The 57,398-nt window shown below is 57.9% G+C and carries 55 protein-coding genes (2 of these 55 cut by a window edge); 36 read left to right on the top strand and 19 right to left on the bottom strand.

The features are described from left to right. From Q0903_RS12955 to Q0903_RS12935, 5 genes are all read left to right on the top strand, one after another. Positions 1–75, top strand: the 3' end of a protein-coding gene (locus tag Q0903_RS12955) for a D-glycerate dehydrogenase (RefSeq protein WP_299027861.1). 912 nt of this gene lie to the left of the window's left edge; 75 of the gene's 987 nt are visible here — the last part of the coding sequence; the start codon falls outside the window, past its left edge; its stop codon occupies positions 73–75. A gap of 72 nt (positions 76–147) precedes the next feature. Further along, positions 148–1,926, top strand: coding sequence for a gamma-glutamyltransferase (ggt, locus tag Q0903_RS12950; protein WP_299415957.1), 1,779 nt, complete (start codon positions 148–150; stop codon positions 1,924–1,926). Between the two features lie 3 nt (positions 1,927–1,929). Then, positions 1,930–3,330: an FAD-linked oxidase C-terminal domain-containing protein gene (locus Q0903_RS12945; protein ID WP_299415954.1), complete on the top strand. Its 1,401-nt coding sequence runs from the start codon at positions 1,930–1,932 to the stop codon at positions 3,328–3,330. A gap of 227 nt (positions 3,331–3,557) precedes the next feature. Beyond that, entirely contained in the window at positions 3,558–6,050 is a 2,493-nt protein-coding gene (locus Q0903_RS12940) for an FAD-dependent oxidoreductase (protein ID WP_299027870.1), read from the top strand. Beyond that, entirely contained in the window at positions 6,013–6,507 is a 495-nt protein-coding gene (locus Q0903_RS12935) for a hypothetical protein (RefSeq protein WP_299415951.1), read from the top strand. The genes Q0903_RS12940 and Q0903_RS12935 overlap by 38 nt, the downstream gene beginning before the upstream one ends. 3 nt (positions 6,508–6,510) lie before the next feature. On the opposite strand, the gene Q0903_RS12930 is transcribed toward Q0903_RS12935, so the two are convergent. From Q0903_RS12930 to Q0903_RS12910, 5 genes are all read right to left on the bottom strand, one after another. After that, entirely contained in the window at positions 6,511–7,305 is a 795-nt protein-coding gene (locus Q0903_RS12930) for a GH25 family lysozyme (RefSeq protein ID WP_299415949.1), read from the bottom strand. Then, positions 7,302–7,955: a DUF938 domain-containing protein gene (locus tag Q0903_RS12925; protein WP_299415946.1), complete on the bottom strand. Its 654-nt coding sequence runs from the start codon at positions 7,953–7,955 to the stop codon at positions 7,302–7,304. Before Q0903_RS12925 ends, Q0903_RS12930 begins: the two co-directional genes overlap by 4 nt. Continuing rightward, complete coding sequence (locus Q0903_RS12920) at positions 7,952–9,022, bottom strand: FAD-dependent oxidoreductase (protein WP_299415943.1); 1,071 nt, start codon at positions 9,020–9,022, stop codon at positions 7,952–7,954. The genes Q0903_RS12925 and Q0903_RS12920 overlap by 4 nt, the downstream gene beginning before the upstream one ends. Further along, positions 9,019–9,954, bottom strand: coding sequence for an aldo/keto reductase (locus tag Q0903_RS12915; RefSeq protein WP_299415940.1), 936 nt, complete (start codon positions 9,952–9,954; stop codon positions 9,019–9,021). Before Q0903_RS12915 ends, Q0903_RS12920 begins: the two co-directional genes overlap by 4 nt. Before the next feature lie 214 nt (positions 9,955–10,168). Beyond that, positions 10,169–10,777: a glutathione S-transferase gene (locus tag Q0903_RS12910; protein WP_299415937.1), complete on the bottom strand. Its 609-nt coding sequence runs from the start codon at positions 10,775–10,777 to the stop codon at positions 10,169–10,171. Positions 10,778–10,851: 74 nt separating this feature from the next. On the opposite strand from Q0903_RS12910, the gene Q0903_RS12905 reads away from it, so the two are divergent. Next, a complete protein-coding gene (locus Q0903_RS12905; RefSeq protein WP_299415935.1) occupies positions 10,852–11,241 on the top strand; it encodes an ectoine synthase in 390 nt (129 codons plus the stop codon). A gap of 89 nt (positions 11,242–11,330) precedes the next feature. Next, on the top strand, positions 11,331–12,224 hold the full coding sequence (locus Q0903_RS12900) for a DMT family transporter (RefSeq protein ID WP_299415932.1): 894 nt from the start codon (positions 11,331–11,333) through the stop codon (positions 12,222–12,224). A 66-nt stretch (positions 12,225–12,290) separates the two neighbouring features. Here the strand turns inward: Q0903_RS12900 and Q0903_RS12895 are convergent, their stop codons facing one another. The 8 genes from Q0903_RS12895 to xdhA form a co-directional block, all read right to left on the bottom strand. After that, complete coding sequence (locus Q0903_RS12895) at positions 12,291–13,325, bottom strand: BMP family ABC transporter substrate-binding protein (RefSeq protein WP_299029793.1); 1,035 nt, start codon at positions 13,323–13,325, stop codon at positions 12,291–12,293. Positions 13,326–13,426: 101 nt separating this feature from the next. Further along, positions 13,427–14,347, bottom strand: coding sequence for an ABC transporter permease (locus tag Q0903_RS12890; RefSeq protein ID WP_299027895.1), 921 nt, complete (start codon positions 14,345–14,347; stop codon positions 13,427–13,429). Then, positions 14,347–14,670, bottom strand: a complete 324-nt coding sequence (locus tag Q0903_RS12885; protein ID WP_299027898.1) for a hypothetical protein — start codon at positions 14,668–14,670, stop codon at positions 14,347–14,349. Before Q0903_RS12885 ends, Q0903_RS12890 begins: the two co-directional genes overlap by 1 nt. Then, on the bottom strand, positions 14,667–15,752 hold the full coding sequence (locus Q0903_RS12880) for an ABC transporter permease (protein ID WP_299415929.1): 1,086 nt from the start codon (positions 15,750–15,752) through the stop codon (positions 14,667–14,669). Before Q0903_RS12880 ends, Q0903_RS12885 begins: the two co-directional genes overlap by 4 nt. Positions 15,753–15,815: 63 nt before the next feature. Next, positions 15,816–17,333 carry an ABC transporter ATP-binding protein gene (locus tag Q0903_RS12875; RefSeq protein WP_299415927.1) on the bottom strand — a complete coding sequence of 506 codons (1,518 nt, stop codon included), beginning with the start codon at positions 17,331–17,333 and terminating at the stop codon, positions 15,816–15,818. Continuing rightward, on the bottom strand, positions 17,330–18,112 hold the full coding sequence (xdhC, locus tag Q0903_RS12870; protein ID WP_299415925.1) for a xanthine dehydrogenase accessory protein XdhC: 783 nt from the start codon (positions 18,110–18,112) through the stop codon (positions 17,330–17,332). Before xdhC ends, Q0903_RS12875 begins: the two co-directional genes overlap by 4 nt. Then, a complete protein-coding gene (gene xdhB / locus Q0903_RS12865) occupies positions 18,105–20,519 on the bottom strand; it encodes a xanthine dehydrogenase molybdopterin binding subunit (protein WP_299415923.1) in 2,415 nt (804 codons plus the stop codon). Before xdhB ends, xdhC begins: the two co-directional genes overlap by 8 nt. Next, positions 20,516–21,907, bottom strand: coding sequence for a xanthine dehydrogenase small subunit (gene xdhA / locus Q0903_RS12860; RefSeq protein ID WP_299416088.1), 1,392 nt, complete (start codon positions 21,905–21,907; stop codon positions 20,516–20,518). Before xdhA ends, xdhB begins: the two co-directional genes overlap by 4 nt. A 152-nt stretch (positions 21,908–22,059) precedes the next feature. Here xdhA and Q0903_RS12855 point away from each other — a divergent pair, with 152 nt between their 5' ends. The 3 genes from Q0903_RS12855 to Q0903_RS12845 all read left to right on the top strand — a co-directional run bounded on the left by Q0903_RS12855 (position 22,060) and on the right by Q0903_RS12845 (position 27,392). Next, positions 22,060–22,704 (top strand): hypothetical protein, encoded by a 645-nt coding sequence (locus Q0903_RS12855; RefSeq protein ID WP_299415920.1) that lies wholly within the window; start codon positions 22,060–22,062, stop codon positions 22,702–22,704. Positions 22,705–22,713: 9 nt separating this feature from the next. Further along, complete coding sequence (gene dnaE / locus Q0903_RS12850) at positions 22,714–26,250, top strand: DNA polymerase III subunit alpha (RefSeq protein ID WP_299415917.1); 3,537 nt, start codon at positions 22,714–22,716, stop codon at positions 26,248–26,250. A 104-nt stretch (positions 26,251–26,354) separates the two neighbouring features. Then, positions 26,355–27,392, top strand: a complete 1,038-nt coding sequence (locus tag Q0903_RS12845) for a hypothetical protein (RefSeq protein ID WP_299027917.1) — start codon at positions 26,355–26,357, stop codon at positions 27,390–27,392. Between the two features lie 10 nt (positions 27,393–27,402). Here the strand turns inward: Q0903_RS12845 and Q0903_RS12840 are convergent, their stop codons facing one another. Beyond that, entirely contained in the window at positions 27,403–27,597 is a 195-nt protein-coding gene (locus Q0903_RS12840; protein ID WP_299027920.1) for a SlyX family protein, read from the bottom strand. Between the two features lie 208 nt (positions 27,598–27,805). Between Q0903_RS12840 and hisS the strand changes: the two genes are divergently transcribed. From hisS to hisG, 3 genes are read left to right on the top strand one after another with little or no spacing between them, the layout of a single operon-like run. Beyond that, positions 27,806–29,302, top strand: a complete 1,497-nt coding sequence (gene hisS / locus Q0903_RS12835) for a histidine--tRNA ligase (protein WP_299415913.1) — start codon at positions 27,806–27,808, stop codon at positions 29,300–29,302. Then, the gene (locus Q0903_RS12830; protein ID WP_299027926.1) at positions 29,299–30,393 is read left to right on the top strand and encodes an ATP phosphoribosyltransferase regulatory subunit; all 1,095 of its coding nucleotides are present in this window, start codon (positions 29,299–29,301) and stop codon (positions 30,391–30,393) included. Before hisS ends, Q0903_RS12830 begins: the two co-directional genes overlap by 4 nt. Further along, positions 30,390–31,079, top strand: a complete 690-nt coding sequence (gene hisG, locus Q0903_RS12825; RefSeq protein WP_299415910.1) for an ATP phosphoribosyltransferase — start codon at positions 30,390–30,392, stop codon at positions 31,077–31,079. The genes Q0903_RS12830 and hisG overlap by 4 nt, the downstream gene beginning before the upstream one ends. Positions 31,080–31,082: 3 nt before the next feature. Here the strand turns inward: hisG and Q0903_RS12820 are convergent, their stop codons facing one another. Then, positions 31,083–31,565 (bottom strand): DUF1489 domain-containing protein, encoded by a 483-nt coding sequence (locus Q0903_RS12820; protein WP_299415907.1) that lies wholly within the window; start codon positions 31,563–31,565, stop codon positions 31,083–31,085. A gap of 141 nt (positions 31,566–31,706) precedes the next feature. Between Q0903_RS12820 and Q0903_RS12815 the strand changes: the two genes are divergently transcribed. Together Q0903_RS12815 and Q0903_RS12810 are read left to right on the top strand one after the other, a co-directional pair. Then, positions 31,707–33,995 (top strand): adenosylcobalamin-dependent ribonucleoside-diphosphate reductase, encoded by a 2,289-nt coding sequence (locus Q0903_RS12815; protein WP_299415904.1) that lies wholly within the window; start codon positions 31,707–31,709, stop codon positions 33,993–33,995. A gap of 333 nt (positions 33,996–34,328) precedes the next feature. Further along, on the top strand, positions 34,329–35,423 hold the full coding sequence (locus Q0903_RS12810) for an AAA family ATPase (RefSeq protein WP_299415901.1): 1,095 nt from the start codon (positions 34,329–34,331) through the stop codon (positions 35,421–35,423). Positions 35,424–35,864: 441 nt separating this feature from the next. Here the strand turns inward: Q0903_RS12810 and Q0903_RS12805 are convergent, their stop codons facing one another. Beyond that, positions 35,865–36,398 (bottom strand): Crp/Fnr family transcriptional regulator, encoded by a 534-nt coding sequence (locus Q0903_RS12805; protein ID WP_299415898.1) that lies wholly within the window; start codon positions 36,396–36,398, stop codon positions 35,865–35,867. A gap of 68 nt (positions 36,399–36,466) precedes the next feature. On the opposite strand from Q0903_RS12805, the gene Q0903_RS12800 reads away from it, so the two are divergent. The 16 genes from Q0903_RS12800 (at position 36,467) to Q0903_RS12725 (ending at position 53,327) form a co-directional block, all read left to right on the top strand. Beyond that, positions 36,467–37,675, top strand: a complete 1,209-nt coding sequence (locus Q0903_RS12800; RefSeq protein ID WP_299415895.1) for an acetolactate decarboxylase — start codon at positions 36,467–36,469, stop codon at positions 37,673–37,675. Between the two features lie 9 nt (positions 37,676–37,684). Continuing rightward, on the top strand, positions 37,685–38,596 hold the full coding sequence (locus Q0903_RS12795) for an MBL fold metallo-hydrolase (protein WP_299415893.1): 912 nt from the start codon (positions 37,685–37,687) through the stop codon (positions 38,594–38,596). 569 nt (positions 38,597–39,165) lie between these two features. Beyond that, positions 39,166–39,600 (top strand): cytochrome c, encoded by a 435-nt coding sequence (locus Q0903_RS12790; RefSeq protein ID WP_299415891.1) that lies wholly within the window; start codon positions 39,166–39,168, stop codon positions 39,598–39,600. Between the two features lie 20 nt (positions 39,601–39,620). After that, positions 39,621–39,962 carry a copper resistance CopC family protein gene (locus tag Q0903_RS12785; RefSeq protein ID WP_299415888.1) on the top strand — a complete coding sequence of 114 codons (342 nt, stop codon included), beginning with the start codon at positions 39,621–39,623 and terminating at the stop codon, positions 39,960–39,962. 2 nt (positions 39,963–39,964) lie between these two features. Next, positions 39,965–40,813, top strand: a complete 849-nt coding sequence (locus tag Q0903_RS12780; protein WP_299415885.1) for a CopD family protein — start codon at positions 39,965–39,967, stop codon at positions 40,811–40,813. Between the two features lie 7 nt (positions 40,814–40,820). Further along, positions 40,821–42,119: a multicopper oxidase family protein gene (locus Q0903_RS12775; RefSeq protein WP_299415882.1), complete on the top strand. Its 1,299-nt coding sequence runs from the start codon at positions 40,821–40,823 to the stop codon at positions 42,117–42,119. Continuing rightward, complete coding sequence (locus Q0903_RS12770; RefSeq protein WP_299415879.1) at positions 42,116–42,541, top strand: c-type cytochrome; 426 nt, start codon at positions 42,116–42,118, stop codon at positions 42,539–42,541. Before Q0903_RS12775 ends, Q0903_RS12770 begins: the two co-directional genes overlap by 4 nt. An 89-nt stretch (positions 42,542–42,630) precedes the next feature. Continuing rightward, on the top strand, positions 42,631–45,138 hold the full coding sequence (locus Q0903_RS12765; RefSeq protein WP_299415877.1) for a heavy metal translocating P-type ATPase: 2,508 nt from the start codon (positions 42,631–42,633) through the stop codon (positions 45,136–45,138). A gap of 10 nt (positions 45,139–45,148) precedes the next feature. Beyond that, entirely contained in the window at positions 45,149–45,541 is a 393-nt protein-coding gene (cueR, locus tag Q0903_RS12760) for a Cu(I)-responsive transcriptional regulator (RefSeq protein WP_299415874.1), read from the top strand. 70 nt (positions 45,542–45,611) lie between these two features. Further along, complete coding sequence (locus Q0903_RS12755) at positions 45,612–46,088, top strand: DUF305 domain-containing protein (protein ID WP_299030603.1); 477 nt, start codon at positions 45,612–45,614, stop codon at positions 46,086–46,088. A gap of 11 nt (positions 46,089–46,099) precedes the next feature. Further along, a complete protein-coding gene (locus tag Q0903_RS12750; protein ID WP_299416086.1) occupies positions 46,100–46,858 on the top strand; it encodes a MauE/DoxX family redox-associated membrane protein in 759 nt (252 codons plus the stop codon). Positions 46,859–47,697: 839 nt separating this feature from the next. After that, positions 47,698–49,164, top strand: coding sequence for a TolC family protein (locus Q0903_RS12745; protein ID WP_299415871.1), 1,467 nt, complete (start codon positions 47,698–47,700; stop codon positions 49,162–49,164). A gap of 14 nt (positions 49,165–49,178) precedes the next feature. Further along, a complete protein-coding gene (locus tag Q0903_RS12740) occupies positions 49,179–50,537 on the top strand; it encodes a copper oxidase (RefSeq protein WP_299030600.1) in 1,359 nt (452 codons plus the stop codon). 45 nt (positions 50,538–50,582) lie between these two features. Further along, the gene (locus Q0903_RS12735; RefSeq protein ID WP_299415868.1) at positions 50,583–51,395 is read left to right on the top strand and encodes a copper-binding protein; all 813 of its coding nucleotides are present in this window, start codon (positions 50,583–50,585) and stop codon (positions 51,393–51,395) included. Positions 51,396–51,501: 106 nt separating this feature from the next. Further along, positions 51,502–52,029: a plastocyanin/azurin family copper-binding protein gene (locus Q0903_RS12730; protein ID WP_299415865.1), complete on the top strand. Its 528-nt coding sequence runs from the start codon at positions 51,502–51,504 to the stop codon at positions 52,027–52,029. Further along, positions 52,026–53,327, top strand: a complete 1,302-nt coding sequence (locus Q0903_RS12725; protein ID WP_299415863.1) for an ABC transporter ATP-binding protein — start codon at positions 52,026–52,028, stop codon at positions 53,325–53,327. The genes Q0903_RS12730 and Q0903_RS12725 overlap by 4 nt, the downstream gene beginning before the upstream one ends. Before the next feature lie 243 nt (positions 53,328–53,570). On the opposite strand, the gene Q0903_RS12720 is transcribed toward Q0903_RS12725, so the two are convergent. The 3 genes from Q0903_RS12720 to Q0903_RS19775 all read right to left on the bottom strand — a co-directional run bounded on the left by Q0903_RS12720 (position 53,571) and on the right by Q0903_RS19775 (position 54,607). Then, positions 53,571–53,903 carry a hypothetical protein gene (locus tag Q0903_RS12720; protein WP_299415861.1) on the bottom strand — a complete coding sequence of 111 codons (333 nt, stop codon included), beginning with the start codon at positions 53,901–53,903 and terminating at the stop codon, positions 53,571–53,573. Between the two features lie 385 nt (positions 53,904–54,288). Then, the gene (locus Q0903_RS12715) at positions 54,289–54,399 is read right to left on the bottom strand and encodes a hypothetical protein (RefSeq protein WP_299415858.1); all 111 of its coding nucleotides are present in this window, start codon (positions 54,397–54,399) and stop codon (positions 54,289–54,291) included. Further along, positions 54,383–54,607, bottom strand: coding sequence for a MerR family transcriptional regulator (locus Q0903_RS19775; protein ID WP_366141496.1), 225 nt, complete (start codon positions 54,605–54,607; stop codon positions 54,383–54,385). The genes Q0903_RS12715 and Q0903_RS19775 overlap by 17 nt, the downstream gene beginning before the upstream one ends. A 73-nt stretch (positions 54,608–54,680) precedes the next feature. Here Q0903_RS19775 and Q0903_RS12710 point away from each other — a divergent pair, with 73 nt between their 5' ends. The 5 genes from Q0903_RS12710 to Q0903_RS12690 all read left to right on the top strand — a co-directional run. Then, positions 54,681–55,136, top strand: coding sequence for an isoprenylcysteine carboxylmethyltransferase family protein (locus Q0903_RS12710; protein ID WP_299415856.1), 456 nt, complete (start codon positions 54,681–54,683; stop codon positions 55,134–55,136). 10 nt (positions 55,137–55,146) lie between these two features. Continuing rightward, complete coding sequence (locus Q0903_RS12705) at positions 55,147–55,830, top strand: cation transporter (protein WP_299415853.1); 684 nt, start codon at positions 55,147–55,149, stop codon at positions 55,828–55,830. Continuing rightward, entirely contained in the window at positions 55,820–56,380 is a 561-nt protein-coding gene (locus Q0903_RS12700; protein WP_299415850.1) for a PEMT/PEM2 methyltransferase family protein, read from the top strand. Before Q0903_RS12705 ends, Q0903_RS12700 begins: the two co-directional genes overlap by 11 nt. A 193-nt stretch (positions 56,381–56,573) precedes the next feature. Then, positions 56,574–57,140, top strand: a complete 567-nt coding sequence (locus Q0903_RS12695; protein ID WP_299415848.1) for a DedA family protein — start codon at positions 56,574–56,576, stop codon at positions 57,138–57,140. 133 nt (positions 57,141–57,273) lie between these two features. After that, positions 57,274–57,398, top strand: partial view of a L,D-transpeptidase family protein gene (locus Q0903_RS12690; protein ID WP_299415845.1) — the 5' end (the start) only. The gene runs 370 nt beyond the window's last position; the window shows 125 of its 495 coding nt (coding positions 1–125); it begins with the start codon at positions 57,274–57,276; the stop codon falls past the right edge of the window.

Genomic DNA, 57,398 nt, shown 5'->3' with positions numbered 1-57,398 from the left:
AAGGTGATCATCAACATCAAGACGTTTGATGACGGCCACCGCCCGCCGGACCAGGTTGTGCCGTCCATGCTATGATAGGCGGCCCTTCGGCGCGGGTTGAGGGGACGGGAGAGTTTAAGGGAAAAATAAAGAAAAGGGGTCTGTCTGATGTTGCGTTCAGTTTTAACCGGAGTGTTTGTGGTGATTGCTGCAAGTGCGCAGGCCCAACAGGCTGCGGATGCGGTGGAGCCCGAGGCGGCAAGCGCTGGCAGCTTCCAGAGTATTTCACCTGATGTGACAGCCGCACTTGCAGCCAAGGCGGCGGGGCAATCTGTTGTTGCAGACACATGGATGATCTCCGCAGCAAACCCTTATGCCGTAAAGGCAGGTGCAGATGTATTGGCGGCGGGTGGCACGGCGGCGGATGCGCTGGTGGCCGTGCAGGTGATGCTGGGTCTGGTTGAGCCGCAAAGCTCGGGGCTTGGGGGCGGTGCATTTCTGGTTTGGTATGACGGGGCAACGGGTGCGTTGACTACATTTGACGGGCGCGAGACCGCGCCATTGGCCGCAACACCGAAGCTGTTTCAGGATGAAAGTGGCGAACCTCTCAAGTTCTTTGACGCGGTTGTAGGCGGGCGTTCTGTCGGCACACCGGGCACGCCTGCACTGCTGGCAGAGATACATGCGCGGCACGGTACGCAGGATTGGGCCGCCTTGCTGGCCCCTGCTATTGAATTGGCGGAGAAGGGGTTTCCCGTCAGCCCGCGTCTGGCCCAGCTTGTCGCGGCGGATGCCGAGCGGCTGGCAAGCTCTGACACGACGGCGGCGTATTTTCTGCCAGAAGGTACGCCGGTAGGGGTAGGGCAAACCCTTGTAAATGAACCTTATGCGCAGACCTTGCGGATGCTGGGTGCACAGGGCGTTGACGGTTTCTATACGGGCGCTTTGGCGCGTGAGATTGTGGCGACCGTTCAGGGCGCAAACAATGCCGGCGTTTTGTCAGAGGTTGATCTGGCGATCTACACCGTGAAGGAGCGGCCAGCTGTTTGTGCAAGCTACCGCGCGCACGAGGTTTGCGGCATGGGGCCGCCGTCCTCGGGCGCGATTGCGGTGGGGCAGACGCTGGGGATGTTGGAGGGGTATGACCTGAGCGCGGGACCGGATGACGTAACCGTGCGCCGCCTGATTGGCGATGCCTCGCGCCTCGCGTTTGCGGATCGTGGACGATATGTGGCGGATAGTGATTATGTGCCTGTGCCTGTGAAGGGCATGTTGGAGCCTGCCTATCTGGCGCAGCGGGCGGAATTGTTGGCAGGCGACGATGCCTTGCCCGAGGTGAGTGCGGGAGCCCCTGCATTTGATCACGCGCTGAACTGGGCGGATGATGAAGCGATCGAGCTGCCCTCGACCTCGCATATCTCGATTGTGGACGCGACGGGGAATGTCGCATCGATGACCACGACGATCGAAAACGGATTTGGCAGCAGATTGATGGTTGGGGGATTTCTGCTCAACAACGAGCTGACGGATTTCTCGTTTCGCAGCCATCGCGAGGGGGTGCCGGTTGCCAACCGCGTTGAGCCGGGCAAGCGGCCACGCTCCTCTATGTCGCCAACTGTTGTGATGAAGGATGGCGCGCCGGTTATTGTTGCGGGATCACCTGGTGGTAGCAGGATCATTGGCTATACCGCGCAGGCAATTATCGGGATGATCGACTGGGGGCTGGACCCGCAACAGGCCGCCGCGCTGCCTCATGCAGTCAATCGGTTTGGTACTTATGATCTGGAAGCGGGAACTGATGCGGAGGCCCTGCAAGAGGGGCTGGCGGACGTAGGGTACGAGACAAATCTGCGCCCGCTCACATCAGGTCTGCATCTGATCCGGATTGGTGATCAGCTCAGCGGCGGGGCCGATCCGCGCCGCGAAGGTATTGTATTAGGAGACTAGATAATGGTTCAGGCTATCGCGCTTGCGCGTAATGAAGATGGAATAGGCGCGGTACTGGGCGTGCTTAAACAGCAGTTTGGCGAGCGGTTTCATACCGGCGCTTCGATCCGTGAGCAGCACGCGCATACGACCACATGGATCGTAAACCAGCCGCCCGACGGTGTCGTCTTTGCCCAGTCCACGGCGGAGGTCGTCGATGTGGTGCGGATTTGTGCGGCACATAAAGTTCCGATCATTCCTTTTGGCACAGGCACTTCGCTGGAAGGTCATGTCAATGCGCCTGCGGGCGGGATCAGCATCGATGTGAGCCAGATGGATAAGGTGCTGGAGGTTAACGCAGGCGATCTGGATTGTCGTGTACAGCCCGGCGTCACCCGCACGGCGCTCAATACCTATCTGCGTGATCAGGGGTTGTTCTTTCCTATCGATCCGGGCGCGGATGCCAGCATCGGTGGCATGACTGCTACCCGCGCTTCTGGCACCAATGCAGTGCGCTATGGTACGATGAAAGACAATGTGCTGAGCGTCGAGGCTGTGATGGCCAATGGCGAAGTGATCCGTACGGCCAGCCGTGCGCGAAAATCCTCTGCTGGGTATGACTTGACGCGGCTGATGGTCGGCTCTGAGGGGACATTGGGGATCATCACCGAAGTGACATTGCGCCTTCAGGGGATCCCCGAGGCGATCTCGGCGGCAAGCTGTTCGTTTCCGACCGTTGAAGCGGCCTGCGAGGCGGTGATGGCAGTGATCCAGTACGGTCTGCCCGTGGCACGGATTGAATTGCTGGATGCGATGGTGGTCAAGGCGGTCAACAGCTATTCCAAACTGTCACTGGCTGAAACCCCGCTCCTGCTGTTGGAGTTCCACGGCTCGGACGCAGGGGTAGTCGAGCAGGCCGAGACATTCGGCGCGCTGGCGGAAGAGTTTGGCGGCACGGGATACGCTGCAACATCTACCGCTGAGGAACGGAGTAAACTGTGGCAGGCACGTCATGATGCCTATTGGGCGATGCTGGCGTTGCGTCCCGGGGCCAAGGCGGTGGCGACGGATGTTTGTGTGCCGATCTCAAAGCTGGCCGAAGCGGTGGTGGGTGCGAATGAGAAAGCTGCCGAGCTGAACCTGATCGCTCCTGTTGTAGGTCATGCGGGCGACGGGAATTTCCACGCCTCATTGTTGATTGATATGGATGATGCAGATGAGGTGGCGCGGGCTGAAGTCTTTGTCAGCTGGTTGAACGACCGTGCGATTGCTCTTGGTGGGACCTGTACAGGCGAACACGGGATCGGGCAGGGCAAGCGGCCTTATCTGGTGAAAGAACTGGGCGGTGCAGTAGATGTTATGGGTGCAATCAAACGTGCGCTGGATCCGGACGATATTATGAACCCTGGCAAAATCCTACCGTAGCGCATTGGGTTTGTGGCGTTGGTGGCTCTGCCCTGACCGTCCGCCTTGGGCGCGGCTTCTCCCGAAGGGTTGGGGCCAGGAAAGATAGAAGCGGCGTCTTGCAGCCCCGAGTTCATTTCATCTGGGGGCGCAGGTCGGTTTTTCTCTTTTTCCAGTCGCGCTTTGGCGTTGGTTTTCGGGCTTGGCCGCTAAAACAGCAGTGAATGCGCGCAGAAGGGAATCGGCACATGAAAACTCAAGTCAAAGCATTGGTTGTGGGTGGCGGTGCCGTAGGCACGTCTATTGCATATCACTTGGCGGCTGCCGGATGGGATGACGTTGTGCTGCTGGAGCGTGATGAACTTACGTCAGGCTCAACATGGCATGCGGCGGGTCTGCTGCCCTATTTCAACATGTCTTACGCGACGACCCACATCCACGACTACTCCATCAAATTCTACAAAACGCTGGAGGAAGAAACGGGTCTGAATGCGGGGTTCGCCGTGGTGGGCAACCTGCGTATGGCCCAAACGCAAGAGCGGATGGAGGAGTACATGCTCTATGCCTCCACTGCAGAGACCTGTGGTGTGCCTTATGAGTGGATGACACCGGATGAGATCAAGGCGAAGTGGCCGCTGATCCGTACGGATGATCTGAAAGGTGCGATTTACCACCAGACCGATGGCTATATTAACCCTGCTGACGTGACCATGGCCATGGCAAAAGGGGCGCGCCAGCGCGGTGTTGTGATTGAACGGAAATGGCAGGCAGATGCCTTCCATTGGAATGGTGAAGCGTGGGATGTCACCGTGACCAAGATGGTCGAAAAAGGAGGCAATCTGGTCCCGTCTGACGAGCAGGTTGTGATCACGGCCGAACATGTCGTGACCGCCTCTGGCAACCACGCGCAGCGCACGGCGCAGATGCTGGGCATCAAGATGCCAGCAATCCCTGTCGAGCATACGTTTATCGTGATGGATCAAGACCCCGAGCTGGTGAAATGGCGCGCGCAAGGCAATGCGGAGCATCCTGTCATTCGCGATGCGGACAATGAGTCCTATGCGCGCGAAGAGCGGGGCGGCTGGATTTTGGGTATCTACGAACAAGGTGCGCCCGCGCGGTTCGAGCATGGCGTGCCAGACAGCTTCCGCGCTGACCTGTTCCCGCTGGATCTGGACCGCATTGCTGAACAGTATATGGCGATGACCGAGCGTGTGCCGTCTTGTGCCGACTCAGGGCTCAAGGATGATTTCAACGGACCGATTTGCTACACACCTGATGGCAACCCGCTGGTTGGCCCTGCACCCGGTCTGCGCAACATGTGGCTTGCTGAAGGTTTCTCTTTCGGGATCACAGCGGCGGGCGGCACCGGTTATTACCTTGCGCAAATGATGGTCAACGGTGAAGCCGAGATCGACATGGCAAGCCTTGATCCCAAACGCTATGGCGACTGGATGACAACCGAATTTGCCGCGCGCAAGAACGAGGAAGCCTATAGCCACGTCTATATCCTTCACCACCCTGATGAGGAGCGCCCTGCGGCACGGCCCTTGCGCACATCCCCCGCCTATGACCGTCAGGCGGCACGCGGCGCACAGTTTGGTTGGGTAAACGGATGGGAGCGTCCGAACTATTACGCGCCGATGGGGTTTGACGATGCGGGCAGCCGCTCTTTCCGTCGCGGTGGCTGGTGGCAGTACGCGGTAGAGGAGGCGAAAGCCGTGCGCGAAGGTGTCGGCCTGATCGACGCAACAGCCTTTACCAAGCATGTCGTCAAAGGACCGGGTGCCACGGCTTTTCTTGATTGGTTTACCTGCAACAAGCTGCCATCGGTTGGCCGCATCAACCTGACCTATGCGCTGACGGGGGCAGGCACCACGCGGACCGAATATACCATCGTGCGCATCGCGCAGGATGAATATTACCTAGTGAGTGCAGGTGCCTGGACAGCTTACGATAGTGATTATCTGCGCAAGGCAATCGAGGATAAAGCACCCGAATTCGGTTATATCGAGTGTCATGATGTCACGACCCAATGGGGTGTTTTTGCCATTGCTGGTCCCAAATCCCGCGATGTGCTGAACGAGATCGTCAAGGATGCCAATCCCGACACAGTGCTGAGCAACAAGCGGTTCCCGTGGCTGACCATGCGCAACATCGAGCTGGGTATGGTGCCTGTACGCGCGATCCGCGTCGCCTATACAGGTGAGCTGGGGTGGGAATTGCACCATCCGATCGAGATGCAGAACCACCTGTTTGATCTGCTGGAAAAAGCAGGCGAAAAGCATGGCATGAAGCTGGTCGGCGCCCGCGCGCAAAACTGGCTACGTCAGGAGAAGTCATACCGCGCCTTCGGCACGGAGTTGGGCCGCGATGCGACCCCTCTGGAGGCCGATTTGCCACGCTTTGTCGATATGAACAAGGACTTCCACGGCAAGCAGGCAATGGCGGATCATGGGATCAAAGCGAAATGTGTGACGGTCCTTATTGACGGGCCTGATGATGCTGATCCGTGGGGCCGTGAGGTTCTCTATCATGGCGATACCCGCGTGGGGCGTCTGACCTCGGGGGGGTATTCTGTCGCATTTGGGAAGTCTATCGGCATGGGCTATGTCTCTCCCGAGACTGCGGTGGTCGGGACCAAGCTGAAGGTCAAGATGTTCGACCAGCTGTGGGACGCCGAGATTGTCGAGGACAGCCCCTATGACCCGAAAAACACAACCATCCGCGTGGACGGCTAAGCGATGGGTTGCCATCGCAGCGGTTTGCGCTGCGGTGGTGTTCGCGATTGGCGTGGCACTGTCGCCGTCGCGCGCAACAAGCGTGGCGATCATTGGCGACCAAGCTGAAGAATTGCGAGTGGCTTTGGGAACGGTGCAATCGAATGACCCAACGGTCACGATTGTATTGTTGCGCCGTTGGGAAAACCTGCGCCACCTTCCTGATATTGCAGAGCTTTGTTGGGACGCATGCCACTATCAGGCAGCGGCACAGATTACGTTGACGCAGATGCGTTTTGGGGCGACGCGCAAGGTGGTGGTGTTCCACCTGCCTGATTTTGAAGATGATCTGACCTGCGTTGCCCGTCGTGCGCGGCACGAAATGCTATCGCTGCGCGCACAGGTTCCGTCGTGTCAGATCAAAGCGGCGCGTCTGCCAGTCTGGATACTGCCGATGGGGTTAGGCCGCATTTCCTGAAGACTAGGGATGCGTGCGGGCAGCCAACCAAGCGTTCCATTCCGCACGGCTGCCGTTGAACGCGTTGAGATCGACCTCACCCGCGATACCGTCGATCAGACCCGTTGCAGAATACTGCCAAAAGCGCCAGCTTTGACGCGGATAAGCCTCACGCGGGGTTTTCGCCGTGGTGCGTAGCCAGTATTCGTAGCCATTGAAATTGCTTAGCTTATTTTCTTTGTAAAACCTTGGTGTGGTATAGATGATCGGGCGCTGACCGTAATGCGCCTCAACGATCCGCAACCAGCGGCGCATCTCGTCTTGTACAACGGACGCCTCGGGCCTGCGATGGGCGCAGGTGGGTGAAAACGGGTTCCACTCCATGTCCAGCACAGGGGGCAGCATGCCCTTTGATTTGGGGACGTTGCGGATGAACCAACGCGCCTGAACTTCGGGTGTGGTGCAGAAATAATAGAAATGATACGCGCCCCGTGCTACGCCGGCACGACCTGCGCTGCGCCAGTGATCCTTGAAAGCAGGGTCCAGCAAATCGCCGCCTTCTGTGGCTTTGAGAAAGGTAAAGTTCACACCGTTGCGGCGCGCTTGGGACCAGTTGATACTTTTCTGGAACCGTGCCGCATCAATGCCGTGGACGGGAAAGCGCGCTGGCTTTTGCCCTTTGAAATCAACGGGGTCCGCATCGCGAAAGTTGGGTGCGATCGGGGTGCCCAGCGGGGCAGCGACATCGCTTGTTCCACCGCCGCCACAGGCAGTAAGGACGGCAATCAGCATCAGGGCGAATGTGGTGCGCAGGGTCATGAAAGCTCCCGTTGGGCAATGAAGGCGAGGTTGTTGGCAGGCATGTCTTGTATGACGATAGCCGCAAGTCCGGCGTGCGTCAGCATCTGTTTGACCCATTGATCGTCCTTGTAGCCGATTGTTGGGTCCGCGGCATGAAGCTCTGCATGGAATTTTGCATCCCCTTCAGAGGTCAGCTGACCTGATCGCATAAAGGGGCCGTAGACGACGAATGTGCCTGTTGGTGTCAGCGCCTTTGCGGCCTCTGACAGGAGGGTGGATGCGGCAACTTGCGAGATCAGATGCAGCAGATTTCCCATATAAATCATGTCGTAAGGTCGATGTTCGGTTGACCAGCCCGACTGGCTTGCGTCCAGCACTTGCGCGGGATGCAGATTGTCGAGCGCGGCCTCGGCTGCGTATGCGTCTATGCTGGCGATACGGTCGGCTGCGATTTCGCTGGGGTGCCAAGAAATTTGTGGAATGGCCGCGGCAAGTGCGGTGATGTGCTGGCCTGTGCCCGAGGCAATCTCGAGCGCGCGGCCAGCGGGGGGAGCGACGTCGCGCAGGAGGGCAGTGATGACAGGTGCATTGCGCAGCGCAGAAGGCGCGCAAAGCTTGCCACCTGTCGTCTGTGTCGCCACGCTGGCGCTGGGCGGAAGCGACGTCACAGGCGCAGCCTGTCGGGGCGTAATGCTGCGACCGTAGTAGCATCGAGCGCAGGCGCACGGCCCATGACCAGATCAGCCAAAAAGGTGGAGGCGGCGGGCGAAGTCTGGAAGCCATAGCCGCCCTGACCCGCGCACCAGACGAACTCGGGTACGTCGGGGTCACGGCCCAGCACAAGCGTGCGGTCGGGGGCAAAGCTGCGCAGTCCTGCCCATGTGGCGACGGGTTTGGTAACGGGATGCATCACCATTTGTTCATAGCGATCAAGACCTTCGGCCAGTGTCATGTCGTCGGCATATGCGTCGTGCGGGTGGGTCGCAACCTCCTCCGCGGGAGAGACAAGCAGCGCGCCTGCGTCAGGTTTGGCATACCAGCTTTCGCCTGTGCCAAAGAACATCGGCCAGCGCGTTGTGTCATGCCCGCCCGGTGCGGCGAGCCGCGCCATGGAGCGGCGATGGGGAATGATCCCCAGCGGTGTGACACCCGCGATACCCGCCACCAGATCAGCCCATGCGCCTGCCGCGTTGACGAGGGTGGGTGCGCTGTATTCGCCGCCTGCGCGGATGTGCCAGCCGTGGCTGTCTTGGCGTATCTCGGTCACGGTGGCATCGGTGATGACCTGCCCGCCGCCTGCACGGATGGTGCGGATAAAGTCCTGCATCAGACGGTCGGTGTCGATGTCAAACGCTTCGGCGTGATAGCCTGCGTGGGCGACCTTGGCGGGGTCGAGGATAGGGACCATGTCCAATGCTTCGGACGGCGATATTGCATGAACACCCATATGATCCAGATCGTGATTAAATGCTTCTGTATCATCGGCTTGGGCTACTATCAGCAGGCCGCGCTGGGTCAGGTATTTACCGTCCTCGAAATGTCCCATGCTCGCTTTGTTGAGGGCCTGTACCGAGGGCGCACCGTAGTTTTCCTCGATCAGCGCGGCTGAGCGGCCGGAGGCGTGATAGCCCGTGGCGCTCTCCATCTCCAGCACGGTCACGCGGGCGTCTGCAGAAAGGCGTGCCGCGGCGGACAGACCCGCGATGCCGCCGCCGATGACGATGATGTCGCTCATTGTTCTTCTGCCCTGTCTGTGGCGGGTGGAGGGGGCGGGACAAGTGCGGCCATCTCGGTGTACAGGTCTGATTTCATTTCATATTCCATTGCGGCCAGTGATGGCTCTAGCTGGCTGGCCGAGCGGCCAGAGATAATGGGGGTAGGCGCCGTGGGGTGTGCGGCGGCCCATGCCACAGCGAGTGTGGCGGGATGTACCCCTTCACGCGCAGCGATGTCTGACAGGGTCGCGGCCGCGCTGTGCATATAGTCGAAATTATAGCGCGCTGCATAGCGGCTGTCCTCGGTCAGACGGCCTGTGCCGCCGCTGGCGTACTTCCCTGTGAGCAACCCGCCACCAAGGGGCGAATAGGGCGCGCAGAGCATACCGAGGTCAGCGGCCATGGGCAGGATCTCAACCTCGGCCTGACGTTTGACCACGCTGTACATTGGCTGGATCAGATCAAGGGTCAAATCGAACTTTGCAGCAATCCCAGCGGCCTTGACAGCCTGCCATGCGGCGAAGTTCGAGATGCCGACAGCGCGGATAATTCCCTTTGTTTTCAGGGCTGCAAGGGCCTCGAAACTCTCATGCATATCGGTGTCGGGGTCAAAGCGGTGCAGGTAGAGTACGTCAAGCACATCGGTCCCGATGCGTTGGCGCGATGTCTCGGCAGAGGTGGTGATATTGTGGGCTGACGCACCGCCTTCGTAGGCCGCTTTGGTGGCGATGACGAGCCGCTCGCGGTAGGGTTTGATCATCTGGCCCAGCAGTGTCTCGGACGCGCCACCCGTATAGACATGGGCGGTATCGAAATGGGTGATGCCTGCTGCCAACGCGGCGTCGAACATGGCGCGCGAGGCGTCCGGATCAGCGCCGCCGCCGAATTGCATGGTACCAAAGACAAGGCGGCTGGCGGGGGTGCCATCAAGGCTGGAAAGGGGATGTGTCATGCCGAATTTCTGGCACGGAGGCACCGCGCGCGCAACGGGAAAGGGGGCGCACGGAGACATCTGTGCGACTCAGGCGTTAAAGCCCTAGTTTGTTGGGAAATTAGGGGGGTGCGGGGCGTGCAGACTGCGTACACTCCCTGTACACCCCCCGTGTGCCGTTTGGGCAAAATGCGCGGGATGAACAGGGCGCGCGGGCGCAACAGTTTACAGCGCGTTAAACGCCGCCTTTTTCAACCGCCCGCTTGTAGGCGGGGCGGGCCTCGACCATATCTACGAAAGCGGCGAGTTTTGGGTATTGCGCACGGCGTTCCAGACGCATGGCGATCTGCGCTGGAAAGCTGAGCATGATGTCAGCAGCACTTAGATCATCCATGACGAAGTGGCCCGAGGGGCGCAGGATGCTTTCCATATAGGCGAAATGGTTGTCCAGCTCGGAGGTGATGCGCGGGTGCAGCGGCGCGCCTGCCTCGCCCAGTTTGCTGACATAGAGGTTGAGCAGGACCGGCGTCATGGCGGAGCCTTCGGCAAAATGCATCGCTTCCAGGTGGCGGATATGCGCGGGGGTGCCTGCGGGCGGGATCATCTGCGGGGCGTATTTGGCGCACAGGATCTCGGTGATGGCAGCACTTTCAATGATAATCTCGCTGTCCATCTCAAGCATGGGGGATTTGCCCAGCGGGTGCAGTGCCAGCAGGGCAGGCGGCGCGAGATTGGTTTTCACATCACGTTCGTGCAGGACGAATTCATACGGCTCCCCGATTTCTTCCAAGAGCCAGAGAATGCGGAGCGAGCGGGACCTGTTGAGGTGATGGAGTTTTATCATAGCAGACAGTTTAGGGGGTTTGTCTGGCTGTGCAAAGCGGGGCAATGTGGGCGTGACGTAACGGGAGGATCAGGATGATTATTGCGGATAGGGCCGAATTGCAGGGCACTGCGCGGGATGCCAGTGGCGAGGGCTGGACGAGTTTGCGGCTGCTTGTGCGTAGTGACGGGATGGGGTTTTCCATGACGGAAACGCAGGTATTGCCCGGGGCGGTGCTGCGCCTGCAATACAAACACCACATCGAGGCGTGTTACTGTATCGGTGGCGCGGGGGAGGTAGTGGAGCTTGCCTCTGGCAAGGTGCACCCAATTTCCGCAGGGGTGCTTTATGCGCCTGACGCCCATGATCGACACGAAGTGCGTGTGCCGTCTGGTGGTGATGCGCTGCATCTGATTTGTGTGTTTTTGCCTGCGCTGGAGGGGAACGAAGTGCATGGCCCTGACGGAAGTTATCCCATGGGCTGACGCGTGGCGGCGTGCTTGTTTCTCGGAACGTCAGACCATACTGAGAAGATGTGGGACATTCCCCATAGATAATGTCTGGCGCAGTCTGCATGCTCAATCGGCTTTCCCCACAGTTTACAGGCTATGCTGCCGCATGGACTATTGTTTTTGTCTGGTCATTCTGGCTGATTGTCAGCCGTGTGGCAGAGGGCAGCGGGCTGACGGTCTATGATCTGGCTGCGATGCGGTACGGGTTGGCCTCGATCATCGCGCTGCCATTGTGTTTGTATTACAAGCCGTGGCGCGGGCTGCGGTGGGTACAGATCGCTGTGCTGTCGTTCATTCTGGGACCTGTTTACATCATCGCCGTTTTCTCGGCGTTTCTATACGCACCTGCTGCCCACGGCGGGATTTTTATGAACGGGGTCTTGCCCCTAATCAGCATCGTGTTTGCGCTTGTGCTGTTTCGCCGAACGCCAAGCCTGCGGCAAGGCATCGGCGCGCTATTGATTCTGGTTTCGGCGGTTGTTTTGGCATGGGATGGGAGCATTGCCAGTGACGCGGATACGTGGATCGGAGATATGCTGTTTATCGTCGGGGCGTTGTTTTTCGCCACCTATGTGATCTTGTCCGAGCGGTGGCAGCTGGGCGCGATGCAGATCATTTTCTGTGGGACGATTGTAAATGCGGTGATTTACCTGCCGATCTGGGCGCTGTTCTTGCCATCTGGGCTGGCGCAGGCGCCGATGGGGCCGCTTTTGTTACAGGCGGTCTATCAGGGGTTTGTGCCTAACCTGATCGGGTTGTTGTTTATCGCCCATGCGTCGCGTTCTATCGGGACGGCGAACACCTCGGCGATTTTGGCAGCCGTGCCGGGGGGTGGCGCGGTGCTGGGGTTCTTGATCCTGGGGGAAGCGTTTAGCCTGACCAGCATTATGGCGATTGTCTTGCTGACAGTCGGGTTGCTGATTTCGGTGCGGCGCAGGGCGGTGCCGCCTGTGTAAAGCGCGCACGTAAAAAGGCCCCGCCGATTTGGCAGGGCCTTCTTTCATTCGATCGTGAGGTGCAGCTTACTGCGGGATTTCGCCCTCAATACCTTCGACATAGAAGTTCATGCCAGCCAGCGTGCCGTCATCTGCTGTCTCGCCTTCGGCAAGGAACGGTGTGCCGTCTTGCTTGTTCAATGGACCTGTGAAGGCGTGGTAGGAGCCGTCGGCCAATGATGCCTTCATGGCCAGTGCTTCGGCTTTGACCTCCGCAGGTACCGCATCGGAGATTTCACCAATGCCGACCATGCCTGGACCGATACCGTCCCATGTGTCTGTCGAGGTCCATGTGCCATCCATCACGGCCTGCGTGCGGGCGATATAGTAAGGTGCCCAATCATCAATGATAGACGAGACGCGCGGGAAGGGCGCATATTGGCCCATGTCGGAGGCTTGGCCGAAGGTGACTACATTGCCTGCTTCCTGAGCTGCTGCTTGCGGGGCTGTGGAATCGGTGTGCTGCAAGATCACGTCGGCGCCCTGGTCGATCAGAACCTTGGCTGCGTCCGCTTCTTTTGCAGGATCAAACCATGTGTAGGCCCAGACAATCTTGAACTCGACTTCGGGGTTCACTTTGCGCGCGTGAATGAAGGCAGAGTTGATGCCACGGATAACTTCCGGAATTGGATAAGAGGCGATGTAGCCCACGATGTTGGACTTGGTCATGTTGCCCGCGATGTGGCCCTGAATGGCACGGCCCTCATAAAAGCGCGCCGAATAGGTGCTGACGTTGTCGGCACGTTTGTAGCCTGTGGCATGCTCGAACTTAACGTTCGGGAACTTGGCCGCCACATTGATGGTCGGATCCATATAGCCGAACGATGTCGTAAAGATCAGGTCGGCACCGTCGAGCGCCATTTGCGTCATCACACGCTCGGAATCGGGGCCTTCGGCTACTGATTCGACGAACACTGTCTCAACCTTGTCGCCAAAATGTGCCTCAACTGCCAGACGGCCTTTGTCATGCTCGTACGTCCAGCCGCCATCGCCCACGGGGCCGACATAGACAAAGCCTACTTTGGTTTTTGCGTGGCCATCGGCAAAAGCTGCCGTGCCCATTGTCGCGGCAAGGGCTGTGCCGAGCAGTAGTTTGGCTGCGGCGCGTTTTGTGAATGTCATGTGAGAAGTCTCCCCAGATAGGTTTTCAAGCAGCGTGTGCCTCAGGACGAGGCGTGGAATATGCGTCCCAATGATCCGGGTGCGGCGCTGCGGGAGCGCGACAGAAACACCAGAACCACGATAGTGATCACGTAGGGGGACATTGCCAGATATTCCACAGGAATGGCAACGCCTGCGCCTTGCAGATTCAGCTGCAATTGAACCAATCCGCCAAAAAGATAGGCACCCAGCAGGACGCGGAAGGCGCGCCAGGAGGCAAATACAACCAGTGCGAGCGCGATCCAGCCAACGCCAGCGGTCATGCCTTCGGTCCATTGCGGAACGCGGATCAGGCTGATGTAGGCACCGCCCACACCCGCACAGGCCCCGCCGAACATAATGGCCAGCGTACGCACACGCTTGACCTTGAACCCCAGCGCATGGGCAGCATCGTGGTTTTCGCCCACCGCGCGCAGCACCAGCCCTGCACGGGTGAATTTCAGCACTGCCCAGACAGCCACGACCAGCGCAAGACCGACATAGACGATGATATCATGGCTGAAGAAGATTGGTCCAATGACAGGAATATCGGCCAGCGGGCCAAAGTTCACATCCGCCAGACGCGGCGGCTTAACCCCGACATAGCTTTGCCCCAGCAAGGCAGAAAAGCCGAGCCCGAACAGGGTAAGCGCAAGGCCGGAGGCCACCTGATTGGCCAGCATGATTTGCGTTAGAAAAGCGAATAACAGGCTGAGGGCTGCGCCGCCCAAAGCCGCAGCTACAAAGCCCAGCAGCGGCGAGCCTGTTTCGACCGCCGTGGCAAAGCCGCAGATTGCGCCCATAATCATCATGCCCTCGACCCCGAGGTTGAGCACGCCTGTTTTCTCGACCACAAGCTCACCGATTGCAGCAAAGATCAGCGGCGTTGCAGCGACGAAAAAGCCCGCAACAAAGAGGATCGGGTTGATTGCCGAGAGGTCCATTACACACCCCCGTGGTGGATCAAATGTATGACAGATGCGCAGACAAGGGCCGCGGCGAACATGATGCCCATGTGGCGTGCTGTTGGCCTGTGGAGGCCTGCCAGCCTGTCCCTCAGCGCAGGTGAAAAGCGTGCCGCCCACCAGCCAAGTAACCCCAAGGCCGCCAAAACAGCCACATGGCCGCCAAGAAAGACAGCCAGAGCAGCACCGCCGCCGGTGACGGCAGATTCGCCTTCAGACGCGAGCATCAGGTGAAGCATCGCCATCATCATCAGCCCCATGAAGGCGCCCATGAGCAAAGGCTTGCGATATGTGTCGATCATTGCGCCACCTCGGTCCGGCCGAATTTGAGCCGGTAGTTTGTAAACAGATCAAAGGCCAGCAGGAAAAACAGCAACATTCCCTGAAACACCTGAATGGCAGCAGCAGGCAAGCCGAGCTTGGATTGGGCGATATCGCCACCAATATAGGTCAGCGCCATCAGGCCGCCCGCCAGCAAAATGCCGACAGGGTGCAAACGCCCCAGAAACGCCACGATGATTGCGGTGAAACCGTAGCCCACGTTGAAATCAATTGTTACTTGTCCCGCGGGGCCGGACACTTCGAACATGCCGGCAAGGCCCGCCAGCAGGCCCGACATGCCCAGACAAAACAGCACCAGCCGTGCAGGGTTCACGCCCGAGAAAGCAGCAGCGCGTGGTGCGTCCCCTGTCACGCGGATGGCAAAGCCCAGGCGGTGCCGTGCCAGCAGTACATAGGCAAAGATTACGGCAATAAAGGCAGCGACCACACCCCAATGCATGCCTGATCCCGCAACCAGATCGGCGTTGTGCGCACTGGCATATTGCGTCAGGTTGCGCGACCCCGGAAAGCCCATGCCATCGGGGTTTCGCATCAACCCCAGTGACATAGACGCGAGAAACTGCTCGGCCACATAGACCAGCATCAAGGACACAAGTATCTCGTTGGTTCCGAATTTCACCTTAAGCACCGCAGGGATCATCGCCCAGAGCCAGCCGCCAAAGGCGCCGGCCAGCACCATCAGCGGAAAAACCAGCGCGCTCTCCAGAGGGTAAAACGCCAGACCTGCGCCCGCACCAAAAAGCGCGCCCATGATGTATTGGCCTTCCGCGCCGATGTTCCAGATACCTGCCTTGAAGCCCAGACTAAGACCGATGGCGATCAGCACCAGTGGTGCGCCTTTGATCAAAAGCTGGGGGCGGTAAAAGAATGCAAATTCGCCAAACAGCGGCTCCCAGAAAATCGTCTTGATCGCGATAAACGGGTCCTTGCCCAGCAGCGCAAACAGCAATCCCCCAAACACAAATGTCGCCAGCACCGCCAGCACAGGGGCCGCAAGCGAGAAAGCGCGGCTTGGCTCGGGGCGCTTGACCAATGCAATCATGCGCCGTCCTCCGCCACAAAGTCCTGCTTCTTTATTTTTCCTATAAACTCATATCCTGCGGGTCTACACATGGGCCACCTCCATCCCGTGGGCACCCCCCATCATCAGGCCAATCTCTTCCACCGTGATGCCTTTGGCGGTGCGGGGCGGGGACAGACGGCCTTCATTCAGGGCTGCAAATCTGTCCGAGATCTCCATCAACTCGTCCAGATCCTGCGAAATAACGATCAGGGCCGCACCGTTTTGCGCCAGATCCAGCAGCGCCTGCCGGATCGCGGCAGCAGCCGAGGCATCGACGCCCCAAGTGGGCTGGTTGACGACAAAGACTTCTGGTTTCTGCATCACCTCGCGGCCGATGACGTATTTTTGCAGGTTCCCGCCCGACAGGGCGCGTGCGGCGGCGTGGGGGCCGGGGGTGCGGACATCAAACCGCTCGATCACGCTTTCGGCAAAGCGTTTCGCGGCGGGCCAGTCCAGAAATCCGCCACGGTCCAGTCCTTCACGCGTTGCTGCGGTGAGCATAGCGTTTTCGGTCAGTGACATATCGGGGGCAGCCGCGTGGCCCATGCGTTCTTCGGGCGCAGCGAGAAGGCCCAACTTGCGCCGTGCAGTAGGGCCGAGAGGGCCGATGTCACTGCCTTTGTACATCACCATGCCACGCGGCACGCGCCGCTCGCCCGAGAGGGCTGCCAGCAATTCGTCCTGCCCGTTACCCGCAACACCGCCGATGCCCAGCACCTCGCCTGCGCGCAGATCCAGAGTGATGTCTTTGAGCGCCATGCCAAACGTGTTGGGTGCAGGGGCGTTCAGATTTTGGAGGCGCAGCACAACTTCGCCAGCTTCGTGGCCTGCGCGGGTGGGGGTTTGCAGCAGCTTGCCCACCATCATTTCCGCCATATCACGTGCCGTTGTCTCGCGCGGGGTGCAGTGGCCGACGACTTTGCCCAAACGCAGGATGGTGGCGCTGTCACATAAGGTGCGGATTTCTTCCAGCTTGTGCGAGATGTACAGAATAGCGGTGCCTTCGGCGCTGAGTTTGCGCAGGGTTTTGAACAGAATTTCAACCTCTTGCGGGGTTAAAACGCTGGTCGGTTCGTCCATGATCAGCAGCTTGGGATCTTGCAGCAGGCAGCGGATGATCTCGACACGCTGACGCTCTCCCGCGCTTAGATCACCGACGATACGGTCGGGCGACAGTGGTAGGCCGTAGGTCTCGGACACAGCTGTGATCTTGGCCGAAAGCGCGTTTAGCTTCGGGGCGTTTTCCATGCCGAGGGCAATATTTTCGGCCACGCTCATCGCGTCGAAAAGCGAAAAGTGCTGGAACACCATGCCAACACCCGCGGCACGGGCCGCGCGCGGCTCGGACGGGGCAAAGGGCGCGCCGTGCATTTGCATCTGGCCGCTGTCGGGTTTCACCAGCCCGTAGATCATTTTCACCAAGGTCGATTTGCCCGCACCGTTTTCGCCCAGCAGCGCGTGGACTTCGCCCGCCGCAATTTCCAGCGAGACATCATCATTTGCGACCACGCCGGGGTAGGCTTTGGTCAGCGCGGTGAGGGACAGCAGCGGTTGGGTCATGAAAGGGCCTTGGATTGCGTGCCGGACATTAGTGCCTGTAGGGTGCCATGTGCAATCTGATCGGGGTGTTTTCCAAGGGATTTATCCCCGATGGGGCAGATTATGGGGGTCGGATCGAGGTTCATGTCGCGCAGGCGCTTGAAAAACCGCGCCCGTTTCGTCTCGGACCCGATAAGGCCGATGCTGGCGGCGCCCCGTTTCAGTAGGGCGGCACAGAGTGCCAGATCAATTTCATGGGAGTAGGTGAAGATGAGATGATGGGCATATTCCGGCGCGCGGGAGGCCAGCAAGGGCATATCGGCGGCGGATGTTTTGGTCGCATGTTTGAAGATGCGGCTGGGGAAGCGGTCATCGCTGCTGTCGACCCAAGTGATTTTGAACGCTTGGGGATGGGCGGCAGCTACGACGGCGCGGCCAACGTGGCCAGCGCCCCAGAGCCAGAGGTGTTTGGGGTGGGGGCGGTTTTGCGTGAGGGTGTGAACGGTGAATCTGTCCAACTCAAGCGACAGAGGCTTTGGCGTGTAGGTGTAGCGCAGGGTGACAGCGCCGCCGCAGCATTGGCCGAGATTGGGGCCGAGAGGGATCGTTTCGGATGTTTCGGTGCCGCCTGTGGCAAGGATTTTGCGGGCTTTTGTGATGGCGCGGTATTCTAGCGCCCCACCGCCGATCGTTTGTTTTGTGGTGGTAGGCGTGACGATCATCGTCGTGCCTGCGTCACGCGGTGTGGAGCCGCGGGTGGCGGTGATCTCGACGTAGATTTTTGATGCGGGGTCAGTCATCGGCTTTGGCCCTTGTGACGGCGCGTAGAACGGCCTCGGCGGTAGCAGGGGTTTGCAGATCGGCGTAGGTCGGGCCGCAGGCGGCAACTGCGTCGGCCAGTGCCGACCACGCGGAGACGCCCAGCATGAAAGGCGGCTCGCCCACCGCTTTTGAGCGATAGATGGTGTGGGCGGGGTTGGGTTGGTCCCAAAGGGCCACATTGAAAATATCGGGACGGTCCGAGCAGGCGGGGATTTTATAAGTGGCAGGCGCGTGGGTCTTGAGCGCGCCGTGCGCGTCCCAGACCAGCTCCTCGGTGGTGAGCCAGCCTGCGCCCTGAACATAGCCGCCTTCGATCTGGCCGATATCCAGTGCGGGGTTCAGGGACTTGCCTGCATCGTGCAGTATATCTGTGCGCAGGATGCGGTTTTCGCCTGTGAGCGTGTCTATCACCACCTCGGTAATCGCAGCACCGTAAGCAAAGTAGAAAAACGGGCGGCCCTTGCCCGCGATACGGTCCCATTGGATGTCGGGGGTTTTGTAGAACCCTGTAGCCGAGAGGCTGACGCGGTTTTCATAGGTCAGTTGCGCGGCTTGCGCAAAGCTGAGCGTGTGATCGGTCCCGACGTGGACATTGCCATCTTTGAAGATGATGTCGGCTGGCTGGCAGCCCATCACCGCGGCAATACAATCGGACATACGGGTGCGTATGGTTTCACAGGCAGCAAGCACTGCCATCCCGTTTAGATCGGTGCCGGAACTGGCCGCTGTGGCGGAGGTATTCGGCACTTTGGCTGTATCTGTTGCGGTGATCTTGATCTGCTCCAGCGGTACGCCAAAAGAGGCGGCGGCGACTTGGGCGACTTTCTGGAACAGACCCTGACCCATTTCAGTACCGCCGTGGTTCAGGTGGACCGAGCCGTCTTGGTACACGTGCACCAATGCGCCTGCCTGATTCAGATGCGTAAGGGTAAAGGAAATGCCAAATTTGACAGGGGTGAGCGCGATGCCACGCTTGAGGATCGGGTTGTTTGCGTTCCAATCCGTAACAGCGGTGCGGCGGGCGGCGTAGTCGGCGCTGGTGGCAAGCCTGTCTGTCAGCTCGTTTATAATACAGTCGTTGACGGGTTGATCGTAGGGGGTGGTCTGGATCTCTTCGGGTGCTGCCGGGGCCGGTGTGCGCTTGGCTGCGTCCTGCGCGCCCCTGCTGGTGGCATCACCGTCAACCTCTACGTCGGCGGGTGCGGTATGCCGTGCCGTGTCGGGGGATGGCGCGCAAAGATCGCTATCGCGGTAGAAGTTGGCGCGGCGCACGGCGAGGGGGTCAAGCCGCAGTCGGGTGGCGATGTGATCCATCACCCGTTCGATGCCCACGATCCCTTGGGGGCCGCCAAAGCCGCGAAAGGCGGTGGCGCTTTGGGTGTTGGTCCTGAGGCGGTGGGAGGTAATGCGGATGTGGTCAAGATGATAGGCATTGTCCGCGTGCAGCATGGCGCGGTCGGCCACGGGCAAGCTGAGGTCCATCGCCCAGCCGCAGCGGGCGTAATGGGTGAAGTCGAGCGCTGTGATGTGGCCTGACGCATCAAAGCCGACTTCGTAGGTAATGCGGAAGTCGTGGCGTTTGCCCGTGATGGTCATATCGTCATCGCGGTCATAGCGCATCTTGCAGGGCTGTTGCGTGTGCCGTGCGGCCAGTGCACAGGCCACGGCGAGCGCGTTGCCCTGACTTTCCTTACCGCCGAAGCCGCCGCCCATGCGGCGGGTTTCGACCCGCACGGCGTGCATGGGCAGGCCGATGGCTTCGGCCACTTTGTGCTGAATTTCGGTGGGGTGCTGGGTAGAGCTGTGGACGAGCATATCGCCGTCCTCCCCCGGAAGTGCGAGCGCGGCCTGCCCTTCGAGATAGAAGTGTTCCTGACCGCCGATCTGTAGCGTGCCAGTCAGTCGGTGCTGTGATTTGAGCAGGGCAGAGGCGGGATCGCCTTTTGTGTAGATACGGGGGCCGTCCTCGAACCTGCTGTTGGCGGTGAGGGCATCATCAATGGTGAGTATCGGCGTTTCGGGCGCGATGGTCACGTCACCCAAGCGCGCGGCGGTGCGGGCGGCCAGATGGCTGGTGGCGATAACCAGAAACAGTGGCTGTCCTATGTAATGAACGGTGCCGTCTGCCAGCAAAGGCTCGTCATGGTTGGAGGGGGAGACATCATTGGCAAAGGGGAGATCATCGGCTGTCAGCACGGCGATCACACCTGCATGCGCGCGCACAGTGTCGAGGTGCAGTGCGGTTATGGTGCCATGTGCGACTGTAGACAGGCCAAAGGCGAGGTGCAGGGTGTCTGCGGGCGTGGGGATATCATCCACATAACGTGCGGCCCCTGTTACATGCAGATGGGCTGCATCATGGGGGAGCGGCTTTGCGGTGCTCATGGGCGCACCTCGTGAAGGTCGGTGTGGGTGCCGATGAGGGTATAATAGGCGCGCAGCAGCATGTTCTGTGCGGCCTGCATCCGGTAGTCGGCAGAAGCGCGCATATCCGACAGCGGTGTGAAATCGGTGGCGAGCGCCTGCATGGCATGGCCGATTGTTTCTTTTGTCATCGGGTGGCCCGAGAGGGCAGCCTCGGCGCGGGTGGCGCGGGCGGGGGTGCCTGCCATGCCGCCAAAAGCAAGGCGGACAGGGCCGAAACGGGCATCTGCGACAGGCAAGGCAAAGCAGCCGCAGACGGCCGATATGTCCTGATCAAATCGTTTGGAGAGTTTGTAGCACTGCAATGTGTCGGGTTGTTTCGGAAGGCTGACAGCCTCGATGAACTCGCCTTTGGTGCGGTTCTGTTTGCCATAAGCGATAAAGAAATCCTCAAGCGGGAGTGTGCGGCGGATGTCGCCGCAGCGCAGATGCAGGGTGGCCCCGAGTGCGATCATTGCAGGGCTGCCATCGCCTATGGGCGAGCCGTTGGCGATGTTGCCCCCCAATGTAGCCGCTGCGCGGACCTGAGCCGATCCGTAGCGGCGCAACATCACGCCAAGGCTTGGATGGTGGGGGGCGAGGGTGCTCTCAAGCTCGGCTATGGTTGTCATGGCGCCGATGCGCCAGTGGGACTTTGTCTGGGTGATGCCGTGCAGCGCATCGCAACGGTTCAGGAATACGGGTGTGGGCAGGCTGCGCAATTGTTTCGTGACCCAGAGCCCTACGTCCGTGGCGCCCGCGATCAGGGTGGCATCGGGATTGGCGCTGTAGAGGGTGGCAAGCTCGTCTATAGTCTCTGGCTGGTAGAAAGTGGGGGGCTCTGCCCCCGCAGCCTCGGGCTGCTCCCCCGGAGGATTTGGGGCCAAGAGAGATAGATGCTCGGGGACAGGGTGTGCTTCGGCTGCGATGGCCGCGCGGACGATGGGGGCGTAGCCGGTGCAGCGGCACAGGTTGCCCGCCAATACGGTGTCGTGATCGGTCTGGTTGTTGAGGTGGGCGGTGGCCATGCTCATGACAAAGCCTGGCGTGCAAAAGCCGCATTGGCTGCCGTGGTGGGTAATCATCTCGGACTGGACGGGGTGGAGGGCGCCGTCGGGTGCGCGCAGACCTTCTACAGTGGTGACGTGCTTGCCGTGCAGTTGCGGCAGGAAAAGGATGCAGGCATTGAGTGGCGCGTTGCCTGTCTGGTCAGTGACCATGACGGTGCAAGCGCCGCAGTCGCCTTCGTTGCAGCCTTCTTTTGTGCCTGCCAGATGACGTTCCTCGCGCAGCCAGTCGAGAAGCGTGGTTGTGGGGATAGGATCCGTCAACGTGACGGGTGAGCCGTTGAGGTGGAATGTGACGTGCATGGGGAAAACCCCGCCGCGGTACCAATGTCTGGTGCGGCCCTGTTCGATGCGGCGTAGAACGGTGGGCGCTTCGGAGGCTACGGCGCGGGGCTGGGATTTGGCAAGGGGTTTGCTATGATTAACTCGCATGTAGGTGACTTTGGAGGGTTGGGATGCGCAAGATTTTGGCGGGGTTGGCCCTGATCGGCGTGTCCGCAGGCTATGCACAGGCCTGCAACACTGTTGTTTTTGATTACGAAAGTTTTTCGCGGCCACCGATGAAGATTGATCTGGACCGTTATCTGGCGGGAAATGAAGAGACCGATTATCTTTCGGTTGGATTGAACGGGATCACATTGCAGATCAGTCCTGCAAATTGGGAAATTGCGACAGGGTTCAGGGCGATCTGGGAAGCCTGGGCTGCGCGGGGGGAAACCCATGCCATGGCCGCACAGTTCCAGACGTATTTCGATCGGCCTTTGCGGGTCGATACCCCTTTTGCCACCCTCTCGGGAGCATCTTTGACGGGGTATCTATCACCGATCATGGATGCTTACCGCCCCAAGGACGACCCGACCCAACGCAATACAATCCTGTTTGCCTTTGTAGAGGATGAAAACGGCAGTGGTGCGGCGTCGCTTTATCTGAACGACCCGACAGGGGAGGGAGATATGGAGGCGGTGATGGACGAATATGCAAAACTGACTACGATTGATGCCAGCTGCATCTCTGATACGGGGGCCTATGAGGGGCGGTATCTGCCCGATCAGGCGCAATATGTTGTTTTCCCTGTAGAGGCTTTTTCGGATAACGATTAGGCTGGGGCTATGACAAATTCCCCCCGATTCATTCACCTGCGCACGCATTCCGAATACTCTTTGCTGGAGGGGGCGCTGCGGCTGAAAAAGCTGCCTGATATCTGCGTCAAAGCGGGTATGCCTGCGATGGCGTTGACTGATACGAACAACATGTTTGCGGCTCTGGAATTCTCCATCGGGATGTCGGGGGCGGGGGTGCAGCCGATCATCGGCTGTCAGGTTGATCTGGAGTATGTGGCTGCCGCACCCGGAGAGAAGCTGCGCCCGCCAGCGCCTGTTGTGCTGCTGGCGCAGAGCGAGCGGGGGTATGAGCATTTGATGAAGCTCAACTCCTGTCTGTATCTGGATAAAGGCGGGGCGATCCCGCAGGTGACGCTGGCGGAATTGGCGGCACATTCGGAAGATGTGATTTGTCTGACGGGTGGGCCGATGGGGCCTGTCGGCCTGTTGTTGCAAAACGGGCAGCGGCCTGCTGCGGAGGCGTTGATGGTGCAGATGCATGCAGCATTCGGGGACCGTTTGTATGTAGAGTTACAGCGCCATCCAGGTGAGGACGGTGCGCTGGAAGCGGAGCGGTTGAGCGAACGCGGTTTTGTCGAGATGGCTTATGCGATGGGCATTCCGCTGGTGGCGACGAACGATGTCTATTTCCCTGCGTCCAAGATGTATGAGGCGCATGACGCGCTGATCTGTATCTCCGAAGGGGCATATGTGGATCAGCAGGAGGGCCGCCGCCGCTTGACGCCGCAGCATTATTTCAAATCTCAGGCCGAGATGGTGACGCTGTTTGCGGACCTGCCCGAAGCCATCGAAAATACGGTCGAGATTGCCAAGCGGTGTGCGTTTCAAGCCTATCGCCGTGATCCGATTTTGCCAAAGTTTGCCGATGACGAGGTCGCGGAATTGCGCCGTCAGGCACAAGAGGGACTGCGCGCGCGGCTGGCGATTATTCCGCATGCGGCGGAAGTGTCGGTTTACGAAGAGCGGCTGGAATTCGAGCTGGGGATCATTGAGGGGATGGGGTTTCCCGGCTACTTCCTGATTGTTGCGGATTTCATCAAATGGGCCAAGGATCAGGGGATTCCCGTTGGGCCGGGTCGTGGTTCTGGTGCGGGCTCACTGGTTGCTTATGCGTTGTTGATTACCGACCTCGACCCGCTGCGCTACTCTCTGCTGTTCGAGCGGTTCTTGAACCCCGAGCGTGTATCCATGCCCGATTTCGACATCGATTTTTGCATGGACCGTCGCGAGGAAGTCATCCGCTATGTTCAGGAGAAATACGGGCGCGACAAGGTGGGGCAGATCATCACCTTTGGCGGGTTGCTGTCCAAGGCGGCCGTGCGCGATATTGGCCGCGTTTTGCAGATGCCGTATGGACAGGTGGATCGTTTGTCCAAGATGATCCCTGTTGAGGGGGTGAAGCCCGTCAGTATCGAAAAGGCCTTGGCGGATGAGCCTCGGCTCCGTGAGGAAGCGCGGAGCGAAGAGATCGTGGCGCGGTTGCTGGATTATGGCCAGCAGGTTGAGGGATTGCTGCGCAACGCATCCACTCACGCGGCGGGTGTTGTGATTGGCGACCGTCCGCTGGACGAGTTGGTGCCGCTCTATCAGGATCCGCGATCCGACATGCCCGCGACCCAGTTCAACATGAAGTGGGTGGAGCAGGCGGGGCTGGTCAAATTCGACTTTCTGGGTCTGAAAACGCTGACGGTGATCCAGAATGCAGTGGACCAGATCAAGGCGAGCGGGCGGCATTTGCACATCGCGGCGGACGGGACGGAGTTGTTCGAGCCGCCAGAGGGGTTGATGGACGATATCTCGACAATCCCGCTGGATGATGAGGCGTCCTATAAGCTGTATGCAGCGGCCAAGACGGTTGCGGTGTTTCAGGTGGAAAGTAGCGGCATGATGGATGCCCTCAAGCGGATGAAGCCGAACTGTATCGAGGATATTGTGGCGCTTGTGGCGCTGTACCGCCCCGGTCCGATGGAGAATATCCCGACCTATTGCGAGGTAAAGAACGGGCTGAAAGAGCGCGAGTCTGTGCATCCGTCAATTGACCATATCCTTGAGGAAACCCAAGGCATTATTGTTTATCAGGAACAGGTTATGCAGATTGCGCAGGTCATGGGGGGCTACTCCCTTGGCGGCGCTGACCTGTTGCGCCGTGCGATGGGTAAGAAGATCGCCGAGGAGATGGCGAAGGAGCGGCCCAAGTTCGAGAAGGGCGCCATGGCCAATGGCGTGGACAAAAAGAAGGCAAAGGAGGTTTTTGACCTTCTGGAGAAATTCGCCAATTACGGCTTCAACAAATCCCACGCGGCGGCGTACGCGGTGGTCAGCTATCAGACTGCGTGGCTGAAGGCGAACCACCCTGTCGAGTTTATGGCGGGTGTGATGAATTGCGATATTCATTTGACCGACAAGCTGGCCGTGTATTTCGAGGAAGTGCGCAAGCGGCTTGAACTGCCTTGGGTGCCGCCCTGTGTGAACCGTTCGGGTGCGACGTATAAGGTTGTGGACGGGGCATTGGTCTATGCGCTGGGTGCGCTCAAGAATGTGGGCGTGGAGGCGATGAAGCTGATCACCGAGGGCCGCAAGGTTGACGGTGTGGAAAAGCCCTTTGCAACGCTGTTTGATCTGGCGCGACGCGTGGATCTCAAGCGGGTGGGTAAGCGGCCGTTGGAGATGCTGGCGCGATCGGGTGCGTTTGATGTGCTGGACCCCAACCGCCGCCGCGTGTTTGGCGCGCTGGATGCCTTGGTAGGCTATTCCGCTGCCATTCACGAGCAGAAGGCGTCGAATCAGGTGTCGCTGTTTGGCGAGGCGGGCGATGATCTGCCCGAGCCGCGCATGATGCCTTGTGATGACTGGTTGCCCGCCGAGCGGCTGACCGAGGAGTTCAAGGCCGTCGGGTTTTACCTCTCGGGGCATCCGCTGGACGATTATATGGGGCCGCTGAACCGCAAGTGGGGCAATGACCGTGGTGTGCCTTTCCTGACGCTGGATGGCTTGACCGAAAAAGTGGCTGACCGTGGGGCGATGAATGCGCGGCTGGCGGGCATTGTCGCAGGGCGGCAGGAGCGTAAATCGGCGCGGGGCAACCGCTTTGCCTTTGCCCAGCTGTCCGATCCTACGGGCGCTTACGAGGTGACGCTGTTTTCGGACACGCTGGAGCTGGCGCGCGATCACCTTGAGGCTGGATCGAAGGTAATCGTGACCGTTGAGGCCACGATGGAGAGTGACCAGCTCAAGCTGTTGGGGCGTTCTGTTGTACCTGTGGAAATGGCGGTGGCGGATGTGGGCGGCATGGGCCTGCGCATCTTTATCGAAGCGCCAGAGGCGATTGCAGCCGTGTCCGAAGTGTTGGAAGGCGCGCGCAAAGCCGCACGGACAGCAGGCAAAGGGCCGGTGCATCTATGTTTGATGGACCCTGCCTTGCCCGGTGAGGTCGAAGTCGATCTGGGGGCGGAATTCCCCGTGACCCCGCAGATCAAGGGTGCGATCAGGTCGTTGGGCGGTGTACTGGAAGTCGAAGAAATCTGACGCGCCCGCGCCATCTGCGCACGTGTCAGCGACGGATCGCTGGTGTTGCTGGACGCTGGCGGTGGCCTTCGTTAAGAGTCTGTCAACTTTGTGGGAGTGGCCTAGTGCGCGTTTTACCAGTATTCACATTTGTGTTGATATTAGCCGCCTGTGGCGACCCGCTTGCGGGGATTGGCCGTCTTTCGGATGTGGATGTGCCGCCTGAAGATGCTGCCAGTGCTGCGGCCCTGCCTGACGCGGAAGAAGTAGCGCGCGAAGGGTTTATCGGCACAAGTGCGGCAGAAGGCGAAGTGCCGGCAGCTGTAGATACAGGGGTGCCGACAGAAACTGACAGCACACAGGCCGAAGCAGCCGCTGCACCCGCAGGTGGCGGATTTCTACGCGGTTTGATCCGCCGCGCAGCCAATGCGGACCCTGCGGCTGCTGTCGCGGCGGATGTGGCCGCCGCGCAGTCAGATCAGGTTGTGATTGAGACAACTCCCACGACATCTGCCAATGCGGCCGAAACGGCGACGGAAACAGAAGAGGTGCAACTGGCTGCATTGCCCGCGCCCGAAGTCTCGCCGCGAGAAGAATTGCAGCCGCGCAGACGCGGGATTGGCCTGTTTGGCGGAAGTGCCGCTGCGCGCGGCAATGCCCCGCGGACAGGACCTGACCAGCGTGATGTACCCTACGGCACGGTGCTGGCCTTTGGCGAGATTGCGCGCGTCTGTGAAGCCCGCGGCAAGGCGCTGGGCAAGAAACTGGGCAGCACGGGACGGCGCGGATTTACCCTGCACGATTCAAAACCCGGCGTGCGTGACAAGCGCACTTTTTACGTGACAGGCTTTGGCGATAACTGCCCGCGCCAGTTTACCGCTGCCAATGCGCTGTTTGGCGCGCCTTCGTTTTATGAGCAGATACGCTTTAGTCCGGCGGGCAAGCATTTGCCCTATGCGGCCACGGACAAAGCCTATGACAAAGTGAAAACCAAAGTCTGCCGCACAGGCAAGAACAAGCCCTGTGGCGGCCAGATTGGCAAGCTGGACGCCGCTGCAGCCTTTGTGAGCGCCTATGAGTTCCACGAGCACAACAACAAGTGGAAAGAGTTTTTTGTGAGTGATGGCGCAGTGCTGGCGGGCGCGGTGAAATCAGCCAACTAGGCGGCGGTATCTAGTAGTGTGGGGGACGCTCGTCGCCCACCACCACACCGCCACCGCCCGCCGCTTCACGCTCGCCCTCGCGGCGCATGAGCATGTCAACACGTGCGCTGAGGCGGTCGATTTCGTTGCGTTGGGCAACGATGATGTCTGACAGATCATCAACGGTGCGTTGCAAATGGGCGAGCTGTTCTTCGAGATGTTCCATAGCGCCCAGTTAGGCGTGATCGGACGGGCGCGCAATGGCATTGCTGCAGATTGACCGCGCGGACGCCGCCCCCTGCGGGGCCTGCGACACGATTTTGGCGGCGGTTGTGCCGTGCTCGCAAACCTGTGGTGATGCGGCTGTTGCTTGCCCCGCGTCCCTGCATCCGTTACAGCCTGCGCGAGATTTGAACCCCGTTTAGAGGACGATCATGGCCAAGCCCAAAAAGACTCCGCGCCCCAAGGCGGAAACGCCCCGCGGGTTCCGCGACTATTTCGGTGCCGAAGTAACCCAGCGCGCTGAAATGCTGTCCAAGATTGCTGCGGTCTATCATCGCTACGGCTTTGACGCGCTGGAGAGTGCGGCGGTGGAGAAGGTCGAGGCGCTGGGCAAGTTCCTGCCCGATGTGGACCGCCCGAACGAGGGGGTGTTTGCATGGCAAGAGGATGCCGAGGCGGAAAAGGCGGGCGACTGGCTGGCCCTGCGGTATGATCTGACAGCACCGCTGGCGCGGGTCTATGCGCAGCACCGCAACGAACTGCCCACGCCGTACCGCCGCTATGCCATGGGGCCAGTCTGGCGCAACGAAAAGCCCGGGCCGGGGCGGTATCGACAGTTTTATCAATGTGATGCGGATACGGTTGGCACGGGCAGCGTGGCGGCGGATGCCGAGATTTGCGCAATGTTGGCTGATTGTCTGGAAGAAGTGGGCATCGAGCGCGGTGACTACATTGTTCGGGTGAACAACCGCAAGGTTTTGAACGGCGTGCTGGAGGTTGCAGGCCTGTCAGGGGACGACAAAGAGGCTGAGCGCGGCATCGTTTTGCGCGCGATAGACAAGCTGGACCGTCTGGGCGCGGATGGCGTGCGGGCGCTGTTGGGGGAAGGCCGCAAGGACGAGAGCGGCGATTTCACCGAGGGTGCGGGGCTGAATGATGTCAGTGCTGATGTGGTGATGGGCTTTATGCAGGCCAAGCGCGACAGCGGTGCCGCGACATGCAAGCGTCTGCGTGAGTTGGTCGGCGAAAGTGCTGTTGGCCGCGACGGTGTGGACGAGTTGGAAGCCATTGCGGAATTACTGGCAGCAGGTGGCTATGGCCCTGACCGGATCGAGATCGACCCGTCAGTCGTACGCGGCCTTGGTTACTATACTGGCCCTGTCTACGAGGCCGAGCTGACCTTTGAGATCAAGGACGAGAAGGGGCGCGCGCGCAACTTTGGCTCGGTTGCGGGTGGCGGTCGGTATGACGATCTGGTCAAGCGGTTTACGGGGCAGGAGGTGCCTGCGACAGGTGTATCCATCGGGGTGGACCGATTGCTGGCCGCGCTGCACGCCAAAGGGCGGATTGATACTGCGGCACCGGGGCCTGTGGTTGTCACGGTCATGGATAAGGCGCGGATGGCGGATTATCAGGCCATGGTGGCAGAATTGCGTCAGGCCGGGATCAGGGCAGAGGTCTATCTGGGCAATCCAAAGAACTTTGGCAACCAGTTGAAATATGCCGACAAGCGCGGCAGCCCGATTGCGGTGATCGAGGGCGATACCGAGAAGGAAAACGGTGTGATCCAGATCAAGGATTTGATCCTTGGGGCCAAGATGGCTGAAAATGCAACGCTGGAAGAATGGCGCGATCGTCCGAGCCAGTATGAAGTGCCGCGTGGCGATCTGGTGGAACGCGTACGCGAAATACTGGAGCTGTACCGGTGAGCCCCACACGCGCGCAGACCAACGCCAAGGCAGCCGCGTTGCGCGCAGAGTTCGAAGCTCAGGGCGCGCAGGCGGTAGAGCCGCCGATCCTGCAACCGGCGGGCACTCTGCTGGACCTCTATGGCGAGGATATTCGCGCGCGGGCCTATGTAACGTCGGACGCGTTGCGCGGTGAGCAGATGCTGCGGCCCGATTTCACCGTTCCTGTGGTGCAAATGCACATGGCCGAGGGGGCAGAGCCTGCGCGCTATACCTATGCGGGCGAGGTGTTTCGCCGTCAGGAAACCCACCCCGAGCGGGCCAATGAATATGTGCAGGTCGGTTACGAGGTTTTCGAGCGTAAAGACCCCGCCGCGAGCGATGCGGAAGTGTTTGCGCTGATTGCGCAGGCTTTGGGTGATCTGGATGTGCGGGCCGTGACCGGGGATATCGGTATTTTGATGGCGGTCGTGCAGGGATTGGACACGACCGAACTGCGCAAGAACGCATTAATGCGCCATATCTGGCGGCCACGGCGTTTTCGCGCTTTGCTGTCGCAGTTTGCGGGCTGGATTCCTGTGCCGCCTGCGCGGGCGGCATTGCTGGCGGGGGATGTGCCTGCTGCCGCGCCCTTGGTCGGCGTGCGCCGCCAGCACGACGTGGACACGCGGATCGCGGCCCTGCGCGAGGACGCCAAAGCGCCTCCTCTGGCGGAGAAATCTGTGCAGCTGATCGAGACGTTGTTGTCGCTGTCCGCGCCTATGCCGCTTGCGTTGGAGCGGTTGCACGATCTGTCGGTTGATCTGCCCGCGATCATTCCTGCCGTGGCAGGTGTCGCCGCGCGTAAAGATGCGCTGGCAGCGCGGGGCGTGGATGTTGACACGCTGATGTTCGAGGCGAACTACGGGCGTACTTCGATGGAGTATTATGACGGGTTTGTTTTTGGCTTCCGCTCTGTGCTGCGGCCCGATCTGCCGCCGTTGGCCACAGGCGGACGCTATGACGCGCTGACGCGGCGGCTGGGGGCCAGCCTTGAGGGCAATCGTGAAATTCCTGCGGTAGGCGGCGTGATGCGCCCCGGTGTGATGCTGGAACTGGAGGCAGGTCTATGACGCTCAAGCTGGGGGTGCCGTCCAAGGGGCGGCTGATGGAGAAGACATTCGAGTGGTTCGGCGCACGCGGCATTCATCTGGCGCGCAGCGGGTCGGACCGCGAATATGCAGGCGTTGTTGAGGGCATCGATGGCGTCGCGCTGGTGCTGTTGTCAGCGGGAGAAATCCCGCGCGAGTTGGCAGCGGGGCGTATCCATCTGGGGGTGACGGGCACTGATCTGGTCTATGAAAAGCTGGCGTTGTGGGATCAATCCGTGATCTCGCTGGCGGAACTGGGGTTTGGCCATGCCGATCTGATCCTCGCCGTGCCTGCGGGGTGGAGCGATGTTGACACTCTGCATGATCTGGACGCCGCTGCCGCCGCGTTCCGCGAAGTGCATGGCCACCGTCTGCGCATCGCCACGAAGTACCACCGCCTTGTGCGCGAGTTCCTGCGTGAAGCAGGGGTGGCGGACTATGCGCTGGTGGACAGCCAAGGGGCGACAGAAGGGACCGTGGCGAACGAGACAGCCGAAGCGATTGCCGATATCACCTCAACCGGTGAGACGCTGCGCGCCAATCACCTGAAAATCCTCGAAGACGGTTTGATGCTACGCTCGCAAGCGACCCTGTGGCAGTCGCGGGTGGCACAGGTGGATGCAGCAGAGCGTGTGAGTTTGGATGCCTTGCTGGCGCGGTTGCGCTAGCGCCTAGAGCACCCCGATTTCGGCCAAGGCGCGGTTCAATTCCACCGGCAGTGGTTCTTCCTTGCTGTGCCCTGCGGAGAGGTCTGCGGGGGCATCTTGTGGCGTGAGATAGCGCCAGCCTTGGAAGGGCCGTTTGAGCGCGTTGACGGTCGGGATGACCTCGTGGTCCAGCACGATGCCGCAACGGCGGATGCCGTCCACACCGATTTTCTCGTCCAGTCGGATGATGCGCTGACGTGCCGAAATCTCGCCTTTGATGACCCAGTAGATTGAACCACCGTTGATGATTTCAGCCTCGCGCTTGGGCCACATGCGTGTCTGGTGATAGTATTGTCCGTCTGGCGACAGAGAGGCGCGATGCGCCTGCCAAGCCACCATCTGTTCAATGTTGTCTGTGCCGACTGACAGCTTGATGAGATTGACGAATTTGTTGCTCACAGATTTACCCACTGACTTATCCACAGACTCACCCCTGAGCCACAACATAGGGTATATCGTTTGGGATCATATGCAAACTGTGCTAGTTTGACGCTATACTAATTCCGAAATAGCGACAAAGAGCGGGTTCCAATCTGCGCTTTGTTCGCTATGTTCCAGCTCCTGTTTAACCCCACCGAGGAATCGCCCATGACCCGCTTTGCCGCCCCGATCGCTGAACAAATCTGGGACATGAAATACCGGTTCAAGGCGGCCGATGGCACGCCGCATGACGTTACGGTCGAGGATACGTGGCGCCGTATTGCGCGCGATCTGGCACAGGTCGAAGATGACAAGGACGGCTGGGAAGAGACCTTCTATGACGCGCTGGAGGATTTCAAATATCTGCCCGCTGGTCGCATCACTGCTGGCGCAGGCACGGCGCGACGTGTGACGCTGTTTAACTGTTTCGTCATGGGTACGGTCCCCGACAGCATGAGCGGTATTTTCGACATGCTCAAAGAGGCCGCGCTGACCATGCAGCAGGGCGGCGGGATCGGTTACGATTTCAGCACGATCCGTCCCAAGGGTGCGGATGTGCTGGGCGTGTCGGCGGATGCCTCTGGCCCCTTGTCCTTCATGGATGTCTGGGACGCGATGTGCCGCACGATCATGTCCGCAGGCAGCCGCCGTGGTGCGATGATGGCGACCATGCGGTGCGACCACCCCGATGTTGAGGATTTCATCACTGCCAAGTCGGACGCTGCGCGGTTGCGGATGTTCAATATGTCCGTGCTGATTACCGACCCCTTCATGGAAGCGGTCAAGGCGAATGGTCCGTGGGACCTGAAATTTGATGGCAAGACCTACAAGACGGTACAGGCGCTGGACCTGTGGAATGCGATCATGCAGGCGACCTACGATTTCGCCGAACCCGGTGTGATCTTTATCGACCGCATCAACGATGCCAACAACCTGAGCTATTGCGAAACAATCGCCGCCACCAACCCCTGCGGTGAGCAGCCGCTGCCGCCCTATGGCGCTTGCCTCCTCGGCTCGATCAACATGGCGCGTCTGGTAACGACCCCGTTCGAGGAGACCGCAGCACTGGATATCGAGGCGCTGAACGCGCTGGTGGCGACATCTGTGCGCATGATGGACAATGTGGTGGATGTGTCGAAGTTCCCGCTGGAAGCGCAGCAGCTTGAAGCCAAGAACAAGCGCCGTATCGGTCTGGGCGTGACGGGTCTGGCCGACGCCCTGCTGATGCTGGGCCTGCGCTATGGCTCGGACGAGGCGGCGCGTCAGACAGAGGATTGGCTGCACGCCATCGCCCGCGCCGCATATCTGGCGTCAGTAGATTTGGCCAAGGAGAAGGGCGCGTTTCCGCTGTTTGACGCGGATGAGTATCTGGCCTCTGGCACGATGCGTGCGATGGACGAGGATGTGCGCGATGCGATCCGCACCCACGGCATCCGCAACGCGCTGCTGACCTCTATTGCGCCCACAGGCACCATCAGCCTGTATGCGGGTAATGTATCATCGGGCATCGAGCCGGTGTTTGCCTATGCCTATACGCGCAAGGTGCTTCAAAAGGACGGCAGCCGCACAGAAGAAGAGGTGGTGGACTATGCCGTACAGATGTGGCGCGACCTGAAAGGTGACGCCCCGCTGCCCGATTATTTCGTCAATGCCCAGACGCTGGCCCCCATCGAGCATGTAAAAATGCAGGCGGCAGCACAGAAATGGATCGATTCCAGCATCTCCAAGACGATCAACTGCCCCGAAGATATCTCGTTCGAGAGCTTTAAGGACGTCTATATGGAGGCGTGGGACACAGGCTGCAAAGGCTGCACAACATACCGCCCCAATGACGTGACAGGATCGGTCCTGTCGGTGTCAGAGGACAAACAAGCCGCCCCGGAAGTGGTGAGCCACGACGGTGAAGAGCCACAAGCCCCGCATGGTGACGTCATCTATATGTCCGAGCCGCTGGACCGTCCACAAGAGCTGGAAGGCTCAACCTACAAGATCAAATGGCCCGATAGCGAACATGCGTTGTATATCACGGTGAACGATCTGGTGGTTGGCGGGCATCGCCGTCCGTTCGAAGTGTTCATCAACTCCAAAAACATGGAGAACTTTGCATGGACTGTGGCGCTGACGCGCATGATCTCGGCGGTGTTCCGTCGCGGCGGTGATGTATCGTTTGTGGTAGAGGAGCTGAAAGCCGTGTTCGATCCGCGCGGGGGCGCATGGATGGGCGGCAAATATATCCCGTCCATTCTGGCAGCCATCGGCGGCGTGATCGAGCAGCACTTGATCACGACCGGGTTCATCGCTGGTGAAGGGTTGGGCCTGAAGGCCGACCCGCAAGCCAAAGTCGTCGGGTTGGAAAAACCACGCGGCAAAGCCTGCGCAAGCTGCGGCCAGTTCGACCTGCGGATGGTCGAAGGCTGTATGACGTGTGGCAGCTGCGGGCACAGCAAGTGCGGCTGAGATAGACCGCGAGGTGGAAGAGTGTGGTGAAAAGACACCCTATTTTCTGCCAAACGGGGTAAAAAGTCTGCCACTTTACTATGCTATTTTTGCCAGTTGAAGTTAAGGCATTGTTTTAAAGTGTTTTTTAATTTCTGGTGATCTGGAAGTTTTGAGGGGCCACTGTAGACAAGCATCTACAGTGGCCCCTCGCCTACGTTGACACAGCCTCTTCATTTGTTCACTTTCCGTTCCAAGGCTCCGGAGCCTTTCATATCAAAACCCTTGTCCGACCCTCGGTCTGGCAACCGGTGCATAGCAAAGCTGTGTGCTGGGATCTGAAAGGAATCCAACATGCTGAAATCAAACATCCCGATCGCGAACATTCGCTTCTTCGACAAAACCCCTACGGTCGCCGATCTTGAACGGAGGTTCTCCAGATTTCTGAGAGGCTTTCGCGAGCAGCGATGTGCCGCCGAACAAATTGAGAGATTTGCAGAAGATGGCCCGACGGAAACTTTCGACCTTTCTGTGAACTCTCTTTCAACTCAAGATAAGATCAAGATCGAGAGGCGCGCTTTGAGATATGTCGAGTTGCAAGAGGCAGCGACAGGGATGCAGCACCTGAAAACAGAGGATCGGAATGCCCTTCGTAGACTGCAGGACGGCGCGACAGTCTCAAGGATCTCTAACGAATACGATGCAGATGTCCTTGCCGCGACCCTGCACGAGGAGATGCCTTGGATGGCGCCTGCCACCGAGCACTCGATGCGGAAATCCGTTCGCGAGGGCCGTCCCAGCATCCAGTTTGCGCCACTTTTGCTTCTCGGCCCACCGGGTATCGGCAAATCCCACTGGGCGCGGAGGCTTGGTAAACTGCTCGAAGTGCCGACTACCGTCGTCGAGGCTACCGGTGAGCCTGCAAGCTTTGCACTTATCGGCTCACAGCGTGGCTGGGGCAGTGCCGGGCCTGGTAAGATCGTTGAGACAATCCTCAGAGAAAGATGTGCCGATCCGATCATTGTTGTTGATGAGGTGGAAAAGGCGGGTGACGTGAACTCAGATAAGGGGCTGCGGTTCAGCTTGACCGATGGGCTCTTGCCACTTTTGGAAAGAATGACGGCTTCGACTTGGCAATGCCCCTACTACCGCGTCCAGTTTGATCTCTCATGGGTGGGGTGGGTGCTGACGGCGAATGGTTTGCGCGGCCTTCCTGAGCCCCTTTTGAGCCGCTGTCCGCCGCTGGAATTGCCTCCGGTGTCAAAACAGCACCTTGTCGGTTTCGCGCAGCGTCTGGGTAGAGCGCATAATCTTCCTGATGAGGCGGTCGCAGTTATCGAAGAGATCATTCTGTCGTGTCATGGCGATATCGGGGGGCCGAGCTTGAGGACGGTCAAACGAATGATTGAGCGGGCAGAAATAGCTTATTCTCGGCCATTGTTGCATTGATTGGTGCTTTCCATCCGTTGCGATCTGGTATCGATGTAATTACTTTAACCTTGGGCGGGATTGCCGACATTCGCTGCAGGTGCGAAATCGAAAGGGCAGCGAGAAGGAAGCGGACGCTCAGGGCATCAACCAGTTTTTTCTGTTGTGCAAACGCAGCGAAGGTCGGCAGTGAGCCGATTGTGTTGAAAAACTCCGTTTTTGGCAAAATCGGCGAAATTTATGTCCGTACGGCGCGACGGAATTTTTGAGGCGAGGGGTTCGGGCAAATTGGCCCTCTGCCCCTCATGCATCAGCTCACTGCGCCTCATGGCAGATATCATCTGACTTTTGGGTTTCACGGGTTCTTTCCGAAAAATTGCGGCATCCAAAATCCGGAGTTTTTCAACACAATTAGCCCAGTTTGACTGATGCTGCACTTTGGCTGTGTAACGCCTAATGCGATCATAGCGTGGATTTCTTCCGTCGCGCCAGCTCGCGATAAAACGCCTCACGTGTGATACCGAGCTCATTCGCCACGTCCTGCCAATGGCCTTTTTCCGGCAGTCGGTTTCCTTCGCCAAGCCAGGCGTCAAGCCGCTCGGCCACCTTGGGCAGGGACCGGATTTCTGATTTGATCCGTGCGGCCTGAACGCCGCGCGCCAGGGTTGCCGCCCAAACCGCCGCAAGGCTCGGATTGGAGGCTATTGCCGACAGGAATGCGGGTTTCGGCAACGCCAAAGCGATACAGTCCGTCGCAGCAATCGCATCGCAATGATAGTTGTCCGAATAGGCAGAGGCTTCGGCCACGACCATTCCCTGCCTCGCCCGCTGCAGAACCATTTTCACGCCATGCACCGTATGACGGATCAGATGAATCTGCCCTGCGCTCACCAAAAAAATCTCAGATACAGGCGCCGCACTGCGGAACAGGACTGCACCATCAGCGAGATGAACGGATCGTGATCCGGAAAACAAGGTTTCAAGCGTGGGGGGCATGATCACGATCATATGCTGTGGATGGTCAAACTGCAATAAGGGCGCAACGTAGAACGCAAGGACACCCGATGAAACTGATCCCACTAACCATTTTTGCAGCCACTTTGCCCTGCCTTGCCTTCGCGCAAGAGCTGACGGCCCACGGTAACTTCCGCCACATGATGCGCACCGGTGAGACCGGAGGTGCCATTGCGCTGGATACGCTGACCGTCCCGTCTGCCTGGGGCGTTGGCGCGACTGCTGGCCTACGTGGCGAAGTGGTAATGCTTGACGGAGCAGTACTCGTCAGTCGCGGTGATGATCCGGAGGCACGCTTGACGCGACCAATGGCAGGGGAGGAAGCGGTTATTCTCGCATTTGGAACGGTGGCCGACTGGCGTTCTTTCGAAATCCCCCACGATATGGCACCCGAGCGCCTGACCCACTTCATCGAAATGCAGGCGCAAAGCATTGGCCTTGATCCTGAAGGTGGGTTTCCGATCCGCGTTCAGGGCAGCTTTCCGCAATTGGTCTGGCATGTGGTGACCGGAGAAGCCCCGGCGCATGGCACACTGGGTGGTCACGGCGGCGGTCATGCCAACAAGCTGCCCGCGATGAACGCCTATGAAGAACCTGGCGCAAGTGGCGAGATTGTCGGCGTCTACACCGGTGAAGCGCTGGAGGGCGTCGCCTCGCACCCTGGCGAGAAGCTACATCTGCATTTTGTCTCGGGAGATGGCGCGCGCTCGGGTCATGTGGACGAGATCACAATCCCTGCGGGTGCAATGCTGTTGCTTCCTGCCGTCGAGCAGGCTGCCGCGCATGATCCGGCAATGCATGGGACCGCATCCACCACTCTGCGCGAGGGCGGACAATCCGCCTTTGCCGCTATTCAGGAAATCACCGCCGTGCTGATGGCCGATCCCGCGACGGACTGGAGCAAGGTGGACATTGAGGGCCTGCGCCAACACTTGATCGACATGGACAATGTCACCCTGCGCGCCGATGTCTTCAGTGAAGAGCTCGACGGCGGGGCGCAGTTCACCGTCACGTCGACCGATCCGGCCGTCATCGCTTCAATCCGTGCGATGACGGTGGCGCATGTCGCCACAATGAACGGCGTGGAGGGCTGGAACATGCAAGCTGAAGAAACCGATGGAGGCGCTGTCATGACGGTCATCGGGCCAGACACCGCTCGCATTCGCGGCCTTGGCTTTATCGGCCTGATGACCGTAGGTATGCACCATCAAGCCCATCATCTGGCACTGGCCTCTGGCCAGAACCCTCACAATCATTAAGGTTCTTCGATGAAACATATTGTCCTGACACTGGCCGTTCTTGTCCTGCCTGTCCCCACCCTCGCGGATGTTCTGGAAATCCAGCCTGTCACGGACGACGTCTGGGCCATCGTCGGCCCACATGAGCAACGAAACCCGGAAAACCTTGCCAATAACGCGACCTTCGGACTGGTGGTGACGCCCGAGGGGGCGGTGTTGATGGACCCGGGCGGGTCATTCAAGGGCGCAGAAATGCTGCACGCGGCGGCCCGTTCTGTCACCGACCAGCCGGTGGTCTATGTCATCAATACGGGCGGACAGGACCACCGTTGGCTTGGGAATGGGCACTGGCAAGCACAAGGCGCAAAGGTGATCGCGTCGACCGAAGCCGTTGCCGATCACAAGGATCGGGAATCCTTGCATTTTACGATGCTGTCCCAACTCATCGGCGAAAAGCTGGACAGGACCGAGCCTGCCTATGCCGACATAACTTTTGAGACGGATTACACGCTCGAAATCGGTGGGCTCAGCTTTGAGATTATGCATCGTGGACCTGCCCACACGCTGGGAGACAGCTTTGTCTGGCTTGATGAGCGCGACGTGATGTTCACCGGCGATATCGTCTATGTCGAGCGGCTTCTGGGTTATGGACCGGCAGGCAACACGCGAAGCTGGGTCGAGGTGTTTGACGAGATGGCCGCCTTCAATCCGGCCCATATCGTGCCGGGTCATGGCCATGCCACTGATCTTGAGACGGCGCGGCGCGATACCTACGACTATCTGGTGAACCTGCGCACACATATCGGCGCACTGATCGACGAGGGCGGTGATATCATCGACGCGCCCAAGATCGACCAATCGGCCTGGGCCTATCTCGACCAGTTCAAGAGCCTTGCAGGCCGCAACGCACAGGCCACTTATGAAGAGATGGAGTGGGAGTAAGGGCGCTATTTGTCAGCAGGACCAGTGTGATCGTTTTCACTTGTTGATCAAAGTGTATAGGATAAGGCGTCAAATTTGTACCTGCCAGCTATCTGCGATTGGAGGCGAAGTTCGGTTTGCCCGTGAAGGATTGGACCAACCCGTTAGCTCGGATAAGTTGGCGCGTCTGTGAGGGTACAATTCGCGGTCGGCGCTGAAAGTCCGGAAATTGTTGAGAGCGGCACTTCATTTCAGGAGGCCGAACGGCAAGTCTGTCCGCACTCTGTGAATTCGCAACCCTCTTGATTTCGCGGTTGCAGCGAATGGCCGGTCTGACGGGCCGCACCGCAGCAAGGCGATCAATGGGTGAATGGCCGGTAAGGGCCGTTTATGATAATTTGTATGAAGTAATGTTGATCTGGCTCACGGCGAACCAAGCTTAACTTGCAGTCCTTCCATACAAACGAGGAAATTTTAGGTATACTTGTAAGTCGTTATTTTTCATATTGATTGATATTTTAAGTCTTGACCTTCCACCTGCTGGAACGCGTATCCCTGCTTCAAAAAATTAGTGAGAGGCAGATGCAGTGATGAAGTTCATAATAGCCGCCGCAGTGGTTATCGCAGTGCTGAGTGTCGGGTTGATCTACTTGCCACTCGGGGGGGACGAATCTGCTGACGGTTCGGTCGGCTCCGTTGAGGGTGCTGAGATCGTCAGTGTCGCACTTCCCGACGCTTTGACGCAAAATGCGCAGATCGGGCAGCGGGCCTATGATGCGAATTGTGCCGCCTGTCACGGGATCAACGCGGCAGGGCGGGAGGGTATCGCACCCCCGCTTGTTCACATCATTTATGAGCCCAGCCACCATGCGGACGAAAGCTTCCAGCGGGCCGTGTCTCTTGGCGTGCGCGCGCATCACTGGCCCTTTGGCGACATGCCGGCGGTCGAGGGGCTGACACGCGGGGATGTCACATTGATCACCGCCTACATTCGAGAATTGCAACGTGCCAACGGGATCAACTGATGGCCTATGAGGAAATGAAAATGAAAAATATACTGCTTGCGGGCATAATATCCGCTTTCGCGACAGGCGCTTTGGCGCATTCGGCCATGGACGAGACTACACCGGCTCATGAGGCGGTTTTGACCGAAGCTCCTGCTGAAGTTGTCATGAACTTTTTGCACGATATCCGCTTAACGCGGGTGAGTATGACGCATGCGGATCACGCGTCTGTCGATCTTGACCTGAGCGCCTATAAGGGGATGGAGATTGATTTTACCGTGCCAATGCAACCCATGGGGAGCGGCGCCTATGTCATTGACTGGCGCGGATTGGGGGCTGACGGACATGCTATGACCGGCTCGTTTAGCTTTGTTGTAGAGTAAGTATGCTGGATATCTGGGGGCTTGCAGCGATCATTACCAAGATGGCACTATATCTGGGCGTCCTGACGGCGGTCGGCACGGTTATTGTTGCTTTGGTTTTCAAGACGGACCGCTACAAAGGGCCTGCAATTGCCTTTGGAGTGCTGGGGCTTGCCGCCGCTGTCTTGTCCTTTTCCCTTGGTGGAGCCAATCTGACCGGTGATGCGAGCGGGATGACCGATCCAGAGATGCTGGGACTTCTCTGGGTCACTTCGGTTGGCACGGCGCTTTTGTGCCGCGTATTGGGCCTTGGTCTTTTGATTGTCGGGCTGTTTATGGGCCGTAGGGGCCTTGTACTGTCAAGCGTTGGCGGGGTTATTGCGCTGTGGTCATTCCCGTTGATAAGCCATGTATCGACCCGAGATACGGCACTTCTTGATGGCGCACTGGTGCTGCATTTGGGGGCTGTCGCATTCTGGCTCGGAATACTCATTCCCCTTAAACGGCTCGCAGCTGTGCCCGCGCATTGGCCAAGGGCCGCAGATCTTGGACATCGCTTCGGTATTGTCGCACGGGGAGTAATTCCCGCTCTGATCGTTTTCGGCGTCTACCTCGGCTATATGCTTGTGGGCTCAGTTGCTGCGCTGCTGGGCACAGGATACGGGCAGGCGATGATCTTGAAGGTCCTGTTTGTTGTCGGATTGCTTGCTTTGGGGGCTGCAAACAAGCTGCGGTTTATTCCTGCGCTCAAAGCAGGCGATCCGCATGCCGCAGGGCATCTGTCGCGCTCAATTTCCATCGAATGGGGCGTTATCTTGACTGTGCTGGCTGTTACCGCGGTTCTGACATCCACACTCGCTTTGCCGACATGAGGTTTACATGAAGAGACGGACTTTTTTGACTTCGACCAGCGCGCTCGCATTTCTGCCACGCACTGTTTTTGCGGCGGGGGAGATGTTGCGGTTGAAAGCCGAAGCGGTTCTGCAGCAGGTCTTGCCCGAGGGCGAAGGGACGACGGCGATGCTGGGCTTCAATGGCGGGATGCCAGGGCCCGAGCTACGCCTGCGCCGTGGTATTCGGGCGGAGGTGGAGGTCGAGAATGCGCTTGAGGAGGGCACCGCCGTTCACTGGCATGGTATACGGCTGGAAAACGTGATGGATGGGGTGCCTGTCCTCACGCAGGAGCTGATCCAGCCGGGTGCGCGGATGACCTACAGCTTTGTGCCGCCGGATTCCGGCACATACTGGTATCACTCGCATTACATTTCGCATGAGCAGGTGGCACGCGGCATGATGGGACCGCTTATTATCGAGGATGATGTGCCGCCGGACGTGGATCATGACATTACTGTGCTTCTCGCGGATTGGAGGTTGCAGGAAGACGGTAGCCTCATTGACGAGTTTTCCGACATGCACAGTGTAGCCCATGGCGGTTATATGGGGAATTTTGCACGCGGGTTCTTATCCCAATCGCAGGTCAGCATCGGGGACCGCGTCCGCTTGCGGCTCATCAATGCGGCGACCAATCGGGTATTTCCATTGCAAATAAGCGGGGCTGTGGGGTCCATTGTGGCGCTCGACGGTATGGCGCTTCCTGCGCCGCGCGCTTTGACAGCTATAACACTGGCCCCTGCACAGCGCGCTGATCTAATCGTAGATGTGCAGGCGGATGTCGCCTTCGATATGCTGATGCGTGACGGCTCGTTCCGATTGGCCGACCTTGCTGCCGTGGGGGCGAATGCCGACAGACAACCAACCGCGATTGCGGCCCTTGCTGCGCCGGACTTGCCGGAACCGGACACGCCGACACAGCACTTGACCCTTACCATGATGGGCGGTGCCATGGGCGGGCGGCACGGGGGTGACAACATCTGGGCCTTCAACAACGTCTCCGATCTGCAACCGGAGCCTTTCGGCGCGTTTCAAAGGGGCGAGACGGTCCGGATCACGCTGGTCAACGATACCTCCTTTCCGCATGGCATTCATTTGCATGGCCACCACTTTTATGAGGTCGGTGCAGACGATGCCCTTGGGGATCTGCGCGACACCACGCTGGTGGAAGCGCGAGCCAGCCGTGATGTCATCTGTGTCTTTGACAATCCGGGCAAATGGTTGCTGCATTGCCATATGCTGAGCCACGCGGTGGGTGGCATGCGCACATGGGTTACGGTTGCATGAGAAAGCTGGCACTGGTCCTGATGGTTTGCGCAAGCGCTGCAAATGCTGATCACGAATTGGAGGGGCGCGACATCGCGGCAGGGGCCATGCTCTATGCCGCGAACTGCGCTGCTTGCCATGGGGTGAATTTGGAAGGCCAGCCGGATTGGCGCTCTGCCGGAGAGGACGGCGTCCTTCCAGCACCGCCGCATGATGCGTCTGGCCATACATGGCATCACGATAATGCAATGTTGTTCGAGTATACCAAGCAGGGCGGGCAAGCGGCTTTGGCCGCGATGGGTGTGACCGGATTCAACAGCGGCATGCCTGCCTTTGAGGGCATAATTTCGGATGACGAGATATGGGATATCCTCGCCTATATCCGCTCCACCTGGCCCGAGCGGGAGCGTGATGTTCAGGCCGGTCGAAACCCGCCGCATTAAACAGCACGAAGATTAAATCCACATCAGCCCTTGACCCTCCAGCTACTGGAAGCCCTATCTGTTATGTGAGACAGAATAGGAGCCTCACCATGAGCAGCGAAAATTCGACCACATTCCATGTCCGCGAGATGTCCTGCGCTTCTTGTGTAGGGCGGGTAGAAAAAGCGTTGCTGGCCGTAGCTGGGGTGCAGTCGGCATCGGTAAACCTTGCGGCAGAGACGGCGACAGTTGTGATGGCGGAAGGGTCCGATATGGAGCCTGTCGTCACTGCGCTCAAAGACGCGGGCTACCCTGCGGAGCTGCAAACATACAGGTTTTCAATCGAAAATATGTCTTGTGCGTCCTGTGTCGGGCGGGTTGAACGCGCCCTTGGCGCAGTGCCCGGTGTTGTGATGGCTTCTGTCAATCTGGCGCAGGAGCGCGCAACAGTTCAGGCACTTGGTGTCTCTGCTGCGCAGATTTCACAGGTGGCGAGCGCTGCCGGTTATCCGGCGCGGCTGATCACGGATGAGGGCGACACGGACGATACCCGCGACCGCAAGGCATCCGAGGCTGCACATCTCAAGACGATGACACTGCTGGCCGCAGCGTTGACCCTACCTGTGTTCGTCCTTGAGATGGGCAGTCACCTTATCCCTGCGCTGCACATGTGGATCATGGACACGATGGGCATGGGGCTCAACTGGGTGATCCAGTTTGTCCTGACGACCCTTGTTCTTGCGATCCCCGGGCGGCAGTTCTACCTCAAAGGGTTCCCCGCGCTGTTCAAAGGTGCGCCTGATATGAATTCCCTTGTAGCTCTTGGCACGTCTGCGGCATGGGGGTTTTCCACTGTCGCCTTGTTTGTGCCGATGCTTCTGCCAGAGGGCACACGCGCAGTTTACTTTGAGGCGGCGGCGGTCATTGTTACCCTTATTCTGCTGGGTCGGTTCCTTGAGGCCCGCGCCAAAGGGCGCACAGGGCAGGCGATTGCGCGGCTTGTCGGGCTCAAGGCCAAAACTGCCCATGTGGAGCGGAGCGGCGAGATTGTGGAGCTGTCTGTTGATGAAATCGTGGTTGGTGATCTGGTGCAGGTGCGACCGGGCGAGAAGATCGCCCTCGACGGGATCGTGTTGCGTGGCACGTCTTATGTCGATGAGAGCATGATCACCGGAGAGCCTGTGCCCGCCGAGAAATCCGAAGGCTCGGAGGTTGTCGGTGGCACCGTCAACGGCACTGGAGCGTTGACATTTCGCGCCACGAAAGTGGGCGGAGACACAACTTTGGCCCAGATCATCCGCATGGTAGAAGAGGCACAGGGCGCCAAGCTGCCCATTCAGGATCTGGTCAACCGGATCACGCTTTGGTTTGTGCCTGCGGTTATGTGCGTTGCGGCGCTGACTTTTGTCGCATGGCTGGTGCTGGGGCCGTCTCCCGCCCTCGGTCTTGCGGTGGTGGCAGCGGTGGCTGTCCTGATTATTGCTTGCCCCTGTGCGATGGGGCTGGCGACGCCCACGTCGATCATGGTGGGCACGGGTCGTGCTGCGGAGCTCGGCGTTTTGTTCCGGCGTGGCGATGCCTTGCAGTCGCTTGGCGATATCGAAACCGTTGCGTTTGATAAGACCGGCACACTGACACAGGGGCGTCCGGAATTGACCGATCTGCAGGTGATGGAGGGGTTCCAAGAGAGTGATGTGCTGAGGCTGGTGGCCTCGGTTGAGGGCACGTCCGAGCATCCTATCGCTGCTGCGATTGTGCGGCGTGCGGAACAGGAGGGGCTGGCCTTCGGCGTTGTCGACACGTTCCAGTCGTTGACCGGTTACGGTGTCAGCGCCGTAGTTGACGGACATGAAATCCTTGTCGGTGCAGACCGCCTTATGGTGCGCGAGGGTATCGCGCTGGATGCCGTGCAAGAACAGGGAACAGTGCTGGGGCAGGCGGGCAAGACCCCGCTCTATGCTGCAATTGACGGGCGTTTTGCCGCGATTATTGCAGTGTCAGACCCAATCAAACCCAGCACAGCGCAGGCAATCGAGGCACTGCACGCGCTGGGACTTAAGGTTGCGATGATCACGGGTGATAATCAGGCCACGGCGGAAGCAATTGCAGCACAGTTGGGCATTGATACGGTCGTTGCCGAGGTCCTGCCTGAGGGCAAAGTCGCAGCACTACAAAAGCTGCAAGCGGGCGGGCGCAAGTTGGCCTTTGTCGGGGACGGGATCAATGATGCACCTGCCTTGGCCCATGCGGATGTGGGGGTGGCCATCGGCACCGGCACCGATGTGGCGATCGAGGCGGCGGATGTGGTGCTGATGTCCGGTGACCTGAACGGGGTTGTGAACGCGCTGCATGTGAGCAAACGCACAATGCGCAACATCCGCCAGAATCTGTTCTGGGCTTTCGGCTATAATGCCTTGCTGATCCCGGTGGCGGCTGGGGTGTTCTATCCGCTCTCGGGCTTGATGCTCTCGCCCGCGCTGGCCGCGGGTGCGATGGCGCTGTCGAGTGTGTTTGTGCTGTCCAATGCGCTTCGGTTGCGGTGGATCGCTCCTGCTGCTGCGGAAGTGCAAACAACACGCACTGATACTGGCAAGCTTGTGCCCGCAGCAGCAGAATAGGAGAGCGATGATGAACATCGGCGAAGTTGCAAAGAAATCCGGCCTGCCTGCTAAAACTATACGGTATTATGAGGATATCGGCCTGATCACACCATTGCGTGACACAAATGGCTACCGTAGTTTCCGCGAAAGCGACATGCACAAGCTGGCGTTTCTGGGCCGCTCCCGGGCGCTGGGGTTCACCATCGAGGATTGCCGCAACCTACTGGCGCTTTGGGATGATCAGGATCGTGCAAGCGCCGATGTGCGTGCCATCGCAAAGGAGCATCTGGAGCAGATCGAGCGTAAGATCGCGGACCTGCAAGCGATACGCGATACGCTTTCCCATTTGGTGCAGACATGCGCCGGTGATGGCCGTCCAGACTGCCCGATCCTTGCGAAGCTGGAGAAGTTTCCGACATAATTGTGGAACCCTCCAGCGCTGGAAGTTTGTTTCTTTCCTGAACACGCAATTATTCAGAGGAGGAATTCCCATGTCTTACACACGTTTTTTCGCAATGATCATCACATCAACGATAGTGATGTTCGGCTTGATGTATCTCAACACCTACGCGCTGGATCATGTCTTTTTCAGCGAAACTCGCAGCTATATGGCTCTCTATATGGGCGCAGTGATGGCCGTGATCATGCTGGCATTTATGCTGGGCATGTATACCAACCGCGCTGCGAACATGGCGATATTTGCGGGCAGCGCACTGGTCTTTGGTATCGCGCTATTTGCGGTGCGCAGTCAGGCCACGGTCGATGACACATCCTGGATGCGCGCGATGATCCCACATCACTCCATCGCAATTCTCACCTCGGAGCGGGCAAACATCACAGACCCGCGTGTGCGCAAGCTGGCCGATGACATCATTGAGGCGCAGCGTTTGGAGATTTCCGAGATGAAAGCGCTGATCATCGATCTGGAAGGCGGCCCCGCCGCAACACCGGAAATGGACGGTAAATGAAGGAGATGGATATGCCCAAGGATCACGATACCCGAGCAGCCAAACTTTACCGCATGGTCACGCCCGACCACACATGTCCCTATGGTCTGAAATCCAAGGATCTTTTGGAGCGGCAAGGGTATGATGTCGAAGATCACCCGCTTGAGACCCGCGAGCAGACCGATGCGTTCATGGAGGAGCATCAGGTAGAGACAACGCCGCAGACTTTTATCGACGGGGAACGTATTGGCGGATACGATGACCTGCGCATTCACTTCGATCTGGATAAACCCAAGGAGGAGCAATCCGATACCTCTTATCAACCGGTCATTGCGATCTTCGCAGTGGCGGCTCTGATGGCGCTTGGGTTATCATGGTATAGTTTTGAAAACATCTTCACCCTGCGCGCGTTTGAATGGTTCATCTCGATCTCCATGTGCTTTCTGGCCGTTCAAAAGCTGCAAGATATCGAGAGTTTCTCGACGATGTTCCTCAACTATGATCTGCTGGCGCAGCGTTGGGTGCCTTATGGCAAGGTCTACCCCTTCGGTGAGGCGTTTGCCGGTATCGCCATGACAGCAGGCGCGCTGCTGTGGCTGGCAGCCCCTGTCGCAATTATCATCGGCGGTATTGGGGCGATTTCGGTCATCAAGGCAGTTTATATCGACAAACGCGAGCTGAAATGCGCCTGCGTGGGCGGCAGTAGCAATGTGCCGCTCGGCTTTATCTCGTTGACTGAAAATCTGATGATGCTTGGAATGGGTGGATGGATGTTGGCACGGATGCTTTGAGGTGTATCGGTCAAAGTGGCCGTGATCGGCGCATCTACGCTTGTATCACGAAAAATTTGCCAACCTTCCTGCGCTGGATGGATTGACAGAAGGAAGCGAGTTGCCCAAATGTGTGGGATGAGCATGCTTAATCCCATATATGCAATGATGAAAACGATGGCTTGCGCTGCGTTCGTCTTTGCTTTGGTGCTCCTTCCACCCTCCGCTGCCCATGCATCAGCATCCATGCATGGTGGCCAACATTCTGCTGTCGAGACTATGACAGTTGGTGCTGATCACCAAACCCATGACATGTCGCAGGTTGCTCAAGTGGCTGGGAAATGTGGGGCTGTGGACAGTGCCGACGGGGAAGACCACGCGGCGGGTAAATGCTGTAGCGGTATTTGCAGTTCTGTAGTCCTTAATGAGACGGCCCCAGTGTTTGTGGGGCATACCATTGCTGACCGTTATGCCCCCCTTCAAGCTCAGGCGCGCTCGACCGAGCCTTCAGGCTTGATGCGCCCTCCCCAATTTCTGATCTGATCATAGGCTCTTAACAGGGCCTTCGTTTCGCGTGATTTGCACGCGGTTCCGAAGTTCATCAGTCAGGCACGATCCATGAAAATTCAAATACTTTTGGGGGCCTCGGCCCTTGCTCTTGGCGCATGCGCGCAAGAACTCAAGCCTTTGCCTTATACGGCAACGCCATTGCCCGTCGTTGCGGCGCAACATGCAGCTACGAACACGGCCGTTGTGTCGCCTGTGAGGTATCAAGATCCCCTCGCCGGATACACATATCGCGGCCCGACCGGCCCTCGCGATTGGCGCACCGTCAACGAAGAACAGTCGGAGGGAAATTGATGCGTATTTCTAAATTACCGCTGATTGCAGGTTTCCCGCTGTTTTTGGGGGCGTGCGCTGTGGCAGTGCCTGGCGCCTATACCGAGCCCAAAGCAGGCTTTGCCAACGTTGCAAGCCAGGTGACACCTGCAATAGGCAAGCGAACTGTATTTGCCGAAACCCAGGCTGAAAACGAGGCTTTGAAAAAACAAGTCCATGCGATGGTGCATCGTAAGACAATCTCGGCTGATACGGCCGTTCAGGTGGCATTGCTCAACAACAAAGGGCTTCAGGCATCCTATGCAAACGTAGGATTGTCAGCTGCTGACGCATGGCAGCAATCAACGCCAGAGAACCCTGTGGTATCGATCGGCATATTGGGGATAGGTGCGCCTGAACTGGGTGCCTACCGCGCCATCGAAGGTTTGATACGCGCAAATATTCTGGATGCGACAACGCGCAAACAGCGCCGTGAGATTGCTGATGCCGGCTTTCGCCAAGCACAGCTGAGTGCCGTTAATGACACCCTCGCACTGGCAAATCAGACCCGTCAGGCATGGATTGCGTCCGTAGCTGCGTTTGAGGCGGTTGGATACCTCAAGCGGGCGAAAGTAACATCTGACGCCGGGTCGGAATTGGCGCGGAAGCTGGGTGAGACGGGTGCTCTGAACAAGGCAGGACAGGCCCGTGAGCAGGCGTTCAATGCCGAGTTGGCAGGACAGCTCGCAAAGGCACGTCTGAATGCAACCAAGTCGAAAGAGGAACTGACACGGTTAATGGGCCTCTGGGGAACCGAGGTTGACTACTATGTGCCCGATGCATTGCCTGCTTTGCCCAAGTCAGTCGGCAACATTGGAAACATCGAAGCGAAGGCATTACGAAATCGCGTTGACCTGCGTGTAGCAAAACTGGGTCTTGAAGCCCAAGCGGCAGCATTCGGTCTTACGGATCAAACCCGCATTGTCAGCGATCTTGAAATCGTCGGCGGCGCCGAATTTGAACGCGAGGCAGGCGAGGATGGGGATACCGAAAAGGTCCTGACACCTCAGGTGGAGCTGGAGTTCGCAATCCCGATTTACGACACGGGCAAGGCGCGGATGCGCAAGGCAGAGCTGTCGTATCTGCAGGCCGCAAATGTGCTTGCCGAAACGGCCGTGAATGTGCGCTCCGAGGCACGCGGTGCAGAGGCGTCTTATCATGCCTCGTATAAGATTGCGCGCCATTATCAGGACGTTTTGCTCCCTCTGCGCCAGACCGTCGAGGAGGAAGGTCTGCTGTCCTACAACGGCATGATCACAAACACATTCGAACTGCTGACAGATGTGCGCGAGAAGTTGAGCGCGTCTCTTGAGGCAGCAAATGCAAAGAGCGACTTCTACATGGCTCAGGCCGATCTGACAGCTGCCATTTATGGCGGTGGTGCAGGTGGCGGTGGTGCTGCTGGAGAAGGCGCAACAGTTGCCGCTGGTGGCGGCGCAGGACACTGAAAAGGAAATTTGAAATGTTGAACAGACGTCAATTACTCGGAGCAGGTGCTGCTGGTGCAACGCTTGTCTCTTCCCAAGCTTGGGGCAAGACCCTGAACATGGGCTTGCCGGAAGCAGCGCAAATGGACAGTGCCGCAACCGCGATCACGCCACGCCCGTCATCGGGTGTGGATTATAATCCTGTTGTCACGTTGAACGGCTGGACTTTGCCGCACCGGATGAACAATGGGGTCAAGGAATTCCACCTTGTCGCCGAGCCGGTGGAGCGCGAGCTGGCCGATGGTATGATCGCCCATCTCTGGGGATATAACGGCCAGTCGACCGGTCCCACGATCGAGGCTGTCGAAGGTGACCGCGTGCGGATATATGTCACCAACAAACTGCCTGAGAATACCTCCGTGCATTGGCACGGCCTGATCCTGCCCTCGGGTATGGACGGTGTTGTGGGTCTCAGCCATCCGGGGATTAAACCGGGCAAAACCTTTGTCTATGAGTTCGACCTGATCAAATCCGGCACTTTCATGTATCACCCGCACGCGGATGAGATGGTGCAGATGGCAATGGGAATGATGGGCATGTTTGTGGTCCACCCGAAGGATCCGACATTCATGCCAGTTGATCGCGATTTCCTGATCATGCTCAATGCTTTCGATATTGATCCGGGCACTTATGTCCCGCGCATCATGACGATGGCGGACTTCAACCTGTGGACATGGAACAGCCGGATTTTCCCTGACATCGACCCACTGGTGGTCAACCGCGGTGATAAGGTGCGCGTGCGTGTGGGGAACCTCACGATGACAAATCACCCGATCCACATGCACGGCTATGACTTCAAAGTAACCTGCACCGATGGTGGCTGGGTGCCAGAAAGCGCGCAGTGGCCCGAAGTCAGCATCGACATCCCTGTAGGCGCGATGAGGGCATATGAGTTCACCGCCGAGCACTTGGGCGATTGGGCCATCCACTGCCACAAATCGCACCATACGATGAATGCTATGGGTCACGACGTGCCGACATTTATCGGTGTCGATAAAAAACAGCTCACCCAGAAAATCCGGTCGTTCCAGCCCGAATATATGCCAATGGGCACAGCGGGCATGGGTGACATGGGCAAAATGACCATGGAGTTACCGGATAACACTATTCCGATGATGAACGGTTGGGGTCCCCACGGACCCATTGAGATGGGCGGTATGTTCTCGGTCGTAAAGGTCCGCGAGGGAATAGAAGCAGACGATTATGAGGACCCTGGCTGGTATGAAAACCCTCCCGGCGAGCAGGCGTATGAGTGGACCGGCGAGCTGCCGGAGTTCGCGTCCAACAACAGCCCCAAGACCATTCTGACACCGAAACCAACGCAAAAGGGCTGAACCGGCCCATCGTGTAATTAAAACTTCTAAAACACTGGAAAAATGATGAAAAACCTTCTTTTGACAACTGCGATTGCCCTCTCTTTTGGAGCACCTGCATTCGCAAGTGGCGAGCACGCTACAAAGCACTCCGAGGTAAAGGTTGAAGAGGCCGAAGGCCACGGCAACCATGGTGCGGGACACGGTGATGCCCACGCTGAAATGATGATGATCGGGATGCCAGGTGACGCCACAAAGGTGGACCGGACAATCAATGTGACCATGGTTGAAACGGACGATGGCAAGATGCTCCTTGAGGGTGACGAGATGACCTTCAAAACAGGTGAAACGATCCGTTTTGTCATAGAGAACAAGGGCGAACTGGAGCATGAGTTCGTATTGGACACGATGGAGCGCAACGCCGAGCACAAGATCGAAATGGCCAAGATGATGATGGAGCATGACGATCCAAACCGCATCAACCTTGATGCCGGTGCTTCGGGCGAAGTGATCTGGACCTTTGCAAATGATGGCGCGTTCGAGGCTGCGTGCCTCATTCCGGGTCACTACGAGTCCGGTATGTATCGCGCGGTTGCTGTTGGCGAACACGCAATGAAGGCAAGCATGACAATGGCGGCAGCAGATGTGCAGATTGCACAGGCTGAGGTGGAGTACACCAAAGGCAAAGTGACAAAGGTGGACGCAAAAGGTGGCAAGGTCACGATTGACCACGGTCCTCTGCTGAACCTCGATATGCCTGCTATGAAGATGGTGTTTCGCGCAGACGAGGCGATGATCTCCAAACTGTCCGAAGGGCAGGAGATCGAATTCATCGCCGAGCCGGTCAAAGGCAAGCTGACCGTTACACAACTTAAGTAATAGGGTCTGGAGGCGATGTGTTTCATCGCCTCCTTTCGATTGACCAAACGGATTCACGTTTGTGTCAACGTCCCCCAATAAAAACATTGGTTATATGGAGCATGAAATGAAGATTATCTTTACGGCTCTTCTCATCCTGAGCGGTATGAGTATTGCTGCGATGGGCGTAGAGGCAAGCACAGGCAAAGGAGATGAGCCTCACGCCCGCGCATACGACCACCCCGGACATGTTCCAATCGGCAAGCCGGCAATAGGGAAAGAGATCACCCGCATAATCGAGATCAATATTGAGGAAACGCAAAGTGGTTACATGCTTTTCGAACCTGACGCGATCCACATCAAAGAGGGATCGGTCGTTCGGTTTGTGATTAACAATTTAGGTCATCTGGACCATGAGTTTTTCCTGGGATCTTTTGAAGAGATTAAAAAGCATCAGCAATGGATGCTTGAGCACCCAGACATGAAGCATGAAGATCCAAACGCGGTATCGATCGCAAGCGGGTCAAGCAAAACGCTGGACTGGAATTTTTCGAGCAAAACCAACCTCGAGTTTGTCTGCTTGGTCCCGGGGCACCGTGAGGCGGGGATGTTTGGCGTCATTATGGTGCATGACCACCTCGCGCCAGAGCAATGAGCCATTCAGCAGTGATAGGATTCTGGGATAAATATTACCTCGTTGTTCACGATCTGGTGCTGTTCTTTGGCTACCCATACGACGATACAGTGCCGGATTGGATTCACCCGATCATCCATCTGATTTTCGTTCTTGCACCTGCACTGCTGTTGGCTGTCCTGCTTTCTTTCCTGATACGCAGGCTGATTGAATGGTCGCGGAAGCAACCGCTTGAAGAGCCACAAGCCTCCACTGTAGGCGGTCTTGATCCCAGCCTTTTCAAAACTGTTCTGAGATACTCTCGCAAGCAGCAAGCATTGATGATCATCCTGAGCCTTATCGCAATGCCGATCTTGTATGTCACGCTGGAGCTGCCGAAACAGATCGTAAACGGTGCATTGGAGGCAGACCGCTTCCCTATCACCTACTTGGGGTATGAATTTGAACAGGTGACCCTGTTGATGACGTTGTCGGGTCTTTACCTGCTGGCGATAAGTGCGAGCGGTCTGAACAAGTATGTTTTGAATGTCTTCAAAGGATATGTCGCTGAGCGGTTTTTGCGCAGGTTTCGGTTGCTGGTGTATCGGCAATGGCGCCGCGACCCGAATGCGGGAGACCAGAGCGAAATTGTCCCTATCCTCGCTCAAGAAGTCGAACCCATCGGCGGATTTGCGGCAGATGTGCTGACGTTACCGGTTCTTCAAGGTGGCACACTCGCCACGATATTATTGTTCATGTTTATGCAGGACCCCGTGCTGGGTGCTGCAGCGCTGACCGTTTTACCGATCCAATTGATCCTCCTCCCCAAGCTACAACGCCGTGTGAACGGATATTCTCGGACAAGGATCAAAGAGGTCCGGTATTTGGGCAGATACCTCAGCGATCAACTTCGAGATGTGGGTAGTTCGTCACGATTTGCGCCAACACTTACCAGCTTTCGAGAGCTGGAAGAGGTCCGGAGACGTATTTATATTTTGAAGTTCTTCATCAAGGCGCTGAACAATTTTTTGACCGCGCTCACGCCATTCCTGTTTTATTCGCTGGGTGGCTATTTCGTAATTGAGGGCCGCATTAGCCTCGGGGCGCTCGTTGCAGTGCTGGCAGCACACAAGGATTTCTCTGCGCCGTTGAAAGAGCTTTTCCGATACTATCAAACACTGGAAGATACGCGGATCAGATACCATGAGATCACGCGATTCTTCTCACTATCCGGCCGAGCAACAGAAGTGGGACCAATGGCTAATCCACTGCCACATAAGTCCAGAACATCATATTCAGAAGAGGTGTTTCACCTGGGGGGCGCGTCTCCTTCCGTCTGATGCTTCGCTGAGCAAGGCCGGTGTCGAAGCACTCAGTCTTCATCGCTATGATCGAGGCATCAACGGCAGCGTTACTCACGATCTTTACCTCCGGTGCCACCATCTCAAAATTGATCGCACCACTTGGTTTTATATGGACTACCAACGCCGTCTCCTTCCCAAATCTACACTGGGAAACGGACCCGCAGATCAGGATGCGCAATATCGATGGCCGAGCGCTGACAGACAGCAGCCGTTTTCAGGTCAGCCCAGATATTTGTCAGCGCCGCCGACACCAAGCGTATCAATTTGCTCAAAATCGCTGGGCCCTTCGTTCTGGTTTGTGAGGAAGTTCTGAATGTATGGACCACTGTACCGAACGTACGGGCTTCCTTCTACTTCAACTTTAAAACCTTTGTATTCACGAACGAGCAACAGGTAATCGGCCAAATATTGCACAGCATCAAAGAGGTTATTTACCTCGATTTCTGAGAGGTCTTTGATTTGATCGAGATCCACCGATTTCTTGAGATGATCAATGAAATCCGCTTCTTCGAAATCAGCTGGGAGGGTTTTGGCGAAATCGATCAAGTTCATGTTCTACCTATCTATTTTTCAGAATTGCATTGTTTTCATGTGAGCCGGGCGGAATATCGTTGCGTTCATTTCATTTGAAGTATGTCTTTACGAGCCGTCACTTTCCTTGAAAAAAATTTTCGCAGACGCGCATCTACAATCGAATTGTGCCGTGTGTCCATACCCTACGGTCCATATTCAAAAGAGATTTCTATCATTAAAACAGTATGATATTCGTATTATGAGCATACATAGATTACCAAACATCCGTATTTTCTGCTGGTCTTTAAGGGCCGCACGTTTGGACTGAAGGCTTGTTTATGTGATCTCTCGAGGCCATGGTCGGCAAGTGTCTCAATCACTGCACAGGCGGCCACATTCCCGGCGTCGCATTTTGTATTGCGTTTCAGCTCACGGTCCAGGCGTCGCAGTTTTGCGATCCTGCTCGAACATATTGGAGGTGTTGAGCCGCAGTGCTGTGCGCATCCAGGCATGGTTTTTCAGGATGCTGGCTCAACTTTAAAAGCCCTTTGATATCCTCGACCGAAAACCCCAGATCGCGGGAATGAACGATAAAGGGACAAGCGGCTCAGACCTTCTTTTGTGTATCGGCGCTGGTTAACTTCTGAAGGTTCAGGCGCATCAATCAAACCCATTTGTTCATAGTCTCGGATCGGCGGAGTTTTGACGCGCGTGCGCTTGGGAAGTTGGCCGATTAATAACATCGAATTTTCCTCTTGAACCTCTAGTCACTGAAGCAATTATAGTTGTAAAGAATCAGATATTGGAAACTTGTTTATGAACATACCTCCACTTGCGCAATTGGCTCTTTGCATGGTGACTGCAGGGTTGCTTGCAGCTTTCGTCCCGTTGGCACTATTCGAAGCACCTGCGTGGCTGATTGCCGCTACTGCATTGGCGGGGGTGCTCTTTCTGCTTCCCGCCGTCCTGAGCTTTATCCGCCACAAGACAACCGTAAACCCTCAGTCGCCCGACATGGCAACAACACTGGTGACCAGCGGCGTCTTCAGCATAACGCGCAACCCGATGTATGTTGGAATGTTGATCGTTTTGATGGCCTTTGTCCTGTGGCTTGGCGCGGTCAGTACAGTCTTGGTCGTGGTCGCATTCTTCCTGATGATTGACCGGGTCCAGATCAGGGGTGAGGAAGCGGCCCTTATCCAGACATTCGGAAACCCCTTTCAAGACTATGCCGCGCGTGTCCCACGCTGGCTTTTTATGTCCACACCATGAGGAACAACAAATGACTGAAACATTCAGTAAAACGGAAGCGGCATGCGGATGCTCTGGCAACCCAAGGTTTGATGGCGTTGATCCTGCCTACAAGCGGGTTCTGTGGATCGTTATTTTCATCAATGCCGCCATGTTCTTCGTGGAAATGTCGGCAGGTAAGCTTGCGGGCTCGCAAGCCCTTCAGGCGGATGCTCTCGACTTTCTCGGGGATGCCTTAACCTATGGCCTCAGCCTTGCGGTCATCGGCATGAGCCTCAAGGTCCGCTCAACCGCTGCGCTGATCAAAGGGGTCAGCCTTCTGTTGATGGGCCTCTGGGTCTTCGGCTCCACGGTGTATCAGATCTTCATTTTGGGTGTTCCCAGCGCGCAGATCATGGGATTGATCGGACTACTCGCGCTCGCCGCAAACTTGGCAAGTGTCATGCTTTTGATGCGCTACAAGGACGGCGATGCAAACGTGCGCTCGGTCTGGCTGTGTTCGCGCAATGATGCCATTGGCAACGTAGCGGTTATGATTGCAAGCGTCGCTGTGCTTTTGACGGCCTCAGCCTGGCCCGACCTCATCGTCGCAATTATCATGGCTGGCCTGTTTCTGAGGTCGGCTCAGCTCATTCTGGTTCAAGCATGGCAGGAACTCCGTTCAGGCGAAGACACGGGGGCGCTGGATAACCATGGACATGACCATGCTCAGTAACATCGAAGTCCTTGCCATATCGGTCGGCGGGATCGCCGGTTGCTATCTTCTTGTCGCATTCGGGTGGTCGATCGCATTCCCCGAGCGTCGTATCTGGCCCCCAAAGGAGGCCACGACAGGGATAAAGCTTCGGGTCTGGCTTGCCACAATCTTGATATTTATCGCAACATTCGTGCTGGGCATAGCGGACTGGAACAGCTTTGGCTGGCCAGCACCTCTGCGGTGGGGCATCGGTCTTATGCTGATTATCATCGGGAATGTTGTTGTCTCGATTGGCGTCCGTAAAATCGGATTCGGAGCGACCAGCGGCGAGGTCGCCGAGTTGAAGACAGACGGTCTCTATCGCTATTCTCGCAACCCGCAATACGCGGCGGATATGGTTATTCTCGTGGGGTGGGCAGTGTTGTCTGCATCTGGATGGGCGGCATGTGTAGCAGCGTTCGGCATCATTGTCCTTGCCGCCGCGCCATTTGCCGAAGAGCCGTGGTTGGAAGACATCTATGGAGCAGACTATAGGACATACAAAACCAAGGTGCGGCGATACTTATAACGGCGGTGCTCATGTTAAGCTTTGCATTTCCTGATAAGCCAAACGAGCCTTGTCCGTAATGCAGACTTTATTGGTATCAGCTCTGGCGACATCACGGTAATCTCTGCTACTCAAAGCACTCGGATAATTACCGGTTTCTGGATGTTCTACACTCGGATGCATCAAAGATCCTCGCCCCACAGGAGCAATCTACTTGGAAGCCTTCCTCACTCTTATCTCACAATATGGCACATTGGTTTATCTGCTGTTGTTTGCCTATTGCGCCCTAAAGAGTGGCTCTCTGCCCCTGTTTGGCGGCTACGCTGCGCACACGGGGGCTTTGGAAGTTTCACTGGTCGCTTTGGCAACCTTTGCAGGCGGACACCTGGGAGATGAATTGCGTTTTGCGGTAGCGCGCAAGTATGGCACTGGCTTTTTGTCGACACGTCCGCGGTTGTCGGCGTTGATGCTCAAAGCCGAAGCAATGTTGGATGTGTATGGGCCAGCCTATATCTTCATATACCGCTATCCCAAGGGGATGCGGACGATCGGAGCATTGCCGGTAGGCCTCACGCAAATGAAGTGGCCCATGTTCACGGTATTGAATGCATCCTCTGCGCTGCTGTGGATGTCGCTTTTGGTGGGCATTGGATACTACTTTGGTGCTGCGATAGAGCGTGCAGTGGTTGATGGATGGGGCACAGTGAGCATCCTTTTGCTTTTCGTCTTTGTCGGCCTTACCGTGTTCGGATGGTGGCGTTTGCAGCGATCAGTTCCGTGATCCAGTTGAAGCTATCCGCGAGACGGTTTCGAGGCTGTAGATCACGCGATGAGCAGACAAATTGTTGATTTGAAACTCGCTTATGAATAAAAATAAACAACCACAAACGTGACTGAGGGATATGATGACAGGAATGACACGCCGCTTTGCACTATTTGGTGGGCTGGCTCTTACTTTGGCGGGATGTGCGACAAAATTCCGAACCTATAATGGTCCAGAAGTTACGCGCTTGCAGTTGTTCAAAGCTGACCGGACCCT

Source organism: uncultured Sulfitobacter sp. (assembly GCF_947502895.1).
GTDB lineage: Bacteria > Pseudomonadota > Alphaproteobacteria > Rhodobacterales > Rhodobacteraceae > Sulfitobacter.
The sequence above is the reverse complement of the archived record's forward strand: the minus strand, read 5'-3'. Positions and strand labels throughout refer to the sequence as shown.

Bases quoted from the DNA above. Each gene is read 5' to 3' on its own strand.
- Q0903_RS12785 (WP_299415888.1), top strand. From the start codon at position 39,621: ATGAAAAATATACTGCTTGCGGGCATAATATCCGCTTTCGCGACAGGC.
- Q0903_RS12885 (WP_299027898.1), bottom strand. From the start codon at position 14,670: ATGATCGACACATATCGCAAGCCTTTGCTCATGGGCGCCTTCATGGGG.
- Q0903_RS12945 (WP_299415954.1), top strand. From the start codon at position 1,930: ATGGTTCAGGCTATCGCGCTTGCGCGTAATGAAGATGGAATAGGCGCG.
- hisG (WP_299415910.1), top strand. From the start codon at position 30,390: ATGACGCTCAAGCTGGGGGTGCCGTCCAAGGGGCGGCTGATGGAGAAG.
- Q0903_RS12745 (WP_299415871.1), top strand. From the start codon at position 47,698: ATGCGTATTTCTAAATTACCGCTGATTGCAGGTTTCCCGCTGTTTTTG.
- Q0903_RS12725 (WP_299415863.1), top strand. From the start codon at position 52,026: ATGAGCCATTCAGCAGTGATAGGATTCTGGGATAAATATTACCTCGTT.
- Q0903_RS12800 (WP_299415895.1), top strand. From the start codon at position 36,467: ATGAAACTGATCCCACTAACCATTTTTGCAGCCACTTTGCCCTGCCTT.
- Q0903_RS12855 (WP_299415920.1), top strand. From the start codon at position 22,060: ATGCGCAAGATTTTGGCGGGGTTGGCCCTGATCGGCGTGTCCGCAGGC.
- Q0903_RS12735 (WP_299415868.1), top strand. From the start codon at position 50,583: ATGAAAAACCTTCTTTTGACAACTGCGATTGCCCTCTCTTTTGGAGCA.
- Q0903_RS12740 (WP_299030600.1), top strand. From the start codon at position 49,179: ATGTTGAACAGACGTCAATTACTCGGAGCAGGTGCTGCTGGTGCAACG.
- Q0903_RS12840 (WP_299027920.1), bottom strand. From the start codon at position 27,597: ATGGAACATCTCGAAGAACAGCTCGCCCATTTGCAACGCACCGTTGAT.
- Q0903_RS12710 (WP_299415856.1), top strand. From the start codon at position 54,681: ATGAACATACCTCCACTTGCGCAATTGGCTCTTTGCATGGTGACTGCA.
- Q0903_RS12930 (WP_299415949.1), bottom strand. From the start codon at position 7,305: ATGACCCTGCGCACCACATTCGCCCTGATGCTGATTGCCGTCCTTACT.
- Q0903_RS12765 (WP_299415877.1), top strand. From the start codon at position 42,631: ATGAGCAGCGAAAATTCGACCACATTCCATGTCCGCGAGATGTCCTGC.
- Q0903_RS12720 (WP_299415861.1), bottom strand. From the start codon at position 53,903: ATGAACTTGATCGATTTCGCCAAAACCCTCCCAGCTGATTTCGAAGAA.
- Q0903_RS12940 (WP_299027870.1), top strand. From the start codon at position 3,558: ATGAAAACTCAAGTCAAAGCATTGGTTGTGGGTGGCGGTGCCGTAGGC.
- Q0903_RS12780 (WP_299415885.1), top strand. From the start codon at position 39,965: ATGCTGGATATCTGGGGGCTTGCAGCGATCATTACCAAGATGGCACTA.
- Q0903_RS12895 (WP_299029793.1), bottom strand. From the start codon at position 13,325: ATGGGCACGGCAGCTTTTGCCGATGGCCACGCAAAAACCAAAGTAGGC.
- hisS (WP_299415913.1), top strand. From the start codon at position 27,806: ATGGCCAAGCCCAAAAAGACTCCGCGCCCCAAGGCGGAAACGCCCCGC.
- Q0903_RS12810 (WP_299415901.1), top strand. From the start codon at position 34,329: ATGCTGAAATCAAACATCCCGATCGCGAACATTCGCTTCTTCGACAAA.
- cueR (WP_299415874.1), top strand. From the start codon at position 45,149: ATGAACATCGGCGAAGTTGCAAAGAAATCCGGCCTGCCTGCTAAAACT.
- Q0903_RS12730 (WP_299415865.1), top strand. From the start codon at position 51,502: ATGAAGATTATCTTTACGGCTCTTCTCATCCTGAGCGGTATGAGTATT.
- xdhA (WP_299416088.1), bottom strand. From the start codon at position 21,907: ATGCACGTCACATTCCACCTCAACGGCTCACCCGTCACGTTGACGGAT.
- Q0903_RS12750 (WP_299416086.1), top strand. From the start codon at position 46,100: ATGCCCAAGGATCACGATACCCGAGCAGCCAAACTTTACCGCATGGTC.
- Q0903_RS12875 (WP_299415927.1), bottom strand. From the start codon at position 17,333: ATGACCCAACCGCTGCTGTCCCTCACCGCGCTGACCAAAGCCTACCCC.
- Q0903_RS12910 (WP_299415937.1), bottom strand. From the start codon at position 10,777: ATGATAAAACTCCATCACCTCAACAGGTCCCGCTCGCTCCGCATTCTC.
- Q0903_RS12805 (WP_299415898.1), bottom strand. From the start codon at position 36,398: ATGCCCCCCACGCTTGAAACCTTGTTTTCCGGATCACGATCCGTTCAT.
- Q0903_RS19775 (WP_366141496.1), bottom strand. From the start codon at position 54,607: ATGTTATTAATCGGCCAACTTCCCAAGCGCACGCGCGTCAAAACTCCG.
- Q0903_RS12700 (WP_299415850.1), top strand. From the start codon at position 55,820: ATGCTCAGTAACATCGAAGTCCTTGCCATATCGGTCGGCGGGATCGCC.
- Q0903_RS12775 (WP_299415882.1), top strand. From the start codon at position 40,821: ATGAAGAGACGGACTTTTTTGACTTCGACCAGCGCGCTCGCATTTCTG.
- Q0903_RS12880 (WP_299415929.1), bottom strand. From the start codon at position 15,752: ATGATTGCATTGGTCAAGCGCCCCGAGCCAAGCCGCGCTTTCTCGCTT.
- Q0903_RS12770 (WP_299415879.1), top strand. From the start codon at position 42,116: ATGAGAAAGCTGGCACTGGTCCTGATGGTTTGCGCAAGCGCTGCAAAT.
- Q0903_RS12915 (WP_299415940.1), bottom strand. From the start codon at position 9,954: ATGACACATCCCCTTTCCAGCCTTGATGGCACCCCCGCCAGCCGCCTT.
- Q0903_RS12820 (WP_299415907.1), bottom strand. From the start codon at position 31,565: ATGTTGTGGCTCAGGGGTGAGTCTGTGGATAAGTCAGTGGGTAAATCT.
- Q0903_RS12815 (WP_299415904.1), top strand. From the start codon at position 31,707: ATGACCCGCTTTGCCGCCCCGATCGCTGAACAAATCTGGGACATGAAA.
- dnaE (WP_299415917.1), top strand. From the start codon at position 22,714: ATGACAAATTCCCCCCGATTCATTCACCTGCGCACGCATTCCGAATAC.
- Q0903_RS12795 (WP_299415893.1), top strand. From the start codon at position 37,685: ATGAAACATATTGTCCTGACACTGGCCGTTCTTGTCCTGCCTGTCCCC.
- Q0903_RS12905 (WP_299415935.1), top strand. From the start codon at position 10,852: ATGATTATTGCGGATAGGGCCGAATTGCAGGGCACTGCGCGGGATGCC.
- xdhB (WP_299415923.1), bottom strand. From the start codon at position 20,519: ATGAGCACCGCAAAGCCGCTCCCCCATGATGCAGCCCATCTGCATGTA.
- ggt (WP_299415957.1), top strand. From the start codon at position 148: ATGTTGCGTTCAGTTTTAACCGGAGTGTTTGTGGTGATTGCTGCAAGT.
- Q0903_RS12755 (WP_299030603.1), top strand. From the start codon at position 45,612: ATGTCTTACACACGTTTTTTCGCAATGATCATCACATCAACGATAGTG.
- xdhC (WP_299415925.1), bottom strand. From the start codon at position 18,112: ATGACTGACCCCGCATCAAAAATCTACGTCGAGATCACCGCCACCCGC.
- Q0903_RS12705 (WP_299415853.1), top strand. From the start codon at position 55,147: ATGACTGAAACATTCAGTAAAACGGAAGCGGCATGCGGATGCTCTGGC.
- Q0903_RS12900 (WP_299415932.1), top strand. From the start codon at position 11,331: ATGCTCAATCGGCTTTCCCCACAGTTTACAGGCTATGCTGCCGCATGG.
- Q0903_RS12920 (WP_299415943.1), bottom strand. From the start codon at position 9,022: ATGAGCGACATCATCGTCATCGGCGGCGGCATCGCGGGTCTGTCCGCC.
- Q0903_RS12890 (WP_299027895.1), bottom strand. From the start codon at position 14,347: ATGGACCTCTCGGCAATCAACCCGATCCTCTTTGTTGCGGGCTTTTTC.
- Q0903_RS12790 (WP_299415891.1), top strand. From the start codon at position 39,166: ATGAAGTTCATAATAGCCGCCGCAGTGGTTATCGCAGTGCTGAGTGTC.
- Q0903_RS12935 (WP_299415951.1), top strand. From the start codon at position 6,013: ATGACCCGAAAAACACAACCATCCGCGTGGACGGCTAAGCGATGGGTT.